The organism is Rhodococcus sp. 15-725-2-2b (genome assembly GCF_002259075.1).
In the GTDB taxonomy this organism is placed as follows: Bacteria; Actinomycetota; Actinomycetes; order Mycobacteriales; family Mycobacteriaceae; genus Rhodococcoides.
Genome location: NZ_NPFL01000022.1, coordinates 173,015 through 220,338, shown reverse-complemented (window position 1 = coordinate 220,338; position 47,324 = coordinate 173,015). Strand labels below are relative to the sequence as shown.

Genomic DNA, 47,324 nt, shown 5'->3' with positions numbered 1-47,324 from the left:
GACAGAACGAACTCGCGATCTGGACCCCCACCGAGCCCGACCCACCCCCACCCGGGCGGATGCGGGCACCCGCTCCCTCGACCACCACCCCGAACCCCGAACTCGCCGCGATCGGGCGGGAAATCTTCACAGCAGCCCGCATCGCCGCAGGTCGCTGACCATTCACTGCACAACACCGACTACTACACAAGGAGACCATCATGATCACCACCCTCGCCGCGTCGGCCACCGACCTTCTAGCCCAGAACATCGGCGACGTAAGCCCGCAGGTACCCACCGGTGAAATTGGCGACAAAGTATCTATGTTGCTGGGCTGGTTGATGTGGGGCGCCATCGTCTGGTTGGTCGGTGCACTCGTCTACGCCGCCGCCGCACTCGGAATATCTAAGAAAAGCGGAGGATCTGACGGCGGGTCCGCCATCATGTGGAACCTTGTTGGGGCAGTGTTCGTCGGTGCTGCGGCGGGTCTAGTCAACGGGCTTGTGTTTTGACCTCCCAACTCAGCGAGCTTGCCGGGCCGCACGACACGGCAGACGAGATGGGGTACCTGCCTCACGGATGCCTGGGGAGCGGGCCACTGATCTCCTCCGGTATGCGTATCGCCCTCGGCATCCGTCTGAGTTTCGGCAACTCTCCCACCGCGGGAACAGCGACGTGAACACACCTGCCGTGGTCTTGGCGCAACCACCCACGGAACCAGTGGAGTGGCCCGACGAGGTGTGGCAGCCGATCATGGAGGGCCTGTCGTGGCTGCTCTGGTTCGCCATCATCACCTGCATTGCAGCACTGTTCGTGTGCGGGGCGATGTTCGTCAACCAACGCAAGTCCACCGGAACACAGGTGGTCGAGGACGCCACCCTGGCCCGGATCTTGATCTGCGCCGCCGTCATCGGCTCCGCATCCGGAATCGCCAAAGCCGTCCTCGCCTGAGAAACCCCGACATTCGTTGCACCCGAACTGCATTCGACCCGAAAGGCCTCACCTGATGACCGTCTCCCGCACACTCCGGATCGCCGCGACAGCGGCGACCGTCCTCGCACTCGCTGCGTGCGGATCCGGCGACGACGACACCCCTACCGCCACCCCGGACGCAACACCCGATCTGCGCTCGGCCCCGGCCGAGCTGACCTGGCGCGAGGTCGCAGGGGTATCAGTGCCGACCTCGCGGGTCGACGGTCCCTTCGCTGGAACATCGGTGAACCGCAGCGGATATGCACAGACCCCGCAAGGCGCTGTCCTGGCCGCAATCAACGGGCAGACAGCACTCGCCGTCGCCGACGACCGTGCATGGCCGGAAGTGGTCAACACCGTCACCGCACCCGGACCAGGGCGAGACGAATTCGCGGCCGCACGCACCGCCGTCACCGTCTCCGGATCGGTCCCCGCCGACGCCGCACCTGAGTTCGTCGGCTTCGAGGTCACCGACTACACCGACAACCCGCTCTCGGCAGCAGTGTCGGTCGCCCAAACCATCGGCACCGACGACCAGCTCTACTCCTATCCCGTTGCTCTGCAATGGATATCCGACGACTGGCGCATCGTCCTACCGACCGCCGAGGAGAACATCGACGCCGTCGAACTCGACACCCTCGACGGCTACACCACTTTGGAGCGCACCTCATGAGCCGCCGCATCCGCAGCATTCTGATTGCAGTCGCGGCCCTGGTCGTCATCGCAATCGTCGGAACGATCTTCTTCATCGTCCCGAACATGAACGAGGACGCCAGTGCACCGCCCGTGGCCGCACCGCCGACCACCCAACCGGAACCCACAGACGCATCAGGCTCGGGCAGCAACGGGCAACGCGGTTTCGGGACACCGGTCGTCGACATCCTCGGCCGCAAGGTCGCCGTCCCCAACAACCCGATCGGGCAGCCGCTGCCACAGACCGCTCCGGAGCCACGGATCGAGTGCACCCCGACCAACACCCCCGTCACCTCGCCGTCCGGAGTGCAGATCCAACAGACCGCCTCACTGCCGCTGCTGGTCTCGACCACAGACGGCCCCGCCGCGGTGACCGGCAACGTACCCACCGGTTACACCCAGACTCCCCAGGGGGCAGCCCTGGCCGGGTGGAATTGGGTGGCAACGACGTACGGTCCCGGTCCGGTGGCAAAAGACGCCTACGAGCTCCTCACGGTGCACACCGACGAACTCGATCGCGGTGCCTCTGCCGAAGCGTGGGACGCGCCCGGCCAAGACGCCGCCACTGGTTTTCCGGCACCGGTGGCGTTCCGTATCGGAAGCTGCACTTCTGATTTCGCGTCAGTCGAATTCGCCATCGAAGTTCCCATCGACGACAACGGGCAACGCCGCACCACCCCTGTCTACACAGTCCTGCGCACGTCGATGTTCTACGACGGCGGTACCTGGAGGAGCCGGCTAGACAAACGCTCCGTCGCCACCGACACCGACATCACCGACATCAGTTCCTTCACTCCCTGGAGCTTCGCGTGACGCGCCCGAACGTGTTCGAGCGAATCCGGCGCGGTGCGATTCGGTTCCTTCTTCTTGCGGTGGTCACCGTCTGGATCGTCGCGGGAAGCAACGCCGTCGCGTACGCCCAGGACCCACCGCCCGTTCCTGGAATCGCAGATATCGCCGACCAAGGCAACGACTTTCAGAAGGACCGCCGGGAATGCCTGGACAAGGCGCGCGCGGACTCGACCTGGATCGGTGACCAACTCAACAGCGTGACCGGTGACGCACTCCCTCAGGTGTTCTGCCTCTCCAACTCGTTCGAGGACAACCCCGGTGACGCGATATCCACTGCCGTCTCCTCCGCGACGTCCGCCTTCTGGGGCGACCCCGTCGGCGACTTCACCAAAGCCGTGATGGAAGGAAACAGCCAGGCATTCCGCACCGTCATGACCTTCTGGATGTCCTCGGGCATACCAGGACTCGCCGCCGAGAACGCCATGTCGGGGCTGCGCAACATCATCACCGGATTCACCGTCATCGCCTTGTTCGCCTCGATCGTGTTCGCCATGACCAAACTCGCCATCGCCCGCAAACAAGCCGTGATGGAAGGAGCCACCGAAACAGCCAGCATGCTGGTGCGCACCGTCGTCACCGTGTCGCTACTGCCGATCCTTGTGTTGATGTTCCACCAAGTCGGCGACGTCGCCTCGGCCTACGCGCTCGAGAAGTTCGTCGGCGGGGACCTGAACGAGAAGATCACCGCCATCACCGCATTCGACGACAAGACCGGCCTCGGCCCGATCCTCGCTCTCGCCTGCGCCGGGTTCGCCTTCCTCGGTTCGGTTGCCCAGCTCATCGCGCTGCTGATTCGTGAGGCCGTGCTGTGCGTCGTCGTCGCCGTCATCCCGCTCGCCGCCGCAGCATCGGCCACCGGCACCGGGCGTAGCTCCTACAAGTCGATGATCGCGTTCACTCTCGGCGCGCTGCTGTTCAAGCCGGTAGCGACGCTGCTGTATCTGTTCGCGTTCTGGGCATCCTCGGCGTCGAGCTCGGATCAGATCGCCACGGTCATCATCGGCTCGATCCTGCTGGCCGTCGTCGGGTTCTCCCTGCCCACCTTGGTCAAGATCGTTGCTCCCGCAGCGGACACCATCTCCGCCGGTGGGCGGGAAGTAGGAGCGCTCGGCGCAGCAGGAGGTGCGGTGATGGGGGCAGGCGGGATGGCGGCATCGCGCGCCCTCGGTGCAGCGGCGAACACCGTCGCTGGGTCCTCCGGTGGCGGCGGCAGAGGCGGATCTTCGGGTGCCGCCGGTACCGGCGCACGTTCGTCTCCCGGATTTCAGGGCCGCTACAACGGGGGATCGAGTCCCTCGCACGCGGGCGCATCGTCCGGTCCTATGGGCGCAGCCCGCAGGGTCGGCTCGGCCGTCGGGTCGGCAGGGCGCACAGCATCCTCGGCAGGTCTGCGTGGGGCAGCGGGTGCGCTGAAGACAGCCGGCAACGCCGGTCGCACCGCCGGCTCGGCCTCGACTGCGCTCGGCTCGGCTGCAGAAGGCGCAGTCGGGAACTACCACGGACGGATCCAACGATGAGACAACACGATCGACGACTCTCGTCCAAGCGCATCCTCCGCACCTTGAACTCGCGCACCACCATCATCACCTCCGACAAGGCGCTGATGATGGCTATGTGGCCATCTGCCAGGTCTGGACGGTCGGCGGTCGCCTGGAAGCGTGAGGCAGGACGAGACCGTAGGACCCTCAACGGGTTCGATTCCGCGCACCTACGCTTTCGCCGCGCACCGGATTGGGCAGAGTACGCCGCCGAGTTCGCACCCGCAGTCGGAGTGAAAACCCCCGCCCAGGGGCCGCAGTCTTCCGCCGCCCACACCTGGCGACCGGCGGTGCAGTGGGCGTGGTGGGAGAAGATCCCCGCACGTACCGCTGCCCTTGCCTACATCGTCGCCGTCACCGTCACCGCCGCCGTCGGATCGGCACTGATCGCACGTGGTGCCGTGCGATGACCGCCCAGCTCGAAGCCCCCTACGAGCCGCCGATCTACTCGGCAGGTAACCGGCCGCAGTCGACGTTCGCGTTCGGCCTACCGACGAAGGTCATCGCCTACGGCGCAGGGTTTTTCGCGGTCTCGTTCGTGGTTCTGATCTTCGTCCACGTCGTGGCCGGACTCGCGTTGATGGGCTTCGGCGCGCTCGCCCTCGCCCCTCTGGTCATCGCCCCGAACGGCCGAACACTCTACGAGACTGGACAATTGAGAATGCAATGGCTGCGGCGCAAGCACATCGACAAGTCCACCGAATATCACGCCGGACCGCACTCGAGGATCCCCGGTGGCCGCTACAAGCTCCCCGGGCTGCTCACCCGGACCAAGGTCTACATAGGGATCGACCGGCACGGCAACGAATTCGGGATGATCCACAACCCCGACGATCACCGCTACACCGTCGTCTTCGACGCCCTGCCCGGCGGTGACGAAGCCATCGTCCAGCGCGACAAGGACCTCTACACCGCCGACTGGGGTGTCTACCTCGCCGACCTCGGCCTGCCCGGCGACATCGTCGGTGCCATGGTGGTGGTGGAGAACATCCCGGCTACCGGGCTGCGATTGGCGCGGCGAGCCGAACACGAACTCGTCCCCACCGCACCGCCGCTGGCTGCGTCGTTCGTCGAGCAGTCCGCCATCCGGATGCCCTCGGGTCGGCACCGCACCCTGGCACGACTGTCGATCACCTTCCGCGCTACCACCCGTGAGCGGCAGAAGGACCCCGAGGAGATGGCCACCGAACTGGCCCGCCGTCTACCGGATCTGTACGAATCGCTCTCCGGTGCCGGGATCGATGCCCAGCCGATGACCGCCGCCGAGATCACCGCGGTCGTGCACCGCTCCTACAACCCCTCGACCGAGAACGACTTCGAGGAACTCGAAATCTCCGGCGAAGAGCACGGAGTCGACTGGGACGACGCCGGACCGGGACGCGCGAAGACCGAGTGGGGTCACTACCGCCACGACGGCGGCGTCTCGGTCGTGTGGGAGATGGCCGCACCTCCCGAATCGGTGTTCACCGACACCGTCCTCAAACCGCTGCTGCAGCCGCACGACGACATCCCCCGTAAGCGATTGACGCTCGTCTACCGCCCCTACTCCGCCGGGGACGCCGCGAAGAAGGTCGACAAGCAACACCGAGACGCCCTGCACGCGATCAACTCTCGCGGCAACAAGATCACCTCCGCCGGGTCGGAGAAGCGCCACGAGATCGCCGAGCAGGCCCGCCGCGAGATGGTCTCCGGAGCCGGATACGAACGCTATTCGGCACTGCTGACGATCACCGTCGGATTGGTCGAAGAAATTGCGAACGCGGCCGCCGTCACCGAATCCCTCGCCGCCCGCTCCCGCCTGCGACTGCGGCGTGCGTTCGCCTTCCAGGACGCCGCGTTCGCCGCCGGCCTCGGCGTCGGAGTGCTCCTGCCCGATCAGATCTCCACTTCGATCCTCGTGCGCCGCAGCTAGAGCGCCGCCGACCGCATCCGGCCCACCCCTGCCCGAGAAAAGAGACACTCACGATGACGACGACCGACCACCGCCCGCGCAGGGACTACGACCCTCGATACGACGAGGCCAGGTCCGACGAGCCCGACCTGTACGAGACGTCAACGCCGCAGCCGTCGGCGTTCGTGCGGTGGATCATCGGCGACACCGACTACGCCGAGCTCGCCGCCCTCATAGCCACCGGCGACGCCGAAGAGCCCTCCGCTCTTTCCCGGCGCGGCCTCGGGCTGACCCGGTGGCGCAACGACCACCCTCACGTCGAACGGGCAGTCCACGACGCCGCTGGGGATCCCTGGTGGCGCGCAGCACTGTCGTCGAGCGCACGCGGCCTCAAAGGTGCCGGTGGTGGCCGGATGTCGACCGTCCCGGCCCCGATCGAGTACGAAGCGACCTCGGTGCAGATGTGCGGACTGAACCCGTGGGCGATCGGCGCGGCCGCACCGTCCGCCGGGACCATCGTCGGTCAGCACGCCATCACCGGCAACGCGGTCTCGTGCGATCCGTTCGCGTATTTCCGCGACAAGCTCATCGGCAACCCGTCGATGTTCGTGTTGTCCCTGCCGGGCCTGGGGAAGTCGACGCTGATCCGCAAGATCCTCCTCGGGGCGTGCGGATGGGGGCAGACCCCGATCGTCGCCGGCGACATCAAAGGCGAATACGTCAAGCTCACCCACCTAGTCGGCGGGCAGGTCATCACCCTCGGCCACGGCGGCGGACACCTCAACCCCCTCGCCGCCGGTGCCCTCGGCCAGGCCGTGGTCCGCGCGATCACCGCCCGCGACGAAGCCACCGACCCCGCCCGGATCGCCGAGCTCGACGAGCTGATCGACGTCGCGACCATCACCATCTCCACCCGCCAGATCAACGCCGTCTGCGCCCTGGTCGAGCTGATCCGCTACGACACCCACTCGGTGAAGGCCTTCGAGAACTCCCTGATCGGGATCGCGCTGCGTGAGCTGTACGCCGACGGCGGATTCTCCTACACCCACCCACCGCTGCTCAAAGACCTCTACACCCGCATCGACGCCGGCTCGGCAGACATGCTCCAAGCTGCCTACAAGACCGATCGCGAGGGCTACCGCGAAGCCATCACCGAACTGATGCAAGCCCTCGGTGCACTGACCTCCGGCCCACTCGGAGACATCTTCGCCGACCACACCACCGAACCGATCGACCTCGACGCACCGATGATCTGCATCGACGTCTCATCCCTCGACCGCGGCGACACCACCCTCAAAGCGGCCGTGATGCTCTCCTGCTGGGCCGACGCCTACGGCACCGTCGAAGCTGCACACCTGCTCGCCGACGCAGGCCTGGACCGCCAGCGCCTGTTCCTGATGGCCCTCGACGAGCTGTGGCAGGTCATCGGCGCCGGACCGGGCATGGTCGCCCGCGTCAACGAGATCACCCGCCTCAACCGCACCGACGCAACGGGTTTGCTGATGATCACCCACACCGGCCGCGACCTCGAAACCCTGCCCACCGAAGCCGACATCAAGACCGCCAAGGGCTTCATCGACCGCGCCGGCATGGTCGTGTGCGGAGGCCTACCGATCGGTGAGGTCGAACGCCTGTCCGGGGAGCTGAAGTTCACCGACGCCGAAGCGGGCATGGTCACCTCCTGGTCCCGCGGGGCAGCGCTACGCGGGTCAGAACGGCGCACCGTCCGCAACCCGATCGGGCGCGGGAAGTTCCTGATCAAGGTCGCCAAGGACAACACCCCCGGCATCCCCATCCAGACGGTGCTCACCGACGTCGAATACGACACCGGGGTCCACGACACCAACGCCCGCTTCGCCGAGTACTTCGCCGGCGGCCAGCACCACGCCGCCGATACCGACGACGCCCACTACGCGCACGACACGGCACTGGTCAGAGCGCAGTGATGACCGCCGAGTACCCCCGCGCCGAATACCCGGCGCAGACCCGCGCGTGGGCGCTCGATCAATACGAGAAGTCGCGACACAACTACTCCTCCCGCGCCGAATGCGTTGCAGCCTTGGCACTCTCGATCGGGGCACACGAGAACACCGTGGCCCGGTGGATCAAGGACAAGTACGGGCCCTCGCGTCGCCCCGCAGCGGACGAGGTGACCGCACGACTACGTGCCGCCGAGGAGGAGATCACCCGACTGCGTTCGGAGAACCGAACCCTCAGCGAGCGTTTGGCCGCCCACGCCCCGCGATCGATCGGCGCGGAGTCGATTTCGGCGGCCGCGTTGTGAAAAAAGGCGGCGCGATCGCTCTGACCGTCGTGCTAGCGCTGGCGCTGTTCGTGGTCCTGTTCGTCACCACCGGGGTCCGAGAAGAAGTACCCACCAACTGCATTCCCGGGAAAGGCATTTCCTCCGCCGCGGGCGGGGTTCCGGCCGGGTCGTTCGCCAAACCGATGAAAACCTCCGAGGCGCAGTTGACGAGCCCGTTCGGGTCGCGGTGGGGGACGATGCACAAGGGCATCGACCTCGCCGGACCCGTCGGTACACCGATCTACGCCTACGCCAACGGCATCGTCACCCAAGCCGGGCCTGCGACCGGGTTCGGGATGTGGATCGTCCTTGAGCACAACATCGACGGGCAGACCGTCTCGACGGTGTACGGGCACATGTTCCCGGACGGTGTCCTGGTCACGCCAGGCGAACGTGTCACCGCGGGTCAGCACATCGCCGACGAAGGCAACAACGGCGACACCACCGGCGCGCACCTGCACTTCGAGTACCACACCGGCCCATGGTCGCCCGACAACGCGATCGACCCGCAGCCGTTCTACGAAGCCGCCGCCGAACCCGGCAGCGGACAGACCGGCCAGAGCCCACTACCCTCGCCGTCGACGCCCGCCCCGACCGGCGGCAGTACAGCGGAGATGGCGGCGCTGCCCGCCGACGTCGGCTCCGAAGAGCACTTCCAGGTCGACACCGTCCGCGTCGCCCGCGCCGTGCACGCGAAGTTCCCGCAGATCACCACGATCGGTGGGTGGCGCGCCGACGGTGGGGGATTCGACGACCACCCCTCCGGCCGTGCGGCCGACATCATGATCGACAACTGGTCCTCCGAGGAAGGCAAAGCGCTCGGCGACCAGGTCAAGGACTACCTATGGGCGAACCGCGACTACCTCCAGATCGAATACATGATCTGGCGACAGGAATACATCCCCTCCCAAGGTGAACCGAACACCATGGAGGACAGGGGATCTCCGACCCAGAACCACTTCGACCACGTGCACGTCACCACCGTCGGCCACGGCGCACCGGCACCCGGGCAGACCTACGGGCCCGTCCCCGGCGGCGGCGGCTCCGCACCGAAGGCGACCGGGAACTGCACCACCGCACCCGGTGCCGGTCTCGGTGATCACGCGAACCTCGCCGCCGGCCAGATCCCTCCCGAGTTCGAGCCGTGGCTCGCTCTGTCGTCCGCGCAGTGCCGCGAGCTCTCACCCGCGATCCTCGCCGCTCAGCTCAAACAAGAATCCGGCTTCACACCCGGTCTGACCAGCCCGGCCGGTGCCGGAGGGTATGCGCAGTTCCTCCCCGGAACGTGGGCGTCATTCGGTTTCCCCGTCGACGACAAGGGCGTGGTCACCGGAGCTGCGGGGGAGGGCGATCCCAACGACATCGGCGACGCCGTCATGGCGCAGGGACGATACAACTGCTCGGTCGCCGACACCCTGCGGCCGGGTATCGAATCCGGCTCTATCACCGGCGATCCCGTCGAGCTGATGCTCGCCGGATACAACGCCGGCCCCGGAGCGGTCCAACAGTTCGGCGGCGTCCCGCCCTACTCGGAGACCCAGAACTACGTCACCACCATCACCGCCACAGCATCCGACTACGACCTGGCCCGATAGCCGCCACCGACCAAAGCTCGACGGAAAGGCCCACTCATGAGCACCGCACCGACACGCACCAGCCACCACCTGACGTCCCACGACCGGCATCGAGCACTGACAGCCCTTGCTCTGACCTCGGTCATCGTATGGACGGTGTGGGCTGTTCCCGTCGCCCGACCGATCCTGGAGTCGATGATCACCACGATCGAGGACAGCGGCCGCGCCGCAGCGACCAGCGACGTTCTCGCGCATGGTTGGTGGGCCGTCATCGTCCTCACCGCGGCGATGACCATAGGCAGCCTCATCGCTGTCGCCGACGCCTCTGCGCGAGCGCAGAACTGGACTGTCACTGCGCTCCGCAAAGCCATCCACGTGGCGGTGACCGCGCTCGTCATGTGGGCGATATGGACGGTGAGCGTTGTCGCCGCAGCAGGAGTCCCCACCGTCGGCTAGCGCCGCACACAATCACATTTGTTGTCGGTGGCCACCAGGACACTGGCACCATCACAGACCAAGGAGCACAGATATGGCACAGATCCTCCACAACCGCCAGGCGGATGCACCGATCGTCGATTGGCTCGAAGTCATCGCCAAAGCCGCTGCGCTGGGCCAGATCTGCGACACCGACGCTGAATCAGCGAACGACCCCGACTCGCAGGAGACCAGGAGATGAGCCGAAGAGCAGGCATCGTGTTCGCGTGTCTCGGTCTCGTCGGGGTGGTGACCATCGCGGCCGTGATCGTGTTCCTGTCCCGTGGTTCGGACACACCGCCACCACCGGGTACCGACGCCGGGATCACCATCGACCCGTCGGCCACCGACCCGGTCGGCGTCGCGACGTCGGTGATGTCCGGTGTGTTCACCTGGCAACCCGCAGTGCAGGATTCACCGTGGGATGCCCTGCACGCGCAACGCGACGACGTGACCGGGTCGATGGCCACCGCCGCCGCCACGCCACCCGATCCAGCCCCGCAGCCGATCCCGGAGTGGTCGGCATGGGCACGCAGCGGAGACGTCGTCACCGCCGTCGCTCGACCGGACACCAGCGTCTACGCCGACGGCACAGCCGCCGAGATGGACGGTGACAACCAGGCCACCGTGGCTGTCGTCATCGACCGCGTCGTCCAACATCGCAGCGGTGAGATCACCCCGTTCACCGGCTACACCGGGGCCGTCGACCTCGAACGCACCGCTGACGGCTGGAAGGTCGCTAACTACCGCCTCGTCAGCGCAGGCCTCTAGCCCGACCGGCCACCGGCAACACCCTCGCTGTCCACACGCCGCACGCACCGCAGAGAAGAAGGATCGATGTCATGGGAAAAGTCGGAATCCTCACCGAAAAGCCCTCCGCAGCTCGCAACTTCGCCGCCGCACTGGGCGGTATGAGTGGCACGTTCGCAGGCACGGAGTACGTCATCGTCCACGCTCGCGGCCACCTGCTGGAGTTGAAAGACCCTTCCGCAATGGTGCCCGCGCCTCTCGCCGACAAATACCGAAGCTGGGAGCTCGAACATCTCCCGTGGAACGCCGACGACTTCCGCTGGGAGCGAGAAATCCGGCGCCGGGTGTCCGGCGGCAAGCTGGTCACCGATCCGGACGCCAAAAGCCTGCTCCACGAACTGAAGACGACCCTCTCGGGCTGCGAGAGCATCTGCAATGCAGCCGATCTCGATCCGACCGGTGAAGGCTCACTCCTCGGCTGGGAGATCGTGGAGTACCTGGGCCTCGAGAACAAGAAGCTCGAACGCATGGAGTTCCTGGACGAAACCCCGGCATCGCTGCGTAAGGCCTTCACAGCCCGTCGGCCGGTCACGGCGATACCGCCGAGGGCGACTACCGCAAGGCCGACTTCCGGTCGAAGTGGGACATGCTCTCGATGCAGTTCACCAGACTCGCGACCAAGACGACCGGGGCGAGCACGGTACTGCGTAACGGGCGACTCAAGTCCGCGATGGTCGTAATCGTCGGTGACGGACTCGACGCGCACCACGGATACCTCAAGAAGGCGTTCTACGAGAACCGGTTTCGGGACGAGAACGGCGTGACGTACACCGACCCCGAGGTCGATCGATTCGAGAACGAGAACGATGTTCCCGGCGGCCTGCAGTCGTCACCGGTCGTCCACGACGAGACCACACGCAAGAAAACGGGACCGCCGAAACTGATGGACCTGGCCGGACTGTCGTCACTGCTCGCGAAGAAGGGTTTCGGGGCGAAGAACGTTCTCGACACCTATCAGAAGATGTACGAGGCGCAGGTGGTGTCCTACCCGCGCACCGAGGACAAGTTCATCTCGATCGAGCAGTTCAACGAGCTGCTTCCATCGGTCGACGCGATCGCCGGTGTGGTGGGCGTGGATCCGGCGGCGCTGAGCCATCGCGGCCCACGCAGGAGCCATATCAAGTCCGGTGGCGCGCACGGGGCCAACCGCCCGGGGCCCAACGTACCGCCGAGCCTCGCGGCAGTGGAGAAGGCCTACGGCGAGCTGGGTCGGGAGATCTACGAGCTCCTCGCCAAGAACTACCTGACGATGCTCGCCCCCGATTACGAGTACGACCAGCATCGCGGCCACGTCGAGAAATACCCGAGCTTCGTCGGCTCGCTGAATGTGCCCGCAGCGCTCGGATGGAAAGGTGTGTTCGTCGTCGAGGAGGAGGACGGCGGCGAGCGCGACGAGCAACCCACTGGTGCGACGGCGTTGGGTACTGTCGCGAACCCGTTCGTCCACGAGGGCTTCCCGCCGCGGCCGCCGCATCCGACGATGGGATGGCTGATGAAACAGCTCGAGAAGCGGAGCGTAGGTACCGGCGCGACCCGGACGAGCACCTATGCCGAGGTCACGAACAACTCGGGCGGCAAGGCCCTGATGATCGAGAAACGCGGCAAGATCACCCTCAGCGCGATCGGTGAACTCAACCACCGGATCCTGCCGGGCACGCACATCGGGGATCTGACGATCACCGAGCAGGTCTTCGAGCAGATGGCGCAGATCGAGGCCGGAACCGGCGAGGCAGCCGACTATCTGTTCCTCGTGGCGGACCTGGTGCGCCGCGACCTTGAGACGATGACCGCGAATGCGAGGACGTTGTCCGGCGAGCTCACGGCACGGATGGGCAAGGCCGGGGTAACCCGAGAAGCGGTGGAGACGATCGAGCTGCCACCGGAGCTGCACTTCACCCACGCAGGCACGGTCGTCACCCGCGCCAAGCGGGTCTTCGGTGGCCACCGGTTCACCCACACCGAAGTAGCGGCACTGCTCGCCGGCCGGGTCATCGAGATCGTCGCGACGAGCGCGAAGTCGGGAAAGACGTTCACCTGCACGGGAAAACTCGAACCAGGAGTGAGGGAGAAAGACGGCAAGCAGTACCCACACGTGAGCTTCAACCCTCAATTCGAGGAGCGTGCACCTCGGACAGACCTGGTCAGCGGGGCGTGGAAAGGCAAGCCGGTCACGTTCAAGGGCCGCGGATGGGGTGCCAACGACCACTGGCCCGGTAAGGACTTCACCGAGCAGGAACTCGAGAAGTTACTGGCCGGGGAGACCATCGAATTCGACGCCACAAGCAAGACAGGTAAGACGTACCGGGCCAAGGGCGCACTGGCCGCAGGTACCTACCAGGGCAGCAAGACATTCGGATTCAAGCTGAAGTTCGAGGACCGCAAATCCACCGCAGGCACCAAGAAACGCACCGTGCGTCGGTAAACGGGTGCCGCAGGACAGCAGCGGTGTCGCACGCCTGCACCCATCGGGAAACGAGTTCGAGCGGCGGGTTCAGAAGAAGGTCAGCTGTGCCTCGTCGACGCGGACACGTCCTGGCTTCGTCCGGCGGGGTCGGACCGGGGGAGCGTGCCGAGTCGGCACCGCCGGTGCGGAACCTTCGGCGATGCCGAGTTCGGCGCACGCGCGGCGCGCCAGTTCCTCTCGCACACGCGACCGTTCGGCCACGCGCGCACGTCCGATCGCCGTGTCTCGGGCACTCCACTCCAACTCCCACGCCGCCGATCCCGGAGGCGGCGCACCCACAGCCCGATCGGTCACCCGATCGAGGAGTTGATCGATCCTGTCGATCAGAACCTCGGCAAGCTCATCGAGCACGTGATCGGGCACCGCAGCCACGCCGACGTTCTCGCTCATACGGGGCAATCTAGCGCTTCTCCGGACGGATCGGGGTCAGAGACGACCCGATGCGATCGGTACTGTGCACCCATCTTCCGTTCCCCGGTTCCGTCAACAGTCGTGCCCGACCCTGCGCACACACCGTCGCTCCATCGAACACCTTTCCACCGCAACGATAGTGTTGGCCGATGCCTCGATCCATCGACCTACCTGAGACTCTGTACCACTACACGGACTCCGCTGGCCTGCTCGGCATTTTGGGCAATCCTGTCGAGTTCGACGGCGCACCTCGGAACGCACGGTACGGATCACTATGGGCAACGGACGCACGGTATCTCAACGATACGAAAGAGCTTCGGTTCGGCACGAAGCTTTTGGCTTCGGAGCTCGAGGAGCAGGCGCGCGACACGGCACGAACACCCGCTGTGGCCGAGCGTCTGCTAGAACTCGCCCGGACCGTACGGGCCGGCACATTCGAGATGACCTGGCACAAAGACGCCCACCCGGCTACACCGTTCGTCACCTGCTTTTCCAGCGCATCCAAGGGTGACCTGCTCAGCCAATGGCGCGGGTATGGAGACGGCGGTGGAGGGTTCGCACTCGGGTTCGCGCGCTCCACACTGACCAAGTTCTATGAGGTGAACACAAAGCTCCACGACCACGGGGACCCTTTCGGCCTGTTTGCCAACCAACTCTTGGGCGGACCTGACCAGGTCAAGTACGGACGGCGTGAGGCACGGCATCTCATGATGGAGACCGCCTCGGAGATGGCTGCGGATCTCGAAGCAGTCGAGAGAGGCCAAAAGACATTGTCGTGGCCGGATGTGTTCTACCTAGGCAGCATTGAGCAACTGGCGAAGGTCAAGCACAAGGCCTTCGCCGAAGAATCTGAGTGGCGACTCATCACCAAGGACCACGGGATGGAGCACCCAGAATTTCGGGCGGGGAAACTAGGGGTGATTCCGTACGTGAAGCTGTTCTTCCAGCTCTCCGATGCTGCAGGGCCAGCCATATCCGAGATCGTCGTTGGACCCGGCCCAGAGCAGAGCTTGCGGGTGGATGCCGTAAAGCGTCTGTTGGACAAGATCGGCTCCTCAGGCACACGCGTGAGACGGTCGAAAGCACCCTTCAGGGGCTGAGATCAACACGTCTCCCCTGAATACAGGTCAGTGAGCGGCGTTGAACGCTTCTTCGATGTGGGCCGGGATGCGGCCGCGGTCGCTGATCGGGTGCCCCTCGTCGGCCGCCCACTGCCGAATCGCGCGTGTCTGCGCCGGATCACGCGTGGCCGGTGACCCGGTCTGCGCGGGCGTCGCCGAGCCGGCGGGGGAGGGCTTACGCCTGCGGCCACCGACCCGCGTCGAATGCTCGATGTAGTAGTCGAGCTTTCTGTGAAACTCGTTGGCGTTCTTCGCTTTCAGGTCGATCACGTACTCGACACCGTTGACCGCGAATTCGATTGTCTCGCCGGATTCGTCGCCGATGACCGACCCGTCTATATCGTCCACCAATTGGGTTGTCACTCGTTTGGCCACAGCCACAAAACCTTTCGATCACACAATGTCACTAATTCGACAATATCCAGCCTAGCCACAAACGAGCTGCCGCGCTGCAACCCCCTGTCACCGTCGGAAGAAGCGCGCCTCGATTCCCGTTCGGTTCTAGAAACACACATTGAGCAGTCGATGCGAGCAACGATAGAATCGTCCACTCCGATGCAGCTCGTACACGTGCGACTCACAGGAAAGGATCCGAATGTCCGAACCCGCGACACCATCGACGGACAACGACCGGCTCGTGGAGGAGCTACAGAGGATCACGGACGAATACGTTCATGACCCGAGAGACGATTGGTACACCGAGAACGACCTCGTGGAGATGGGATACCGCCGCGAGGCCCTGGTCGATCTTTTCGGAAAGCCAATTCCGGGACACGACGGGTTGATCGGATGGACCGTCTCATCGGTATCGAAGATCGAGCAGACTCAGTTGGCCCCTGCCTACGAGTTGCTCGAGGCGGCTTTTGGCGCGTTCAACGACGCGGCCGGCACCATGACCGTGCGCGTGATGTACAGCTCGTTCGATTCCTGACGTCCCCGACAACCCGCCGCATGTCGGGCGGTGAGCCGACATCGCGTCAGTAATTTCGCGAGCGGGTATGAGCGAAATCATCTGTCGGACAACGATTCTCAGCTTTTACTGGTAACCCTGTATATCAAGACTGATCGTATTGCTATGAGCTTCGCTGACAGTATCCACTACAGCCACTGACGTCGGACCACAGACGGCCACCCGGCCTGACATAGGACGCAGTTATCGGCCGTCGGGCGCGGCTTGTGCGGCGGCTACAGATCCGGTCGTCGGGCGAGGTCCGGCTAGCGATCGAGCGCAACTTCGAGGTCCGGTCCAGCGGCGGCACCCTGACCGTCAGCTGCACGAACCGCAGCGTTGCTGCATCTCTGCGTGCGCCAGATCTTGTCGAACAGCGGCGCTACCACTGACTGCAGATCGGCCGCGCTTGTTTGGTTTCAATGGTGTTGCGTTGATGTCGAAACTGAACACGCGATGACTGCCTCTTCACGGCCGAGGTCGGATCGGGTGGGGACTTGCTCATGCTGGCACCCAAGACGCCTGCTCTTCGGCCCGGTCGAAAATGACGGTTCGCCGTCTAGTCGGACACGGCATGGCGTGTCTATACGGTGCCACCAGACGCGCCCGACGGCGAAGATGTCGAGCACGAGGACTGCGGTACGTCTGACGAGTGTTCAGCAAGGGGATCGAAGCCGGCGATCGCTGCCACCGTCTCGGTGCTGCATCGGTCGGTGCCGTAGCTGCAGCAGCCTGCGGGCGCTCAATGACCGGATTCTTCGGGTGCTGGATGTCCAACAATCAGCGTAAGCAGCCAGCCGGGAGCTGAGGCTCGCCTGCTCCGCTACACCAATGGTCGTTGCCGAGAGCCTCGGATACACCCCGGTGTCATGGCTGCCCTTCGCGCAGTTCGACCATGAGAGCGTGACAATCCGCCAGGATGGTGCCACCGGTGTCTGTCAGGACCGAGTTGATGAAGATCTTGCGGCCCTCGACCCTGTCGACGCTTCCCTCGATTATCAGCTCGGTGTCGAGGGGGGTGATCTTGCGATAGTCGATGTGGAGGAACGCCGTGCGGCTGTAGGGCCGGCCGTAGGCCTGCGTTATCAAACCGAACAGATCATCGAAGAGCATTGGTAGTGCCCCCCATGGGCCGCGCCGTTACTTCCATGGTGGAAGCGACGAAATACCCCCCGACCGCGGACCCCGTCGGCGTCGAACTTCTCGATTGTCCACGGCAGGTGAAGCAGTGAACCTCGGCCGGGAAGTGCTGCGACTTTGCCCGCCGGCGACTGGGCCGCTGGCACGCGAAAGGGCCGCAGGAGCACATTGAGCGCCTCGACACGATTGATTGCCTCGGCAGTTGCCTCGGCGGTCGGAGCGGTACTTACTGCCAAATCCTGCAGCGTACGCAGCGCCGCGATCAGCTGGCCGTACTCTGGCCCGACGTCGGCGGGTCCGTGTACGGCACGACCTCGTTCGTAGTTGTGGAAGGTGTTGTTTGTGACAACGTTCGAGTTCGAGCGGAGGATGGCTTCCGGGTCTGGCTCGAGCTGTTTCAAGTTGGGCATACTGGTCCTGTTCGATGTGTACGCCGGATAACCCCTGATTGTTCAGTCCCACATAGGGTGTGGCCATTTGGTCAGATGCGCGTTGGGCTTTGGCTAGCCGCGGCGAATCCGAGATAATGGCAGTGCAATCGATCGCTCGGGAGCCCGCGTTCCGGGGCTGTCGGCGGAGTTGCCTGTCTACCTGGACGCTACTTTCTGGGGACGCGGACGATGAGTGCGTCGCCTTGTCCGCCGCCGCCGCACAGTGCCGCTGCTCCGATGCCGCCGCCGCGTCGCTGCAGTTCTAGAACCAGGTGCAGTGCGACGCGGGCGCCGGACATGCCAAGTGGGTGGCCGATGGCGATGGCACCGCCGTTGACGTTGACCTTGTTCGAATCGACTCCCAGTTCACGCATCGATGCGATTCCGACGGCGGCGAAGGCTTCGTTGATTTCAATCAGATCCAGAGCTTTCGGATCGATGCCTTCCTTGGCGCAGGCTTTCGTGATGGCGCGTGCGGGCTGGGACTGCAGTGAGGAGTCCGGTCCGGCGACGACGCCGTGCGCGCCGATTTCCGCGATCCAGGACAGGCCTAGGCTTTCGGCTTTGCCCTTGCTCATCACGATGACCGCGGCGGCACCGTCGTTGATGGTCGAGGCGTTGCCGGCAGTAATGGTGCCGGCCTTGCTGAACGCCGGTCGGAGCCGGGCGAGAGTGTCGACGGTGGTGTCGGCGCGGATCCCTTCGTCCTGGGAGAAAACGATCGGGTCGCCTTTGCGCTGGGGGATGGTGACGGGGACGACTTCGTTGTCGAAGATGCCGTTCTTCCACGCTGCTGCGGCCCGCTGGTGCGAGGTGGCGGCGTACTGGTCCTGTTCTTCGCGGGTGCTGGCATGGGTGCCGTCGTTGCGTGATTCGGTGAGTCCGCCCATGGCTTGGTCGGTAAAGATGTCGTAGAGGCCGTCGTAGGCCAGGTGGTCTTTCATGGTGACGTCGCCGTATTTGAACCCTGCGCGGCTTTTTTCGAGCATGTGCGGGGCCTGGGTCATCGATTCTTGGCCGCCGGCGACGACGATGTCGAATTCACCGGCGCGGATGAGTTGGTCGGCCATCGCGATCGCCGAGATACCGGAGAGGCAGACTTTGTTGATCGTCAAAGCCGGCACGTTCATGGGGATACCTGCCGCGACCGCGGCCTGACGGGCTGGGATCTGGCCTGCGCCTGCGGTGAGGACCTGGCCCATGATCACGTACTCGACCAGTTCCGGTGCCACCCCGGATTTGTCCAGGGTGCCTTTGATCGCGATACCGCCGAGATCCGAACCCGACAGGTCCTTCAGGGAGCCGGACAGCCGACCCACCGGTGTACGAGCCCCAGCGACGATGACGGACCGGTTGGCTGAAATCGAATGCATTGCTGTTCCTTTTAGTAGTGAAGTGGAGGCCGTCACACGGTGGCCAGTTGATCGGTCCGAAGCTCGACTCCCGTGACACTGCGGACGTGGTCGAGTGAGACTTCGGGTGCGAGTTCTCGCAGCGAAAGGATGCCGTCGCCGCGGACGTCGATGACGGCGAGGTTCGTGATGATTCGGTTGACGACGCCTTGACCGGTTAGGGGGACCGTGCAGGTGTCGACGATCTTGGCGGCGCCATCGCGGTCGGTATGTTCCATAACGACGATGACGCGGTGTGCTCCGTGCACGAGGTCCATGGCACCGCCCATGCCCTTGACCATCTTGCCGGGGACCATCCAGTTGGCGAGGTCGCCGGTGCGCGAGACCTGCATTCCACCAAGGACTGCCGTATCGATGTGTCCGCCGCGGATCATGCCGAACGACAGCGACGAGTCGAAGTACGAAGCGCCGGAATTGACGGTGACGGTTTCTTTACCGGCATTGATCAGGTTCGCGTCGACTTTGTCCTCGGTGGGGTAAGGCCCGGTGCCGAGAATGCCGTTCTCGGAGTGAAGAATCACTTTGACCTCGTCGGTGAGGTATCCGGGGATCAACGTGGGTAAGCCGATTCCGAGATTCACGTACTCACCGTCGATCATCTCGGCAGCGGCACGCTGCGCCATTTGGTCGCGTGTCCATCCGGCGTTCGTTTCGATCGATGTGGTCATGCCTGTACTCCTGCACTGACAGTGCGCTTCTCGATGCGCTTGTTCTGAGGTCCGGTTTCGACGATGCGCTGTACGAACACCCCGGGCAGGTGAACCTGAGCCGGATCGATCTGTCCTGCCTCGACGAGGCGTTCTACTTGCGCGATGGTAATTTTGCCTGCCATCGCGGCGAGAGGGTTGAAGTTCATCGCGGTCTTGTCGAAGACCAGGTTGCCCTCAGTATCACCGAGTTCGGCGTGCACGAGGGCGTAGTCGGCGTTGATCGCGGTTTCCATGACGTACCGCTTGGATCCGAAGACGCGAGTTTCTTTCGGCGGCGATGCCAGCGCGATCGTTCCGTCATCGTGGTAGCGCCACGGCATTCCGCCGTCGGCGATGGGACTGCCAACCCCGGCTGGGGTGAAGAACGCCGGAATGCCCGTGCCGCCCGCGCGTAGCCGCTCGGCGAGTGTGCCCTGCGGGGTCAGTTCGACTTCAAGTTCTCCGGACAGGTATTGCCGTGCGAACTCCTTGTTTTCACCCACGTAGGAGGCGGTGACGCGGCGGATCCGGCCGATCGCCAAAAGTATTCCCAATCCGTGGTCGTCGACGCCACAGTTGTTTGAAAAGACTTCGAGGTCGGTGGCCTCGGTCTCGGTTATTGCTTCGATAAGTGCGTCCGGTATCCCGCACAGCCCGAATCCGCCGACGGCAAGCGTCGAGCCGTTGCCCATATCGGCGACGGCAGCGGCTGCCGATTCGTACACCTTGTTCACTGTTGTCTCGCTTTCATGTTCATTGAGCAGACACCGAGTGCCTCGTGTTCAGTCAAACGCACCCATCTCTTAATGAGGATGTTTCCGGTGCAAACTTTCAATACTGCTCGCATGTTGGACCTCGGGCCGCATTGCGTCCACTGAGTGAACGCCCGTGCAGTCGGGTGGGAGCAGCTAGCGCTGCCGCATGTCCTGGGCTGTTCGGATGTAGAAGTCCAGTGATCCGGCGTGGGACAGGGCGTCTGCGTTGACAGCAGTTTCTGCTGGAATTCCGGCGAGGATTTTCTTGACCGGGACTTCGCACTTCTTCCCGTTTCGGGTACGCGGAACACTCGGTGCTGGGATGAAGCGATCCGGAACGTGGCGGGGGGAGAGTTGTGTGCGTATGAGAGCTCGCAGCCGTGGAACGACTGCGGAGAGTTCGCTATCGGGCCGTAATACGATAAAGCACAACAACTGTCCTTCTCCTGCGCCGTCGCTGGTCAGTGCCGAGGTGTCGACAACCAGCGAATCGGTGACCGCGTCGTCCGATTCCAGTACACGGTAGAACTCGGCAGTTCCCATCCTGACGCCGCCCCGGTTCAGCGTCGCATCAGAGCGGCCGTGGATCACTGCTGAGCCTCGAGAGGTAATTTCGAGCCAGTCTCCATGTCTCCACTTTCCGGGGTACGTCTCGAAGTAGGCCTCGCGCAGTCGACTGCCGTCGTCGTCGTTCCAGAACGAGACCGGCATCGACGGCATCGGCGTGGCCAACACCAATTCGCCGATGTGTCCGGTGTTCTCCGCGCCGGAGTCGTCCAAGGTCTGCACGTCGGCTCCCAATGCTGCACAGGAGAGTTCGCCGGTCCACACGGGCACTGTCGGAGCGGATCCGAGGAAGGCTGTGCAGAGGTCGGTGCCGCCGGAGATCGACGAAATTTGTATCGCTTCTCCCATGTGGTCTCGGATCCAATGGAAGCCCTCGGTGGACAGGGGCGAGCCGGTGGATCCGATTGTCCTGATGGCGGAAAGGTCGTACTCTGCCGCCGGGTCGAGGCCTTGTTCACGGCAGGTGTGCACGAACGGGGCTGAGGTGCCGAAGTACGTGACGCGGTGTTCGGCGGCGAGCTTCCACAACCTGCCGAGGTTCGGGTAGGCGGGGTTGCCGTCGTACAGCACTATCGTGCTACCGACCATCAACCCGGAAACGAGCAGGTTCCACATCATCCAACCGGTGGTGGTGAACCACAGGAACCGTTCGTCGGGCCCGAGCCCCATCTGGAGGTTCAACACTTTCAGATGCTCGAGCACGATACCGCCGTGACTGTGGACAATTGCCTTGGGGAGTCCGGTTGTGCCGGAGGAGTAGAGGATCCAAAGTGGATGCCCGAACGGGACGGGTTCGTAGGAGAGCACCGCGCCGTCGAGCTCGGCCGAGGTTCGCTCCCACGGCAGCCACCGCGCGTCGACGTCGGTTGAGCCGATGTAGTCGATGACCAGCGTTGTTGTGATCGACGGTACAGCGTCGAGTGTGCTGCGGATGGTGTCGGTGATGTCGAATCGACGGCCGTTGTAGAGATATCCGTCGACGGCGATCAGCAGCACCGGTTCGACCTGTGCCAGCCGGTCGATCACGGCGCGCTCACCGAAGTCAGGTGAACATGCCGTCCACACAGCACCAATGCTGGCTGCGGCGAGGAAGGCGACCAGAGCGTGAGGGGTGTTGGGTAGTAGGCCAGCGACGCGGTCGCCTCGGTGTACTCCTGCGGCTCGAAATACGTTTTGTGCAGCGGCAACTCGCGTGCGCAGCTCACCGTACGTCCATTCGGCGGCAGTACCGTCCTCCCGCTCGAAGATCAGCGCCAGGTCGGTGGATGCCTTGTATTCGTCCTGCCGGAGGGCTTGTTCGGCGTAGTTCAGGGTGGCGCCGGGAAACCACTGCGTGTCGGGCATGGTGGCCGAGGTCAGGACCTCCTCGGCTTTAGTGTGAAAGTGAACCGAGAAGAAGTCGGCTATGTCGCCCCAGAACTGCTGCGGCGCGGAGATCGACCACTCGTGTAGTGATCTGTAATCCGGCAGTGATTGTCTGCGGCGTGCTTGGGCCCATCGGGTGAAGGATTCTATCGACGAGGTTCCATCCAGCGGCGGAGTCCACAGGACTTCTGGAGCGGTGTCGCTCGAGGTGCGGGGGGTGACGGTCATGGACGCTCTGTGCTTCCCTGTGAGGCGCGGCGGCAAAGTGGAATCGGCCGGAACACACAGCGACGCCCTGTGTTCCGGCCGGGTCTGGGTGATCTCGACGCTCAGCTACGCGGGCGTCTGTTCGGAAATGGAAGGCCGGCTGTGTGCGCGGTTGCACCACCGTCGACGGGAATGATTGCGCCCGACAGGTACGTCGCTGCAGGTGAGACTGCAAAGGCGATCACCGCCGCGATTTCGTCACGGCTGGCGAATCGTTGCTGCGGGGTGTTGAGTCGATTCTTCTCGTCGAACTCGTCGAGAATCCCGTCCATCATCGCAGTCTCCGTAGCCCCCGGGCAGATGCAGTTGACCCGAATCCCGTAGCGCGAATAGTCGACAGCCCAACTCCGGGTCAGCGCCACCACAGCACCCTTGGTAGCAGTGTAGGCATCTGCCCACGGCATCGCCGAGATCCCCGCTGTACTACCGATCGTCACGATGGCACCGGCGTCGCGGATGTGGGGGTAGAACGCGCGAACGGTGAGCATCGTTCCGGTCAGATTGACTGCCAACGTCGTGTCCCACGCATCGAGTTCCAACCGTTGCGCTGGTCCGTCGTGAGGGCGAAGATTGACACCGGCTGCGGTGACCACCGCATCGACCGGTCCGATCTTGTAGGCAATGTCTGCGAGGGCTGCTGCATCGGTGACGTCGCAGGCATGGGTGAATTCGTCGTCACCGGAGACCGATCGATCGAGGACATGGACGATCCAACCCTGGTCACGAAGCAGTTGTGCGGTGGTTCCGCCGATCCCAGTGGCACCACCAGTGATGGCAGCGATGCGTGTCGGCTCTGTCACGACGCAGTGACCAGTTCGAACATGGGTAGGACGATGTCACTGCTCTCGGTACCTTCGAACGTGACCTGTACCGTGCTGCCGCACCGGACGTCGAGTCGGTCGGGGCCGACGATGTTCGTCATCAGTTGTGGACCCTCCTCGAGCTTGACCACGGCGATAACGTACGGCAAGGCGTCCTCGAAACCGCTCGGTGCACCGGCTTCTTGAATCGTGTAGGTGTACACCTCACCGCGGCCGCTGCACTCGATCCATTCGAGTTCGTCCGTAAGGGAAAAGGGACTGACCAGGCGCGGGTACATAAGTAGTTCACCCGAGTGCACACACTTCTGCACGGTCAGCTTGTGATCTGCGGTCGCTTTCCAAAAAGGCGCACTCCACGACGAGGGCACCGGAAGTGGACGAGTAGACATCGGTTCAACGCTCCTTCGACAAAACAGTGACGTGAGAATCCATCCAGGTGCCGCCCGACGCGGTCTCGACAGCATTGACCAGGTTGGGCACTTGCCTGTCACCAGCTTTACCCATCAGCTGGCGGAAGGTCTCGACCAGGATCGCCATGCCGCCGCCGACACCGGTGTGTCCCTGCGAGAGCATTCCGCCATTGGTCGTCATCGGCATCGAGCCTCCGGGCGAGGTGTGTCCTGCAGCAACGAACGCACCGGCGCGTTCGCCCTTGCACAGTCCGAGTGCGTCCATCGCGATCAACGGCCAGACGGGGTACGCGTCGTACAGTTCCGCGAGGTGGATGTCGTTCGGCGTCAGTCCTGATTCTGCGTATGCCTGACGTGCGGCCTCGGGGAATCCGAGGTGCGCCAGGTCGGTGTCTTGAGACACCGAGTAGTGGGTGACTAGGCCGCCGTGGCCACGAATGTAGACCGGATTGTCCGTGATGTGCGGGGCGTCGTCGGCGGCAGCGAGAACGTACGCGCTTGCGCCGTCGGCGAGCATGTTGCACATCCGCGAACGCAGCGGTGTGGCAACCATTTTCGAGCCGAGGACTTCCTCCACCGAGAGCGGCTTGCGGTACATCGCGTGCGGGTTGAGCTCGGCCCACTTGCGGAGGGAGACGCAGACCTCGGCGAGTTCTTCTTCGGTGGTCCCGGTCTCGTGCATGTAGCGGCGGGCCGCCAGAGCGCCGACAGCGTTCATGTTGTGCCCGTACGGTCGTTCCCATTCTTCCGACACGCCGGTGGTGGCGAACAGGTCGACTCCGCGTTGGGGTGGCAGCGAGCCCACCTTGTCAGAGTGCACGCACAAGATGCGTTTGGCCGAACCGGACGCGATCAGCCCTTCGGCTACGGCGAGCATCGCCGAGCTCGTTCCGCCGCCGGCCATGACCTGGACGTTCATTTTCGCGCTACGCAACATCCCCAGTTCCTCGCACATGCGGGAAAAGATGAAGTCGACGTTGACCTGGCTCGATGCCAGAGCGCCCGTCGGAATGACGACGTCGATGTCGCGCGGACTCAAGCCGGCGTCTTTCAGCGCGGCGGCGGAGCTCAGGACAGCCGCCTCTATTTCACTGCGATCGGGAAATTTGCCGGACGGTACTTCGCCGATCCCGACAGCCGCTGCGGTCACTGTGTGCACCGGTGCCTCCTTCGATTGATTGGTGACGTCGATGTCACGTCATTGCACCGTACGCACGTACGAATAAATGTGTCAACACCCGATTCAAATTTTCTAGACCTTGGAATTAGACCTGGTAAGGGCGTTCTTTCGATTATTCCCGATCGACTCTTGATACTCGTACGCACGGACGGTAACGTAGCGGCACGACAGTAACCCGCATCACAGCTTTGGAAAATGTGCTGCGCGATCACAAAGGAGCGAACGCCAGTGAGCGACGACTTGACGGTCTTGTTGGAGAAGCTACGTTTCCCGGAAGGAAGCCGTTGGCGAGAGGGACGCTTGTGGTTTTCGGACATGCACACCGGAGAGGTCTATTCGGTCGATCCGGTCAATGGCGACGCTCAGGTGTTCACAACGCTGAAAGGGCAACCGAGTGGGCTGGGCTGGCTACCCGATGGTGACCTGCTCATCAGCTCGATGCTCGACAATCGGGTAGTGAGAGTCGACAGCGAAGGCCGACAATCGACCTGGGCCGATCTTTCGGACCTGACCGACCTCCCCACGAACGAAATGGTCGTCACGCAGGATGGTCACGTGTACCTGACCGGGTTCGGTTTCGACCTGTACAACGACGCACCGAAGGCCGGCGGTCCGCTTTTCCATATCTCTCCGACCGGGATAGCCAGCGTCGCGGCAGACGGTTTCATCTTTCCGAACGGATCGGTCGTCATTCCCGGCACTCGTACGCTCGTAGTAGCAGAGACATGGGGCGAGAAGCTCACTGCATTCGACATCGAAGACGACGGCACGTTGACCAATCGCCATACCTGGGCCGAGCTGTGGCCCGGCGCAACCGCGGACGGAACGTGCGTCGACAACGAAGGTGGAATCTGGATCTCGTCCATACTCGAGCACAAGTTCGTCCGCGTCGTCGAAGGTGGTGCCGTCACCGACACGATCGATGTGGGTGATGCATTCGCAGTCGACTGTGTGCTCGGCGGGGTCGACGGACGCACACTCTATCTGTCGACGTCCGACAGCTGGCAACCTGCAGAAACAGAATTGTCGTGGGCAGGTCGCGTACTGACCACACGTGTGGCCGTTCCCGGACCGACCACCTGAGTTACAGCGTCTCGAGCTGCGCGCCCGCCGTTTTCGACTTCACATCAAGGAACCGATTCGATGGACATCCCCTTCTTCCTCCGCCACGCCTTCGGCGACATTTCTCGCTTCGACCCCGACCGTCCGGTCCTCGCCCTCGAAGACGAGATTCCGTTGACGCTGCGCGAGCTTGCCGACAGAACCGATACCTATGCACGAGGACTGCAGAGGCTCGGTGTCGGCACCGGTGACCGGGTAGGGATCTTGCTCTACAACAGCATTGAATACTGGATTGCCTACTTCGCGACCGTCAGACTCGGAGCCATCGCAGTACGACTCAACTTTCGCTTGCGGACCGACGAAATCAAATACGCCCTCGACGACTCCGGCACGACGGTGCTGTTGTCGGAACCCGAGCTTCTCCACGAAATAGAACCCATCCGCGACGACGTCGGTGTGCGTCACTACCTCAGCGCGCCCAGCGACCACGCTCGGCCGGAGTGGGCCGAGCCGTGGAGCGTCCTCGACGACGGCACGAACGAGCCCCTCGACGCTCCCCGTCCGAGCGACGACACCCCTGCCATGCTCATGTACACATCAGGCACCACCGGCCGCCCCAAGGGCGTCCTGTGGAACCACGGCAACACCACTTGGTGGGTGGCGATGCAACTGATGGAATGGAAGTTCGATCAGGATTCGGTCACCATGATCACCGGACCGCTTTATCACATCGGCGGAATCGAAAACTACACGCTGCCCACGATTGCGGCCGGCGGCAAGGCGATCATCCTGCGCAGCAAGAACTTCGATCTCGAACGCACACTGCGTATCGCCGCAAAGACCAAGACCACCGACCTTCTCCTCTTCCCCTCGATGATTAATCAAATGCTCGAACTGACCAATCTCGCCGACATCGACTTGTCGTCCCTGCGGCGCATCTTCACCGGTGGCGACGCATTGATGCCCGCGGCCTGCGATCGGCTGACGGCATTGCTACCTGACGCCGACCTCGTTCAGTTGTACGGATTGACCGAAGGAACGCCGATCGCAGTATGCGGCGCACCTGGATTCGCGAAAGAGCGACCGGACAGCGTCGGCCGTGCATACCCCTTTACCGAAGTATCGGTCAGAGACGACGACGGCGTTCCCGTCGAGCCCGGAACGGTGGGCGAGATATGGACACGCAGTCCGGCAAACTCGGTCGGGTATTGGAACAAACCCGAAGAAACCGCTGCCACGTTCGTCGACGGGTGGTGCAAAACCGGAGACCTCGGCATCGTAGAAACCGGCGCATTGCGCATCGCCGGACGCAAGAAAGACATGATCCGCAGCGGCGGAGAAAATATCTCACCGGCCGAAATCGAAAATGTCCTCATCCAGCACCCCGACATCGTGGACGCAGCCGTGGTGGGCATTCCAGATCCGACGTACGTCGAAGCTGTGTGCGCGGTGGTGGTGACCACACCGACCTCGAACCTGACCGAGAATGACGTGGTCGCCTTCTGCACCACCCGACTCGCGGGATACAAAAAGCCCCGCAAGGTGGTCTTTCTTCCCGAACTACCGCGCACTGCTTCGCAGAAGATTCAGAAATTCAAACTGCGCCGAGATCTATCCGATCCCAACCTGGCGCGAACGACATGACACTCGCCCGCGCCACCCCGCATACGCTATCCCCACCTCGAACACCTCCTGAACCTAGAGTCCGACCGGCCTCGAGGGAAGATGTCACTGTGGTGGAGCGCAGGAACGGACCCGAAACCAGGCAAGCTATCGTCGACCGATTCAGTGAATTGGTAGCTGACCGCGGCTTCGAGGAAGCCAGCGTCTCTGCCGTGGCCGGCGTAGTCGGGGTCAGTAAGGGCACGGTCGTGCACCACTTCCCCGCCAAAGACCTGATACTTCAAGAAGCCCACCTGCAGTATATCGAGCGGCGAATCCGGGAGATGAACCGCGTGATCGAACGCGAGTCAGACCCACGACGACAACTGTCCGCGATGATGTATTGCATCATCCGCGCGCACCGCGACGACAGAGCCGGCACGGTGTCGTTCCTGCGCGAGTTCTCCCGCTTCGTCTCGTCGCAGAACACTGCTCACTTACGCGCGTTGCGCTCCGAATTCACCTCGATCATGAGCACAATTCTCCGGAAAGGTGACGCGTCCGGTGTATTCACGATTCCGGACATCACCCTGACCACGCTTCAGGTGTTCGGCATGTGCAACTACGTATGGACGTGGTACCGCCCCGAGGAGCAAGCCAGCGCAGAAAAGATCGCCGCTGTCTTCGCACGCAACATCCTGCTCGGCTTCATGACGGGGTCCGACCCCGACCCCAGCGTGTCGGTCGACTCGCTCCTCGGATTCTTCGAGGGCCTCGGCGACCTCCTCGAGCCCGTCTACCCCGCCGCACCCCCGACCACGAACCGCAACTAGCCACCCCCGAAGACCAGCCACTCGCGCACACGAGGCGATCCCCCGTGCCCGAAATCAACCGTCACCGCACCTGACACGTCACCTAATCCGCGGCCACGAACCACGCAGTGACCGATCACAAGGTCATTCCTCGCGCACACGAGGCGATGGCGTACACCCTCTCCCTCTGCACTAGTTTTCGGACCACAGAAAGGCCCCGACATGAAAGACAGCATCGACCCGGTAGGAACCAAACCGAAAACCCCTGCGCCACATGAAAACCCCGCTCTGATGCGCAGAGTAGCGGCGTCGGTTCTACTCGGAACCACCATCGAATGGTACGACTTCATGCTCTACGGTGCCGCAGCCGCTACGGTATTCGGGCCGTTGTTCTTTCCTTCGGCCGATCCGACCGCAGCAGTTCTACTCTCCTTCTCCACCTTCGCCGTCGGATTTGCCGCACGCCCCCTCGGCGGGGTTATCTTCGGTCACTTCGGTGACCGCGTCGGGCGTAAGAAAATGCTCGTGATCTCGCTGACCATGATGGGCATCGCCACCGTCTTGATGGGATTGATACCCAGCCACGCATCGATCGGCGTCTGGGCACCGATCATTCTGGTCACCCTGCGCGTGATTCAGGGATTCGGCGTAGGCGGCGAATGGGGCGGGGCAGTGCTGACCGCCATCGAACATGCCCCACCGGGCAAGCGTGCACTATTCGGTAGTCTCCCGCAGGTCGGCGTCCCGGCTGGCCTGTTCCTGTCCACTGTTGCTTTCCTGGGTGTTTCGCAACTCCCCGAGGACCAGTTCCTGTCCTGGGGTTGGCGCATTCCGTTCATCGCCAGTGCCGTCCTCGTCGCCGTCGGCATGTACATCCGCCTCAACCTCGAAGAGACTCCTGCGTTCGAAAAGATCGACAACGACAAGGACCGCGTTAAGGTCCCAGCACTGGCAGCGATTAAGCAGTACCCGCGCCAGATCGTCCTTACAGTCCTGGCGGTCATGGGATCGGGCGTGTACTTCTACAGCATCACCACGTACTCGCTGTCCTACGCCACAAGCAGTGACCACCTGACCCGCAACGAAATGCTTGTAGCCCTTCTGACCTCGGCATTGGTCATGGTCGTAGCGCTGCCCTTCGCTGGAATGCTCGCCGAACGCTTTGGACGACAACCAATGGTCAAATGGGGCCTCCTGCTCCTCGCGATCTGGATCTTCCCGATCTTCGGAGCGATCAACACCGGAAGCCTGATTCTGACCACACTCGCTTTCGTCGTGCACGCGGTGGTGTTCAGCGTCAGCTACGGAGCGTTGTCGACCTTCGTTGCCGAAAGGTTCGCACCACAGGTCCGATTCAGCGCTGCCTCCATCACGTTCCAGATCGGCGTCCTACTGGGCGGCGCGATCGCCCCGCTGATCTCGACCGCCCTCACCGAAGCAACAGGAAGCGTCCTCGCGGTGTGCATCTACGCCGCAGTAGCCGCCATCGTCGGAGTCATCGCAACGATTGCACTCGGCCCCGATCAAGTCGGCGATCCAGTTCTCGACACCGCCAACTGACGTTCGCTCGTTCGCTCGTCCTCGTTCTTTCGAGCGAGCGAGCGAGCGAGCGGAGTACCCCGATCGAACTGTCGCTACCGAACAAGGATTCAGCGGCACTAGCCTCCGTGGAACAGCGGGCGTCCTCGGTCTGACCGTAGGCACCATCGTTCATCACCCCATCAAGAGAGTGCAGATGCTCAGCGGTATACCTGTTGCGTACTTCACACGTAGGTTCCGCGGAGGCAAGCCTCATCGAGACCCAACTCGATCCCCGCGTAACCGAGTTGTCGCTGAATATCCGCACTGTTGCAACTCACCCTGGGACGACAATCCGCGAGCCCGGGTTTCTGTGCGATTCGTCGAGGGCGGGGCGTGCGAGCACGCCGGCGAACGTCGGTCGTCTAGCGCGGATTGGTCGTCGACATCGTTGCTCGTGGTCGCGGACAGTTGCGGACCTCCGGGCCCCTGTCGTTTGCCATGTGTTTTCAATATGTGCTTACTATGCGTCCAATCAGTATCGCTCGTCCGTCGGCAAGCGACCGGTTCTGCACTACTGGCGGGGCCGGTCGACGTGTATCACGATCGCGAGTTCGCTGACCATCGTTGTGATCTGGCGTCTGGCTAGAGGGCGTGACGCTGTCAGTCGCGCACTTCTCCGCGCGTATGGTTCAGCGCTCGCCAGCATTTCGGCGGCGGAATCGAGCGGCTACTTACCGACCAGGCGCGCCCTCGTTAGACCGGCCGATCGTTTTCAATCCCGTAATCAGATCACGCCAGTTGCCGATGATGAGGAGCGCCGACTCGGCGGCCGCTTCGCCGCCCACCTACCGCCGCTCGAATCCGACGAGGACTTCCTCAGAGCTATCGGGCCCGACGCGACGAAGGCATGGGAACGCGTCACCCACAAGCACGCACCTCACACCCAACCATCGGCACGTCGAGCCGCGTGACCGAAACTGTCACCTGATCGTGCAGAAGACCCTGGCCGGCGCATCGGATTGGACCAACCCACCTTCAACGGGCTTGCACTGTTAAGTGCCGTCGTCCTCGCACCACTCGCTGCACGCTCCCGCCGGCGCGGCCCCACCATATCCAGGGTGCTCACTGGTCTACGACGAAACATGTCACCTGAGATAACTAACCGGCAATTGCCGACCCTCTACAGACGGTGCCCCACGATCACGTAATCGCGGGGCACCGTCTTTTCTGGGCCCGCTCATGAATCGGGGCCGAGGTCGCACCCTGCCTGTCTGAAACTTGATAGAAAATCCGGCCGATCTATTGCTGACCGTACAGGCGGTCAGTAGGCTGAGTGACACACACCACAGCACGATGGTGTGCCGGACCTGAAGAGGTACATCGGCGCGATACAGCTCTGCGACATTGTCGCAACGGCATTCGCGCACGGCTCACAGTGGACGGCCCAGTGTCGCTCAACGGGAGGCTCAGATATTATGTTGCTCGATATTGGCGAGTTCCGGTGCGAGGCATGACATTCGAGGGAGTAACCGCGTACTGGTCGTGTCAAGATTCGCAGGTCGACGTGTCGGCAGATCTCGGACTCGACGACCTGCTCGCCGATGCCGCACGCGCAGTCCCGGACCGCGAAGCGATGGTATATCTCCCCCAGGGAGGAACCGCTCAGCGATGGACGTATGCGCAGCTGGAAGCCGACGTGGACATCACGGCTCGTGCGCTCGTGTCGATGGGGATCCGGCGAGGTGATGTGATTGCACACTACGCTGCAAATCGGCCCGAATTCGTGCAGTTGATCCTGGCTTGTGCGCAGATCGGTGCCGCAATTGCCCCGGTGAATCCAGCATTCGCCGCGGACGAAATCGCACTCGTTCTTGCACAATCTCACGCGCAGATCTGCTTTACCGACAGTGCGACGGCGCACATCGACCTCACGACTTCGACGCCGCTACGTGGGTCGCTACCTGACTTGCAGTTCGTCATTTCCATCGGTGCCGAGCCCGCCGGCAACGCCGAGATGGATTGGCAGGCTTTTCGTGCGCGAGCGCAGCATACGAATAGTGCGGAGAGGGAACAGGCTCTCGCCTCGTCGAGGCCGTCCGATGTCATCCAAATCCAGTTCACCTCCGGGACAACAGGATCACCCAAGGGCGTACGCCTGAGGAGTTCGTCTCTGGCCAACGGTGGTAGATGCACCGCCCATCGGGCGGAACTCGAAGACGGGTGCCGATACCTCCACGCGATGCCATTTTTTCACGTCGGAGGCACAGTGACAGCGATGGCCGCCACTCTCGCTGCACGCGGAACTCAGCTCTTTCAGCCCACCTTCAAACCAGCCGAGCTCGCTGCGGCTATCGACGCAGAACATGCGACTGCTGTCCTCGCTGTACCGACAATGATGATCTCGCTGGCCAAGTATGCATCGGACAACGCTAGCAAGTTCACCACCCTGCGAACCTTACTGACAGGAGGATCGCTGGTGCCTGAACAAATTGCGCGGCATTGGATCGAGACGTACGGCGTCGGGATCGCCAATACCTACGGGATGACCGAATTCGCTGGCCCGGCAATCCAAACAGGACCGAGCGATCCCATCGAGCGAGCACTGTCGAGCGTCGGTCGGCCCCTGCCGGGTGTAGAGGTCGACGTGGTCGAGATCGGGGGACAGCGGCGCCGATCAATGGGTGAGATCGGTGAGATTCGGTTCCGTGGATGGGGCCTGATGGCCGGATACCAAGACGACGAGGCGGCCACAGCACACGCCATCGACGACGAGAACTGGCTTCGAAGCGGGGACATCGGCTTCCTCGACTCACAGGGCTACGTTACTGTCACCGGCCGGGCCAAGGACATGATCATTCGCGGCGGCGAGAATATTGCACCGTTGGATATAGAATCCGCTGTGCGGCAACATATCTCCGAAGTCTCGGACGTGGCCGTGGTCGGCGTACCGGACGCGTACTACGGAGAGGTGATCGTCGCATTCGTTCGACTCGACGACAATGTTCACTTGACCGAACAGCAACTCCGGCTACGGCTCGACGGCAAAATCGCCAAGTACAAGATCCCGACGCACTTTCGCGTCGTCTCCGAGTTCCCGACGACGGCATCCGGGAAAATTCGCAAGTTTCGACTACGGGAATTGTTCGTCGACACCAGCAATGGTGAGGAAGCCAGCGCAGCTACGAGAAGCTCAGCTCCGAAACATCAAAGCGCTGTCTCGTCGCCGTCCCGCTAGCGCTAGTGCCCCCGAATCCGAAGTGGAGAAATTATGACATCAGAGAACCCGACCGTGACACGGGAAGATGTTGAGGGCACGTGCAGCGCGTGCGCATCGACGTCTCTCCAACGCTACCCCGTCCTCTCCGAAGGCGGCTGGTTCGTAGTCATCAAGTGCCAAGACTGTCTCAACAGCGAACACCGCGAGCCCTGGCACTTGTTCGGGCCCGTCTTCCTGACCTCGCACGATCTCAAACTGCGCTAGACGCGACCGCTGCACCCCCTATCCAGTAGAGGAACAACACATGAGAATGATCGGTGTCGACGTAGGTGGCACATTCACGGATGTAGTGGCTGTGGAGGGTGACGAGATCACCACAGTGAAAGTCGCGACCGCGGCGCAGACCGAACAAGGTGTACTACAAGGCGCTCGCGAAGCCGGCGCGGCATCGGCTTCAGTGTTCAACCATGCCTCAACCCACGGACTGAACGCGATCATCACCCGAAAACTCCCGAAGGTCGCATTTCTGACAACCGAGGGGCACATCGACATACTCGACGCCGGTCGAGGATGGCGGCCTGCATCGGGTCTGACCGATCCGAGTTGGCGCCGGCCGTTCGGCGATGCAGCTCGACCGCTGGTTCCCCGATACCTGCGGCGGGGGGTCCGAGAACGGCTCCTCGCAGACGGCAGCACCCTCATAGAGCTGGATGAAGCTCAAGTGCGAGAGCAACTGAGAGTACTTGCTCGATGCAATGTCGAGGGTGTGGCAGTGTGCCTGATCAACGCGTACGTCAATTCCGCACATGAGAACAGAGTGCGAAAGCTTGTTCACGATGAACTCGGAGACATCCCCTGTTCTATCTCGAGTGAAGTCTCTCCGCTGGCTAAGGAATATGCACGAGCGTCGACCACGACGGTGGATGTCTTCATGCAATTGATCTACGGCGCATATACTGAACGCCTCGATAAGGGGCTGCGAGATCTCGGCTTCGGGGGTGACCTGAACTTCGCCGACTGCGCCGCGCAGCTGGTGGCATCGAACGCCGCGATGCGCCACCCCTACCGAATCGTCTTCGCCGGACCGGCCGCCGGAACGGTTGCCAGCGCTCACTTCGGATCATTGACCGGAGACAGTGAACTGTTGTGTGCCGACGTCGGTGGAACATCCTGCGACATCAGCCTCGTGACGGCAGGAGCGCCGCGCGTGGACACCACCTTCGAACTCGAACACGACCTGGTGGTCAACACCCTGTCCAATGAAATCAGCAGCATCGGCGCCGGCGGTGGAAGCTTGGTCACCGTCACGCCCTCGGGTGACCTCCAGGTGGGCCCAGGCAGCGCAGGGTCGGTTCCCGGCCCCGCGTGCTACGGAGCGGGCGGAACGATACCGGCTACGACTGATACCTGCCTGCTGATGGGGATTCTCGACCCGGACGGTTTCGCCGGTGGACGCATGCAGCTGGACCCGCGCAAGTCACTGGAGGCATTCGAAAATCTGCCCACTCCACTGAATCTCGACCAGCGAATCAGTTATGCGTTCAACATAGGTGTCAACAACATCGCCGAAGGAATCACCAACGTCGCCATCAGCCATGGAGTCGACCCGCGAGATTTTAGTCTCGTCGCATTCGGCGCCGCAGGCCCGATGCTTCTGCCCGCTGCACTGGAAGTGGTTCGGGCGAAAGATGTCATCGTCCCCCCGCACCCGGGACTGTTCTCAGCGCTGGGACTTGTCAGCTCCGACCTCGTGTACGCCGACAGTCGCAGCGCCTATACCGTTCTGACGCCCGAGGCAGCCGACGAAGTCCGTCGCGTCTACCTCGAACTCGAACGCGATCTCCTCGCGCAGCTCGGATCGGCGAATGATCGAGCCTACGAGATCAAGCGCAGCCTCGATGCGCGTCTGATCGGACAGAGCTGGGAGACTCCGTTCATCGACGTACCCGGCGGAGAGATCCACGAAGGCTCCATCGCCACGATCGTGACCAGATTCCACGACACCTACCAAGAACGCACGGGCAACCGGTTCGAGGCGCTGCCCGTCGAGGGTGTCACCTTCCGCGTTCAAGTCGTAGTGCCCTCCGAGAAGGTCAGCTACCCACAACTACCCGACCGAGTCGGCCCCACCCCACCTCCAGTACGCACAATCACGATTTCGCATCTGTCGCCCGGAGAAACAGTCGACGCGGGTGAGTACCAGCGCGAGTCACTACTGGCGGGTGACACCTTCACCGGTCCCGCCGTCATCAGAGAGCGGCTGTCGACCACATTCGTGCTACCAGGCCAAACCGTGACGGTCGGAAAGCATGCCGAGATCCGAATCACCCCGAGTCACTGAGGAGTTCACTGATATGACACTCGATATCACCGCGCACCCCACCGAACCGGTGACGCTCAAAACCCTCGACGACGCGGCATTCGATCAACGATATGGCACCGATCGATTCACCGCCTCCATCCTCGGGAACCGAATGCGCTACATCGTCGAACACATGTGTACGGGCCTGCTGCACAACGCATTTTCCATCATCTTGCGCGACTGGTACGACTTTGCGGCTACGATTTCGGGACCGCCCGAAACCGACTACTCCATGCCCGCAGTAAGCAAGAGTATGGCCGTGTTCTTCGGAACGATGGCTGACGCAGTGCGAAACACGGTCATCGAGTTCGGTGTTGAGAATCTTCGACCCGGCGATGTATTGGTGGGCAATGATCCCTACCGTGCCGGCACGCACGTCAACGATGTGTGCTTCATCAGGCCGGTCTTTCACAAGGATCGGATCGTCGCATTCGTCAACTTGAGAGCGCACCAACTTGATATGGGCGGCCCGGTCCCCGGTGGATTCAGTTCCACCAAGCGAAACTCCTACGAGACCGGCATGGTGCTCTCGCCGCGTCTGCTTTACCGCGACGATCAACCGATCCGCTCCGCATTCGACCTCATCTTCGACAACGCACGGTTCGGGGCGTTGCTTCTTCCGGACATCAAGACGATCTATCAGAACCTCCGGCTTGGAGAGCGGCTCATTCACGACAGCATTGCCCGGTACGGATCCGCGGCGTTGCGTGGCGCGATCGACTACGCCTGCGACACATCGGCTGAAGCGATGTCCTCGGCTCTGCGGGCGTTGCCCGACGGCATCTACTCCGGCGAAGACGGCATCGACGCAGACACCGTGGCCGACGACCGCGAATATCGAGTCAAGGTCCGTGTGGTCAAAGCTGGGAACAATGTCGAACTCGATTTCAGCGACAGCTCACCTCAGGCGCGAACCAGCATCAATTGTGGTGCCATCGATGCGAAGATGGCAGTCGGAGTTGCGTTGAAGTTTCTCGTCGACCCATCCACACCGTTCACATCGGGCACCTACCGAAACATCGATTTGGTGATCCCGCCCGCGACATTCCTCAGCGCCACACCCCCCGACGGGGCGATCTTCATGTACTTCGAGGCAGCGCAAGCGGTACTCCTTGCAGTCTTCCGAGCCCTCGAACCCGCAGTCGGTGACCGAGCTGTCGGAGGTGACTACTGCTCGTTGAGTCTGCACAACGCAGGTGGTGTGACCGACAGTGGCGAACCGTGGGTCAATATTGCACAATGCGGAGGCGAGCACGGCCCTTGGGGAGCGACGCGAGATGGCGACGCTGACAGCTACAACGTGTTCTACATATCCAACAACATGGATCCGGCGACCGAGGCGATCGAAGCCGAGGTTCCGGCGGTCATCCTCCGCAAGGAATACGTCGCCGACACTGCGGGCAGCGGATACAACCGCGGCGGAGCCGCGGTACGTAAGGACACCCTCTGGCTAACCGGCGCCGAACACCTGTGCAACCCGCTGCACTTCAAAACGCCCAGTGGACACGGAGTTCAAGGCGGTCAAGACGGTTCCACCGGCGCGATCTGGCTGTTCGACGGTGCTGATCGACCGACCGAACTGATCGGCACCGACACAGGCGTCTATCGTGATTCGACAGTCGTCTCCGGACGCGTCTCGCCCGACACGTTGGCCGCAGACAGCCGAAACGGTGTCTACCAGTACTTCGGTAGACAGCAATCTTGGCAGGCGCAGGCCAATGCGATATTTCGCTACCTCACCAATGGTGGAGGGGGATGGGGTGACTCGTTCAGTCGCGAACCCGAACGGGTGCGCGACGACGTGCGCGATGGCTACGTCACCATCGACGGCGCCGCGCGTGACTACGGCGTCGTAATCAGCGGAGATCCGGAGACCGACCCCGAAGGATTGACCATCGATCTTCCCGGTACCGAAGCACTTCGAGCTGCAACGACTCTCCTGCAATGAAAGTGCTCAAGCGTACAAGCGCGGCAAATCGGGCGGCTTGGACCCGCACCGCACCGCACCGTGCGTCAGCAGGTCCCCATCGAACGAAAGGATCACTGTGCCCGTGGACATGCAGACGCTTCTCGCCGATCTGGCCGACGAAACCTCTTGTTTTCGAGACTTGATCGTCGACCTGGACGAGAAGGGCTGGCGGACAGCGACTCCCGCTGCGGGATGGAGCATCGCCGATCAGGTGTCACACCTAGCGTATTTCGACGCGGCCGCTGTGCGGGCCTTGACCGACCCCTCTGGCTTTCTCGAGGAAAAGGACCGCTTCGACCGAGCCAACGGAATAGACCCGGACCGCATCGCACAACGCTATCGAGACCGATCCGGAGAGAGTCTCCTCGCGTGGTTCGACGATGCGCGAGCCCAATTGCTGGAAGCGTTCTCCGGCAGGACGGCATCCGACCGGCTGAACTGGTACGGGCCGAGCATGAGTGTCGCATCATCGGCGACCGCTCGTCTGATGGAGACATGGGCACACGGAGTCGACGTCGCCGATGCACAGGGAATGACTGTGAGTAGTAGCACTCGGCTGCACCATATCGCCCATCTCGGCGTCGGAACTAGGAGTTTCAGTTTCGCCCTTCACGGTCGATCCGATCCGATCGCACCGGTTCGTGTAGAACTGATCGCTCCGGACGCTTGCAGGTGGGCGTGGGGGCCACCGCAGGCACCGGATCTCGTGTCCGGGCCCGCGCTGGACTTTTGCCTCGCGGTCACACAACGTCGTCACCTCGATGATCTGGCACTGACTGTTGAGGGCGAGACAGCTCGGGCCTGGATGGCAATCGCGCAAGCCTTCGCTGGTGCTGCGGGACCGGGCCGCACGCCACATTGTCGATCCGGTCGGGCCCCGACTGACACTGGACCGGCGACTCCCTCATGACCAGAAGCGCAGAACTCCCAATCCCGCCGCACACACGGCCCTTCCCCGGATCGACAACATCCACACACGAGGTAGACATGCAATCAAGTGATTTCACATGCCTGGACATCACGCTCGACGAAGATGTCCTGAGAGTGTGCATCGATCGGCCGCAGAGCCCCCTCAACACCGTCGACGACGCATTGCACCGCGATCTCACGCAGCTGTTTCGGCAACTCAAATACCAGACCGAGCCAAGGGCCGTCCTTCTCACAGGCCGAGGACGAGCGTTCTCGGCGGGAGGCGACTTCAACTGGTTCAAGACGCTCCGGACCCCACAACGATTGTTCGAACTCGGCCGAGACGCTAAACAGATGATCTGGGACCTTCTGGATGTTGAGATACCCATCGTGACCGCCGTGAACGGTACGGCCATGGGTCTAGGGGCAAGCATTGCTCTATTCAGTGACGTGATCTTCATGGCGGAAACCGCACACATCGCGGACCCGCATGTGCGAGCAGGCCTCGTCGCCGGCGACGGCGGCGTCGTGGCGTGGCCCATGGCGATCGGTCCGGCACGGGCAAAGGAATTTCTGATGACCGGTGACCCCTTGACGGCTGCCGATGCGCATCGCATCGGGTTGATCAACCATGTGGTGGCGGACGATCAACTCGAAGCAGCATCTCTGGCGTTCGCTCGACGGTTGGCCGCTGCCGCGCCGATGGCTGTGCGGTATACCAAGATGTCCGTGAACAAGCTTGTCAAAGACTCGCTGAACGTTGCATTCGATGCATCCACCGGATACGAACTCACAACGTTCCTCAGTGAGGATCACGTCGAAGCTGTGGACGCGTTCATGGCTAAACGCGAGCCAAAATTCACGGGTCGGTGACTGCGCACCGCGCGGCACTGACCGACCGACCGGGCACTGTCGAATAGAATTCTGATCATGGCAGCCGGTGTACCAGCGCGAGCAAGCTCACGTGATGCGATTCTTCTCGTATTTGCCGAACTGGTTGCCGAACGTGGTTACAGCGACACCAGTCTCAGCGAAGTTGCGGGCGTCCTCGGTCTGAGCAAAGGCACCATCGTTCACCACTTCACCAACAAAGAGCAGATGCTCAGCGAGGTACATGCCGCCTACTTCGAACGTAGGTTCGCCGAGGCAAGTTTCATCGAGGACCAACTCGATGATCCTGTCACCGAGTTGGCCGCTGTGATCTACGCACTGCTGGCAGCGCACCGCGACGATCGTGCCGCAAGCCTGGCATTCTTGCGGGAGTTCGTCCGGTTCGTCGAAGGCGGACTCAGCGAGCACGTCCGCGAACGCCGGGTCGCCTATCGCAGACTGGTGGTCGAGATCATCGCTCGTGGCTGCGAGAGTGGGCAGCTGAGGACGTCGGACCCCTTGTTGTCTGCCATGCATGTCTTCGGTATGTGCAATTACGCGTGGACCTGGTATCGACCTGCCGGGCGACAGACGATCGAGGACATCGCCGACGTCCTCATCCGCGATGTCCTCAATGGGTTGCAGGCGACCGGTCCTGGGTTACCCGATCTCGATACCGTCGTGACAACTGCGATCGATACGGTACGCCGCGCACCCGGAAGGCTTCCCCCTGCTAACGAGGCCCGGCGGGCGATGTCGGCACGGTAGAAGGAAGCTACATGCGTGTCCCGTCCGGGCCGCGGAATTTCGAAAAGTTCCGGCGGACAAGGTGTTCGGGTCGCAGACCTTGGATGTGACGCCCTGATCTCACTGCACGTAATCAATGAGTTCCATGTCGGTGGGTTATCGACGATCCAGCTCGATATAATGTTCTACTCCGCTGGCGATGGTTGCGGAATAGTCTTTGCCTGGATGTATACGCACCGGCACGCCCGTGGCGAGACTGCGAGTGGGTACCTCGGAGACCTCGGTCACCAGTGCGCCCGACGCGACGAGTGAATGTGTTCTCAAGACGGCCGGGTTCAGAGTTTTCGAGCCCGAGACGATCAAACAGCGCGGTTCGACGATGCAGCCTTCGAGACGGGCGTTGTGTCCGACTACGCAGTTGTGACCGACGTGTGTCGGCAACTCTTCGGTGCAGTGTAGAACTGTCCGTCCTGGATGGAGGTCCGCGCCCCTATGACGATCGTGCTCAGGTCGCCGCGCAGAACTGCGCCCGGCCGATCAACGCGTATGCGCCGATCTGGACGTTGCCGATCACAGTGGCCTGCGGGTGGACAAAGGCACGAGAATCGATGTGGGTGCGTTTACCTGCGCCGACATCAATAGGTGCAGCGACCAATGAACAGAGGAAGCGCCCCAAGTCGTCAATGGTTAGGATTTCCCAAGTTATGAGGCAAGTCACTTGCTGGTGAGACCACAACAATTCGTCGAACACAGCCTCTCCTTGAGAGGTGCGCCGCGAGGTGCGCGTGACGTCGGCTACCGCCGGTGCGGCGTGCAATCCGATGACTGACCAACCGTGTGTCTATAGATTTCGTGTTTCAGGCTGGGAGATGTTCCATATCGTTCGATATCGTGAATCAGACCCAAACAGACGATGCCCCACGATCGTGCAGCATCGCCTGTAGGGAAGGGGCTCGACAGTTGCTAGTTTGCTCGGGTGCGCCTCTTCAGTCGTAGTCCGGTGAGCACTCTGGACGTGGTCGGGCCGCGCCGGCGTGAGCGGGCCACGAGTGCTGCGAGCACGACAGCGCCCAGTAATGCTAGCCCGTTGAAAGTGGGTTGGACCCAGTCGGACGCGCCGGCCAGGGTCAGACCGTTGACGATGACTGCGACCAGGTACACCGCGAACAGGGTGCCGAGCACATTGAACTTGCCCGGTTTTATCGCGGTGCTTCCAAGAAATACTGCCGACAATGCGGGCAGGGTGAACCCTGGACCGAGTTGTGGGCTTGCCGACCCTTGGAGTCCGAGCTGGGCTACTCCGGCGCATGCTGCCAGCCCACCGGAGAACATCAGAGCGCTCACTGTGAGCCGGGGAACGCCCAGACCGACCAGCCGTGATGCTCGCGCGTTGGAGCCGATCGCGTGAAGGTACCGTCCGTAGGGAGTGTGCTGAAGCACTACATAGACCAGCAATGCTGTTGCAGCGAGTGCGTATACGAGTTTCGGGACGTGTAGCCATTCACCCACGATTGCGTCGGTGATGGATTTAGGAATCCCGACGATGGTCTGAGAGTCGCTGTACCACAACACGAAACCTGCGATCACCGTTGCCGATCCGGTGGTGACGATCAAAGAGTTCACTTCGAGATGCGCCACGATGATTCCGTTGATCGCACCGATGAGAACTCCCGCTGCGATGGCAATTCCGATCGCGATCGGTGGTGGTAGCCCTTCTCTGGCCATGAGGCCCGCAGACAGTAGGGACGAGGCACCCAGTATTGCTCCCACCGACAGGTCGTATTGACCGGCGATAATGGGTATCAGAACAGCCAGCGCAGCGATCCCGAGCACTGCCTGTCCGGCAAGCAGATTCTGGATGTTGGCTTGGGTGGGGAACCTCTCCGCGGTGGCCGGTTGCAAGCTGAACACGGCCACCAACACCAAGAGCAGCGCGGGCACAGCAAATCGTTCGACGGCACCGATTACTTGTGACCGAAGGTCGCGGGGGTGAGTACGAAGTCCGGGTTCTGGGTCGGTGGGCGCTGGAGCCTCGGCGCGAGTGGTGGACATGTTCGACCTTTCGGAACTGGCGTCAGACATCGTGAATCGCTTGCGCGAGAGTGGATACGGTCAGATCAGCGCCACTGAGGAATCGCTGGATCCGCCCGCGGGAGAAGATGGCAACCCTGTTGCAGTAGGTGGCTAGTTCGTTGAAGTCTGCGCTGGTGACGAGAGCGGACGTGCCCTCTGCCGTTGCCTCGCCGATCTTCGCCCAAATCTCTGCGCGGGCCCCGACATCGACGCCCTGGGTGGGTTCTTCGAGTAGTAGAAGACGCGGTTTGCGGGTGACCCACCGTGCGACAGACACTTTTTGTTGGTTTCCCCCGGAGAGGCGGATTATATCGAGTCCCGCCGCTCGCTCCGGTTTGACCGAGTAGTTCGTCATGGCCTTATCGATCGCTCGTTCCTCGGCTGCACCGCGCACCACGCCCAGCCGGCTGTGCGTGCCGAGAGAGGCCATGGTCAGGTTTTCGCCCACCGACATTCCGGAAAACAGGGCATCGCGGATTCGTTGTCCGGGAACGTAGGCGATGCCCAACTTCATCGCCCCGGAGGGGCTCGACGCGTCGACTTCGGTACCGTCCAGCACGATTGTTCCGTTGTCACGTCTACGAAGCCCGAACAACAGTTCGTTCAGTGCGGTACCGGCTTTGCCTCCTGCTTCCGCAATACCGACGACCTCGCCACCCTCCACGGTCAAACTCACCGAGTCGAGTCCGAGTGCGGAGACTGTGCGGATCTCGAGTCGGGGGCGTTCGGTAGGGGAGAACTCAGCAACGATCGTGGACGAGGCCTCTGCAGCGGGTACTCCTGTGATGAGAGCTCCCAGGTCGGATTCAGAGCTCTGCGCCAGCCCTCGGCTAGCGACCACACGCCCCTGTCGCAGAACCGTCAGCCGATCTGCGACGTCGACGACTTCCCCAAGTCGATGCGTGACAATGATGACAGCGTGTCCGTGGTCGGCGTGTCCTCGAATGGCTGACAACACATCGTCGGCCTCAACGGGCGGAAGCGCTGCTGTGGGTTCGTCGAGGACCAGCACGGCCCGATCGTCGTCGGTCACATCTTGCAGCGCGCGTGCCGTCGCTACGAGCGTGCGCTCGATCAGACTTAGTTCGCTGACCGGCGTAGTAGGACGAATGGGTAGAGCAAAACGGTCGAGGACCTGTTGTGCACGGGCGTTAAGGGATTTCCACGAGATCCATATCCGTCGGCGGGCATTGAGACCTTCACTGAGGAACAGATTCTCCGCCACGGTGAGGTCGGGGATAAGTCCTAGATCCTGATGAATGAAACGGAAGCGGCGAGCTTGGGCGTCGGCAGGCTTCCAACCGTCAAACGAGAGCGTCTGGCCACCGATCGAGATGCGCCCGCCTGGATCGGCAGGTTCGACGCCGGCGAGAATCTTGATGGTCGTTGACTTCCCCGATCCGTTACCCCCTAGCAGCGCGTGCACTTCGCCGAAACGAATATCGAATTCGGCCTCCTTCAAAACTGGGGTTCCTGCATATGTTTTGCTGACAGGCCCGATTGTCAGACCAAGTTCGGCGCTGTGGGCGGCGTGATGTGCGAAACCTGCATCAACGCTCATTACGCGACGTTCCACAGTGTCGCGTACGTAGTGCGGTAGTCCACCATCGGCGTTCCGTCGGCTGCGACATTGCCGTCGTAGTAAGCAGGACGAGTGGGCAAATTGCGATCAGCGTCGAGGGCCTGTGTGCCGATTCCCTGATCGATCTGGGGGCTGCCTTGAAGAACGCGATTGAGATCGTCGACCGCGGCATAACCGAGGCGAGTGAACGGTAGACCCGCAGCGAAGGTTTGAGGCCCACCGGCCGCGATCTGAGACACGTTCGGTTCCAGTCCGCCGACGCTGGCCAAGATCGTGTCGGGACCTGCGGCCAGCGCTGCCTGTCCTACGCCGAGTGTCACGAGCGCATCGACGGGAGAGAAAACGGCGTTGGCGTCCGGCTGTCGTGAGATTCCGGCAGCAGCCTTAGACTGAACATTGCCGTTCGAGTAGTCGGCAGCGACGATAGTGACGCGCTCATATGTGCACTCGCTGCATGCGGCGAGCGCCCTCTCAAATCCAGCACCGACATACTTGTCGAACAAGACATCGTCTTCATAGATCTCGACGACCCTCGCCTGTCCGTCGGTCGAAGCGATGATGTGGTTCGCTGCGGTTTCACCCAATAGTTCGAGATAGGTTGACAGTGGTGTGTCCGCTCCGCCGAGCCCGAGAGATGCATCGAAAGTCTTCTCGCCCCCGACATCGGGATCATCGCAGTCGAAACTCAACAGACCGTAGATCTTGACGCCTGCCGCTTTGGCTTCGGCCAACGGCTGCTGCACAGAGGAACAGTCGATCGCTACCAAGGCAATCGCGTTTGCACGAGCTGCGACGGCCTGCCGAATCAGGGTGCTGTAGGTCGAGAAGTCGAGCTTCCCATCGGCCACCGTCACCTGCCAGCCGACCTTCTCGGCTGCCTCCTTCATAGACAAGGTCGGCGTCGCGCACCCCGGTGCTCCTTGACTGCACGAGACGATCCACAGGTTCTGATCTGCCAGGATGGCCGGACCGTCGGCGGGAAGTGGCCGGTCAGTACCGTCGTACGACTGATCGACCAAGGTTTGCACTTGTTCCAGTGATCGCGAAGGCACGTCCTGTGCGGAACTGTCTGAGGGCGCCGAACAACCGGCAATCAGTACCGATACAGCAGAGGCGGCGGCAATTAGCGCGCTCGACACTCGAATTCGACTCATGTGCAGCATATGGAGATCCTTCGACGTAGACAGCCAGTGTGTTGCGTTACATGTAGGCCCTCGTGTGATTCATGCAACACATGGAATTTATCGTCCGCGCGTACGAATAGCAAGAGCCAGGAAGGATCTAGCAAACTGCCTGCATACGCCCTTACTTCCTGCATCGAAATGAAGGACACGAACGTTTAACCCGTACGAGAGTACGATTGGCGTTGGCGAGATTGGTTCAGTGAGATCCAAGCCGATGACAGGCACCGAGGTACCTGCCCCGTGTTCGGTTCGCATACCGCAGGAGCAGTGGATTTGCTATGTAAAGACCCCGGTCCATCCTCGCGGTTCTGCTCTACAGACCAGTTCGGAAGAGCTGCTGCGTATGCCCCAACGTGGTCATTGTCGATCTGCGCCCGTCGGCTGCGACGGCTTGACACCGACGTCGCTGACTCAGCTTCCATCGACGTCCAGGCCGGGTCTCGATGGCGCTGCTGCAACTCGCCCAACGGTTTGGCGCGCCCAGAAAGCTTGCAGGCTGCGCCTCATCGGACCTAACGCAGGAAGAAAACGCCCAGCCGATTGGGGCGCTTCACGTAAGACCGCCGGCAATCGGTGAACCGGCACGCGCTTCGCTCACATTTCTGGACTATCGTTGCGTAGCAACCTTATCCATGCCGTCGTGGACCGGTGCCCAGTTCTCCGCTGGAGGCCCTAGGGTGCAGCCAGTGAACGACACACCAGCTCGGGATCTTCGCGCGTTACGGTGGAGGAAGCTGTCCACGCTTCCAGTAGGTGGACAACTCACGGCCAAAACGACTCAGGTGCCGTTCAGGCATCCCGGCACCCGCTCGTAGCGGAGTTCGAGACTATCGGCGGCCGACACGAACCGCCCCCAAACCTGCCGGTCGGTCAATGCAAAATCCAGCACCTGCCCGGAGTCAGCCAGGACCTCGACTCCGTTGTCGGTATTCCACAACGACGCGGCAAGCCCGCTGGTGTGGGCGGCGGCGTAGTAGACCCCCTCGGGCAGCCCTCCCGGCGACCGGTTGATCTTCGTAGATCGCCCGCGCCCACTGCTGAGTTCTGCCGCGGGGATAGTCGCCGGTGGCGAGGGACGGGAGCGCCCCGATACCCATTGCCGTTCCTTGCCCCGTAGATCGAGCAGTTCGATCGTCTGACCAGCCCATGCCCCGACTCCAGCTAGCGCTGCGCCGTGATTCGTTCGACGGCTGGTTTTCGAGTACGCGTCAACCGGGGCGTAGTTGCGTGGTGACAGCTAAACTGCGATCGCAAGTGAAAGACACTGCGGCACAGTATATGCAGAGTTTACTGGTAACCCTGCATATCAAGACTGGGCGTATTGCCTGGCTCGGAGACGTTCGGTGCCCCAAGTCAGTCGAGGGCCTAGTTGGACTCTGTCTGAGTTCCCCGCGAGCGTCTTACAGCGCGCCGTGAGCCAGGCAGGCGTTTCGGACTCCTTCGCCGTATGCGGGGTCGGCTGCGGCGCAGTTTGCGATGTGTTGTTCGACGGTGCTGGCGCGTGCGGTGTTGTCGAAGAGCCGTTGCTGTTCAGCAGCGTCCATCAGGCGGAACAGGTCGCCGGGTTGCTCGAAGTAGTTGTCGTCGTCTTCACGAAAGTCGTAGTGCTCTGCAGTATTCCCGGTCGTCTGGGGCGGTTCGGCATAGGCGCGTTGTTCGGTCCAGCGTCCGAAGTTGTTGGGCTCGATCCTGGGTACGCCGCCGTGGTTGCCGTCGACGCGCATTGCACCGTCGCGGTGGTAGGTGTTGACGAGTGTGGCTGCTCGCGGGTAGTTGACCGGGATTTGGTGGTGGTTGACGCCGACTCGGTACCGTGCTGCGTCCCCATAGGCGAACAGGCGTCCCTTGCAGCATCTTGTCGGGGCTGTACGAGATCCCCGGCACCAGATTGGCAGGTGTGAACGCAGCTTGTTCGACGTCCGCGAAGTAGTTCTCGGGGTTACGGTCGAGTTCGAACTCGCCGACCTCGATGAGCGGGTAGTCCTGCTGGCTCCAGACCTTGGTGAGGTCTAAGGGTGGAAGCGGTAGGTGTCGGCGTCCGACTCCGGCATGACCTGGATGTAGAGCTTCCATCGTGGGAAGTCGCCGCGTTCGATGGCTTCGTATAGGTCGCGGCCGTGCGATTCGCGATCCTCGCCTATCAGGGCCCGCGCTTGCTGGTCGGTGAGGTTCTCGATTCCCTGTTGGGTACGGAAGTGGAATTTCACCCACGATCGTTGCCCGGCGGCGTTGATGAAGCTGTAGGTGTGGGATCCGAATCCGTGCATGTGTCGGTAGGACTTCGGGATGCCGCGGTCGCTCATGGTGATGGTCACCTGGTGCAGCGATTCGGGCAGGTTCGTCC

At 62.5% G+C, this 47,324-nt stretch carries 42 protein-coding genes and 3 pseudogenes (1 of these 45 cut by a window edge); 28 read left to right on the top strand and 17 right to left on the bottom strand.

The features are described from left to right. Window positions 1-200 precede the first annotated feature (200 nt). The 16 genes from CH306_RS26810 (at window position 201) to CH306_RS26750 (ending at window position 13,510) form a co-directional block, all read left to right on the top strand. A complete protein-coding gene (locus tag CH306_RS26810; protein ID WP_094648363.1) occupies window positions 201-491 on the top strand; it encodes a hypothetical protein in 291 nt (96 codons plus the stop codon). Continuing rightward, on the top strand, window positions 488-658 hold the full coding sequence (locus CH306_RS29285) for a hypothetical protein (RefSeq protein WP_179272706.1): 171 nt from the start codon (window positions 488-490) through the stop codon (window positions 656-658). Before CH306_RS26810 ends, CH306_RS29285 begins: the two co-directional genes overlap by 4 nt. Further along, window positions 655-930 (top strand): hypothetical protein, encoded by a 276-nt coding sequence (locus tag CH306_RS26805; RefSeq protein WP_042940271.1) that lies wholly within the window; start codon window positions 655-657, stop codon window positions 928-930. The genes CH306_RS29285 and CH306_RS26805 overlap by 4 nt, the downstream gene beginning before the upstream one ends. A 55-nt stretch (window positions 931-985) precedes the next feature. After that, entirely contained in the window at window positions 986-1,624 is a 639-nt protein-coding gene (locus tag CH306_RS26800; protein WP_094648362.1) for a hypothetical protein, read from the top strand. Then, window positions 1,621-2,457, top strand: a complete 837-nt coding sequence (locus CH306_RS26795; RefSeq protein WP_094648361.1) for a hypothetical protein — start codon at window positions 1,621-1,623, stop codon at window positions 2,455-2,457. The genes CH306_RS26800 and CH306_RS26795 overlap by 4 nt, the downstream gene beginning before the upstream one ends. Continuing rightward, window positions 2,454-4,013 (top strand): hypothetical protein, encoded by a 1,560-nt coding sequence (locus CH306_RS26790; RefSeq protein WP_094648360.1) that lies wholly within the window; start codon window positions 2,454-2,456, stop codon window positions 4,011-4,013. The genes CH306_RS26795 and CH306_RS26790 overlap by 4 nt, the downstream gene beginning before the upstream one ends. Next, the gene (locus tag CH306_RS26785; RefSeq protein ID WP_094648359.1) at window positions 4,010-4,444 is read left to right on the top strand and encodes a hypothetical protein; all 435 of its coding nucleotides are present in this window, start codon (window positions 4,010-4,012) and stop codon (window positions 4,442-4,444) included. The genes CH306_RS26790 and CH306_RS26785 overlap by 4 nt, the downstream gene beginning before the upstream one ends. Beyond that, a complete protein-coding gene (locus CH306_RS26780; RefSeq protein ID WP_094648358.1) occupies window positions 4,441-5,946 on the top strand; it encodes an SCO6880 family protein in 1,506 nt (501 codons plus the stop codon). The genes CH306_RS26785 and CH306_RS26780 overlap by 4 nt, the downstream gene beginning before the upstream one ends. Before the next feature lie 53 nt (window positions 5,947-5,999). Continuing rightward, entirely contained in the window at window positions 6,000-7,871 is a 1,872-nt protein-coding gene (locus CH306_RS26775; RefSeq protein WP_094648357.1) for an ATP/GTP-binding protein, read from the top strand. Further along, the gene (locus tag CH306_RS26770; RefSeq protein WP_094648356.1) at window positions 7,871-8,209 is read left to right on the top strand and encodes a transposase; all 339 of its coding nucleotides are present in this window, start codon (window positions 7,871-7,873) and stop codon (window positions 8,207-8,209) included. Before CH306_RS26775 ends, CH306_RS26770 begins: the two co-directional genes overlap by 1 nt. Further along, window positions 8,206-9,825, top strand: coding sequence for a peptidoglycan DD-metalloendopeptidase family protein (locus tag CH306_RS26765; RefSeq protein WP_094648355.1), 1,620 nt, complete (start codon window positions 8,206-8,208; stop codon window positions 9,823-9,825). Before CH306_RS26770 ends, CH306_RS26765 begins: the two co-directional genes overlap by 4 nt. Window positions 9,826-9,861: 36 nt before the next feature. Then, complete coding sequence (locus CH306_RS26760; protein WP_094648354.1) at window positions 9,862-10,260, top strand: hypothetical protein; 399 nt, start codon at window positions 9,862-9,864, stop codon at window positions 10,258-10,260. A 73-nt stretch (window positions 10,261-10,333) separates the two neighbouring features. Beyond that, window positions 10,334-10,480 (top strand): hypothetical protein, encoded by a 147-nt coding sequence (locus CH306_RS29280; protein WP_179272942.1) that lies wholly within the window; start codon window positions 10,334-10,336, stop codon window positions 10,478-10,480. Then, the gene (locus CH306_RS26755) at window positions 10,477-11,049 is read left to right on the top strand and encodes a hypothetical protein (RefSeq protein ID WP_256981275.1); all 573 of its coding nucleotides are present in this window, start codon (window positions 10,477-10,479) and stop codon (window positions 11,047-11,049) included. Before CH306_RS29280 ends, CH306_RS26755 begins: the two co-directional genes overlap by 4 nt. A 71-nt stretch (window positions 11,050-11,120) precedes the next feature. Further along, window positions 11,121-11,768 (top strand): toprim domain-containing protein, encoded by a 648-nt coding sequence (locus CH306_RS29650; protein ID WP_256981274.1) that lies wholly within the window; start codon window positions 11,121-11,123, stop codon window positions 11,766-11,768. Next, the gene (locus CH306_RS26750) at window positions 11,684-13,510 is read left to right on the top strand and encodes a DNA topoisomerase (RefSeq protein ID WP_256981273.1); all 1,827 of its coding nucleotides are present in this window, start codon (window positions 11,684-11,686) and stop codon (window positions 13,508-13,510) included. The genes CH306_RS29650 and CH306_RS26750 overlap by 85 nt, the downstream gene beginning before the upstream one ends. A gap of 69 nt (window positions 13,511-13,579) precedes the next feature. On the opposite strand, the gene CH306_RS26745 is transcribed toward CH306_RS26750, so the two are convergent. Continuing rightward, entirely contained in the window at window positions 13,580-13,942 is a 363-nt protein-coding gene (locus tag CH306_RS26745) for a hypothetical protein (RefSeq protein WP_094648353.1), read from the bottom strand. A gap of 170 nt (window positions 13,943-14,112) precedes the next feature. Here CH306_RS26745 and CH306_RS26740 point away from each other — a divergent pair, with 170 nt between their 5' ends. After that, window positions 14,113-15,063, top strand: a complete 951-nt coding sequence (locus CH306_RS26740) for a DUF2971 domain-containing protein (protein WP_094648352.1) — start codon at window positions 14,113-14,115, stop codon at window positions 15,061-15,063. A 27-nt stretch (window positions 15,064-15,090) separates the two neighbouring features. Here the strand turns inward: CH306_RS26740 and CH306_RS26735 are convergent, their stop codons facing one another. After that, entirely contained in the window at window positions 15,091-15,459 is a 369-nt protein-coding gene (locus CH306_RS26735) for a histone-like nucleoid-structuring protein Lsr2 (RefSeq protein WP_094648351.1), read from the bottom strand. Between the two features lie 220 nt (window positions 15,460-15,679). Between CH306_RS26735 and CH306_RS26730 the strand changes: the two genes are divergently transcribed. Then, a complete protein-coding gene (locus CH306_RS26730; protein ID WP_179272943.1) occupies window positions 15,680-16,015 on the top strand; it encodes a hypothetical protein in 336 nt (111 codons plus the stop codon). A gap of 885 nt (window positions 16,016-16,900) precedes the next feature. On the opposite strand, the pseudogene CH306_RS29935 reads toward CH306_RS26730, so the two are convergent. The 8 genes and pseudogenes from CH306_RS29935 to CH306_RS26690 all read right to left on the bottom strand — a co-directional run bounded on the left by CH306_RS29935 (window position 16,901) and on the right by CH306_RS26690 (window position 25,049). Beyond that, window positions 16,901-17,583 (bottom strand): annotated as a pseudogene (locus CH306_RS29935) (PaaI family thioesterase). Between the two features lie 188 nt (window positions 17,584-17,771). Beyond that, window positions 17,772-18,977 carry an acetyl-CoA C-acetyltransferase gene (locus CH306_RS26720; protein WP_094648350.1) on the bottom strand — a complete coding sequence of 402 codons (1,206 nt, stop codon included), beginning with the start codon at window positions 18,975-18,977 and terminating at the stop codon, window positions 17,772-17,774. 32 nt (window positions 18,978-19,009) lie between these two features. Further along, a complete protein-coding gene (locus tag CH306_RS26715; RefSeq protein WP_094648349.1) occupies window positions 19,010-19,684 on the bottom strand; it encodes a 3-oxoacid CoA-transferase subunit B in 675 nt (224 codons plus the stop codon). Then, on the bottom strand, window positions 19,681-20,430 hold the full coding sequence (locus tag CH306_RS26710) for a CoA transferase subunit A (RefSeq protein ID WP_094648385.1): 750 nt from the start codon (window positions 20,428-20,430) through the stop codon (window positions 19,681-19,683). The genes CH306_RS26715 and CH306_RS26710 overlap by 4 nt, the downstream gene beginning before the upstream one ends. 183 nt (window positions 20,431-20,613) lie before the next feature. Next, entirely contained in the window at window positions 20,614-22,620 is a 2,007-nt protein-coding gene (locus tag CH306_RS26705; RefSeq protein WP_094648348.1) for an acetoacetate--CoA ligase, read from the bottom strand. Window positions 22,621-22,721: 101 nt separating this feature from the next. Next, window positions 22,722-23,459: an SDR family NAD(P)-dependent oxidoreductase gene (locus tag CH306_RS26700; protein WP_094648347.1), complete on the bottom strand. Its 738-nt coding sequence runs from the start codon at window positions 23,457-23,459 to the stop codon at window positions 22,722-22,724. Further along, the gene (locus CH306_RS26695; RefSeq protein WP_179272944.1) at window positions 23,456-23,869 is read right to left on the bottom strand and encodes a Zn-ribbon domain-containing OB-fold protein; all 414 of its coding nucleotides are present in this window, start codon (window positions 23,867-23,869) and stop codon (window positions 23,456-23,458) included. The genes CH306_RS26700 and CH306_RS26695 overlap by 4 nt, the downstream gene beginning before the upstream one ends. A gap of 4 nt (window positions 23,870-23,873) precedes the next feature. Beyond that, on the bottom strand, window positions 23,874-25,049 hold the full coding sequence (locus CH306_RS26690; RefSeq protein ID WP_143545410.1) for a thiolase family protein: 1,176 nt from the start codon (window positions 25,047-25,049) through the stop codon (window positions 23,874-23,876). Between the two features lie 249 nt (window positions 25,050-25,298). On the opposite strand from CH306_RS26690, the gene CH306_RS26685 reads away from it, so the two are divergent. The 10 genes from CH306_RS26685 to CH306_RS26635 all read left to right on the top strand — a co-directional run bounded on the left by CH306_RS26685 (window position 25,299) and on the right by CH306_RS26635 (window position 40,162). Next, a complete protein-coding gene (locus tag CH306_RS26685; protein WP_179272945.1) occupies window positions 25,299-26,153 on the top strand; it encodes an SMP-30/gluconolactonase/LRE family protein in 855 nt (284 codons plus the stop codon). A gap of 60 nt (window positions 26,154-26,213) precedes the next feature. Next, window positions 26,214-27,776: a class I adenylate-forming enzyme family protein gene (locus tag CH306_RS26680; protein ID WP_094648343.1), complete on the top strand. Its 1,563-nt coding sequence runs from the start codon at window positions 26,214-26,216 to the stop codon at window positions 27,774-27,776. Continuing rightward, window positions 27,773-28,567, top strand: a complete 795-nt coding sequence (locus tag CH306_RS26675; protein ID WP_094648342.1) for a TetR family transcriptional regulator — start codon at window positions 27,773-27,775, stop codon at window positions 28,565-28,567. Before CH306_RS26680 ends, CH306_RS26675 begins: the two co-directional genes overlap by 4 nt. A gap of 201 nt (window positions 28,568-28,768) precedes the next feature. Next, complete coding sequence (locus tag CH306_RS26670) at window positions 28,769-30,106, top strand: MFS transporter (protein WP_218829696.1); 1,338 nt, start codon at window positions 28,769-28,771, stop codon at window positions 30,104-30,106. Window positions 30,107-31,577: 1,471 nt separating this feature from the next. Then, the gene (locus CH306_RS26665) at window positions 31,578-33,302 is read left to right on the top strand and encodes a class I adenylate-forming enzyme family protein (RefSeq protein ID WP_094648340.1); all 1,725 of its coding nucleotides are present in this window, start codon (window positions 31,578-31,580) and stop codon (window positions 33,300-33,302) included. A gap of 286 nt (window positions 33,303-33,588) precedes the next feature. Further along, the gene (locus CH306_RS26655; protein WP_306437711.1) at window positions 33,589-35,625 is read left to right on the top strand and encodes a hydantoinase/oxoprolinase family protein; all 2,037 of its coding nucleotides are present in this window, start codon (window positions 33,589-33,591) and stop codon (window positions 35,623-35,625) included. A 13-nt stretch (window positions 35,626-35,638) separates the two neighbouring features. Beyond that, window positions 35,639-37,594 (top strand): hydantoinase B/oxoprolinase family protein, encoded by a 1,956-nt coding sequence (locus CH306_RS26650; protein WP_094648337.1) that lies wholly within the window; start codon window positions 35,639-35,641, stop codon window positions 37,592-37,594. Window positions 37,595-37,691: 97 nt separating this feature from the next. Continuing rightward, window positions 37,692-38,525, top strand: a complete 834-nt coding sequence (locus CH306_RS26645; RefSeq protein WP_094648336.1) for a TIGR03084 family metal-binding protein — start codon at window positions 37,692-37,694, stop codon at window positions 38,523-38,525. Further along, complete coding sequence (locus CH306_RS26640; protein WP_306437710.1) at window positions 38,522-39,397, top strand: enoyl-CoA hydratase/isomerase family protein; 876 nt, start codon at window positions 38,522-38,524, stop codon at window positions 39,395-39,397. The genes CH306_RS26645 and CH306_RS26640 overlap by 4 nt, the downstream gene beginning before the upstream one ends. 57 nt (window positions 39,398-39,454) lie before the next feature. Continuing rightward, window positions 39,455-40,162, top strand: a complete 708-nt coding sequence (locus tag CH306_RS26635) for a TetR/AcrR family transcriptional regulator (RefSeq protein ID WP_094648334.1) — start codon at window positions 39,455-39,457, stop codon at window positions 40,160-40,162. Between the two features lie 484 nt (window positions 40,163-40,646). Here CH306_RS26635 and CH306_RS29395 read toward each other — a convergent pair whose 3' ends face one another. The 7 genes and pseudogenes from CH306_RS29395 to CH306_RS29920 form a co-directional block, all read right to left on the bottom strand. Beyond that, window positions 40,647-40,892 (bottom strand): hypothetical protein, encoded by a 246-nt coding sequence (locus CH306_RS29395; protein ID WP_218829695.1) that lies wholly within the window; start codon window positions 40,890-40,892, stop codon window positions 40,647-40,649. A gap of 212 nt (window positions 40,893-41,104) precedes the next feature. Further along, window positions 41,105-42,193 (bottom strand): ABC transporter permease, encoded by a 1,089-nt coding sequence (locus tag CH306_RS26625; RefSeq protein WP_179272947.1) that lies wholly within the window; start codon window positions 42,191-42,193, stop codon window positions 41,105-41,107. Window positions 42,194-42,215: 22 nt separating this feature from the next. Further along, entirely contained in the window at window positions 42,216-43,676 is a 1,461-nt protein-coding gene (locus tag CH306_RS26620; RefSeq protein WP_179272948.1) for a sugar ABC transporter ATP-binding protein, read from the bottom strand. Window positions 43,677-43,774: 98 nt separating this feature from the next. Then, window positions 43,775-44,824 (bottom strand): sugar ABC transporter substrate-binding protein, encoded by a 1,050-nt coding sequence (locus CH306_RS26615; protein ID WP_179281805.1) that lies wholly within the window; start codon window positions 44,822-44,824, stop codon window positions 43,775-43,777. A gap of 1,556 nt (window positions 44,825-46,380) precedes the next feature. Further along, the gene (locus CH306_RS29930; RefSeq protein ID WP_373453999.1) at window positions 46,381-46,704 is read right to left on the bottom strand and encodes a catalase-related domain-containing protein; all 324 of its coding nucleotides are present in this window, start codon (window positions 46,702-46,704) and stop codon (window positions 46,381-46,383) included. A 3-nt stretch (window positions 46,705-46,707) separates the two neighbouring features. Beyond that, window positions 46,708-46,818: pseudogene (locus tag CH306_RS29925) on the bottom strand (catalase); the annotation flags it as partial. 100 nt (window positions 46,819-46,918) lie between these two features. Next, window positions 46,919-47,324, bottom strand: a pseudogene (locus tag CH306_RS29920) (catalase); its annotated part runs 503 nt beyond the window's last position; the annotation flags it as partial.

What these genes read in the sequence shown, in the direction of transcription:
- CH306_RS26655 (WP_306437711.1), top strand. Translation starts at nt 33,589, where the DNA reads ATGAGAATGATCGGTGTCGACGTAGGTGGCACATTCACGGATGTAGTG.
- CH306_RS26740 (WP_094648352.1), top strand. Translation starts at nt 14,113, where the DNA reads ATGCCTCGATCCATCGACCTACCTGAGACTCTGTACCACTACACGGAC.
- CH306_RS26650 (WP_094648337.1), top strand. Translation starts at nt 35,639, where the DNA reads ATGACACTCGATATCACCGCGCACCCCACCGAACCGGTGACGCTCAAA.
- CH306_RS26730 (WP_179272943.1), top strand. Translation starts at nt 15,680, where the DNA reads ATGTCCGAACCCGCGACACCATCGACGGACAACGACCGGCTCGTGGAG.
- CH306_RS26720 (WP_094648350.1), bottom strand. Translation starts at nt 18,977, where the DNA reads ATGCATTCGATTTCAGCCAACCGGTCCGTCATCGTCGCTGGGGCTCGT.
- CH306_RS26675 (WP_094648342.1), top strand. Translation starts at nt 27,773, where the DNA reads ATGACACTCGCCCGCGCCACCCCGCATACGCTATCCCCACCTCGAACA.
- CH306_RS26780 (WP_094648358.1), top strand. Translation starts at nt 4,441, where the DNA reads ATGACCGCCCAGCTCGAAGCCCCCTACGAGCCGCCGATCTACTCGGCA.
- CH306_RS26750 (WP_256981273.1), top strand. Translation starts at nt 11,684, where the DNA reads ATGCAGTTCACCAGACTCGCGACCAAGACGACCGGGGCGAGCACGGTA.
- CH306_RS26745 (WP_094648353.1), bottom strand. Translation starts at nt 13,942, where the DNA reads ATGAGCGAGAACGTCGGCGTGGCTGCGGTGCCCGATCACGTGCTCGAT.
- CH306_RS26680 (WP_094648343.1), top strand. Translation starts at nt 26,214, where the DNA reads ATGGACATCCCCTTCTTCCTCCGCCACGCCTTCGGCGACATTTCTCGC.
- CH306_RS26625 (WP_179272947.1), bottom strand. Translation starts at nt 42,193, where the DNA reads ATGTCCACCACTCGCGCCGAGGCTCCAGCGCCCACCGACCCAGAACCC.
- CH306_RS26670 (WP_218829696.1), top strand. Translation starts at nt 28,769, where the DNA reads ATGAAAGACAGCATCGACCCGGTAGGAACCAAACCGAAAACCCCTGCG.
- CH306_RS29930 (WP_373453999.1), bottom strand. Translation starts at nt 46,704, where the DNA reads ATGCGCGTCGACGGCAACCACGGCGGCGTACCCAGGATCGAGCCCAAC.
- CH306_RS26800 (WP_094648362.1), top strand. Translation starts at nt 986, where the DNA reads ATGACCGTCTCCCGCACACTCCGGATCGCCGCGACAGCGGCGACCGTC.
- CH306_RS26695 (WP_179272944.1), bottom strand. Translation starts at nt 23,869, where the DNA reads ATGTCTACTCGTCCACTTCCGGTGCCCTCGTCGTGGAGTGCGCCTTTT.
- CH306_RS26795 (WP_094648361.1), top strand. Translation starts at nt 1,621, where the DNA reads ATGAGCCGCCGCATCCGCAGCATTCTGATTGCAGTCGCGGCCCTGGTC.
- CH306_RS29280 (WP_179272942.1), top strand. Translation starts at nt 10,334, where the DNA reads ATGGCACAGATCCTCCACAACCGCCAGGCGGATGCACCGATCGTCGAT.
- CH306_RS26665 (WP_094648340.1), top strand. Translation starts at nt 31,578, where the DNA reads ATGACATTCGAGGGAGTAACCGCGTACTGGTCGTGTCAAGATTCGCAG.
- CH306_RS26810 (WP_094648363.1), top strand. Translation starts at nt 201, where the DNA reads ATGATCACCACCCTCGCCGCGTCGGCCACCGACCTTCTAGCCCAGAAC.
- CH306_RS26635 (WP_094648334.1), top strand. Translation starts at nt 39,455, where the DNA reads ATGGCAGCCGGTGTACCAGCGCGAGCAAGCTCACGTGATGCGATTCTT.
- CH306_RS26755 (WP_256981275.1), top strand. Translation starts at nt 10,477, where the DNA reads ATGAGCCGAAGAGCAGGCATCGTGTTCGCGTGTCTCGGTCTCGTCGGG.
- CH306_RS26775 (WP_094648357.1), top strand. Translation starts at nt 6,000, where the DNA reads ATGACGACGACCGACCACCGCCCGCGCAGGGACTACGACCCTCGATAC.
- CH306_RS29650 (WP_256981274.1), top strand. Translation starts at nt 11,121, where the DNA reads ATGGGAAAAGTCGGAATCCTCACCGAAAAGCCCTCCGCAGCTCGCAAC.
- CH306_RS26760 (WP_094648354.1), top strand. Translation starts at nt 9,862, where the DNA reads ATGAGCACCGCACCGACACGCACCAGCCACCACCTGACGTCCCACGAC.
- CH306_RS26705 (WP_094648348.1), bottom strand. Translation starts at nt 22,620, where the DNA reads ATGACCGTCACCCCCCGCACCTCGAGCGACACCGCTCCAGAAGTCCTG.
- CH306_RS26640 (WP_306437710.1), top strand. Translation starts at nt 38,522, where the DNA reads ATGACCAGAAGCGCAGAACTCCCAATCCCGCCGCACACACGGCCCTTC.
- CH306_RS26785 (WP_094648359.1), top strand. Translation starts at nt 4,010, where the DNA reads ATGAGACAACACGATCGACGACTCTCGTCCAAGCGCATCCTCCGCACC.
- CH306_RS26715 (WP_094648349.1), bottom strand. Translation starts at nt 19,684, where the DNA reads ATGACCACATCGATCGAAACGAACGCCGGATGGACACGCGACCAAATG.
- CH306_RS26770 (WP_094648356.1), top strand. Translation starts at nt 7,871, where the DNA reads ATGACCGCCGAGTACCCCCGCGCCGAATACCCGGCGCAGACCCGCGCG.